Origin of the sequence: Ruegeria sp. MALMAid1280 (assembly GCF_049195285.1) — a bacterium.
Classification (GTDB): domain Bacteria; phylum Pseudomonadota; class Alphaproteobacteria; order Rhodobacterales; family Rhodobacteraceae; genus Ruegeria.
Genome location: NZ_JBMIRT010000043.1, coordinates 57,672 through 115,342, shown reverse-complemented (window position 1 = coordinate 115,342; position 57,671 = coordinate 57,672). Strand labels below are relative to the sequence as shown.

General features: G+C 58.7%; 50 protein-coding genes and 2 pseudogenes (2 of these 52 cut by a window edge). 26 read left to right on the top strand and 26 right to left on the bottom strand.

All coding sequences use genetic code 11. The features are described from left to right. A protein-coding gene (gene hutI / locus ACOQFT_RS08205; RefSeq protein WP_421597454.1) for an imidazolonepropionase crosses the window boundary here: on the bottom strand, positions 1-1,052 show its 5' portion. Its footprint begins 157 nt before the window's first position; the window shows 1,052 of its 1,209 coding nt (coding positions 1-1,052); the start codon lies at positions 1,050-1,052; the stop codon falls past the left edge of the window. Positions 1,053-1,134: 82 nt separating this feature from the next. Between hutI and ACOQFT_RS08200 the strand changes: the two genes are divergently transcribed. Further along, positions 1,135-2,496 (top strand): formimidoylglutamate deiminase, encoded by a 1,362-nt coding sequence (locus tag ACOQFT_RS08200; RefSeq protein ID WP_421597453.1) that lies wholly within the window; start codon positions 1,135-1,137, stop codon positions 2,494-2,496. On the opposite strand, the gene ACOQFT_RS08195 is transcribed toward ACOQFT_RS08200, so the two are convergent. Further along, entirely contained in the window at positions 2,482-3,051 is a 570-nt protein-coding gene (locus ACOQFT_RS08195; RefSeq protein WP_421597452.1) for a HutD family protein, read from the bottom strand. The genes ACOQFT_RS08200 and ACOQFT_RS08195 overlap by 15 nt on opposite strands. Positions 3,052-3,125: 74 nt before the next feature. On the opposite strand from ACOQFT_RS08195, the gene ACOQFT_RS08190 reads away from it, so the two are divergent. Beyond that, positions 3,126-3,830: a GntR family transcriptional regulator gene (locus tag ACOQFT_RS08190; protein WP_421597451.1), complete on the top strand. Its 705-nt coding sequence runs from the start codon at positions 3,126-3,128 to the stop codon at positions 3,828-3,830. 180 nt (positions 3,831-4,010) lie between these two features. Here ACOQFT_RS08190 and ACOQFT_RS08185 read toward each other — a convergent pair whose 3' ends face one another. From ACOQFT_RS08185 to ACOQFT_RS08175, 3 genes are all read right to left on the bottom strand, one after another. After that, positions 4,011-4,307, bottom strand: a complete 297-nt coding sequence (locus ACOQFT_RS08185; protein ID WP_421597450.1) for a CcdB family protein — start codon at positions 4,305-4,307, stop codon at positions 4,011-4,013. Then, positions 4,307-4,552, bottom strand: coding sequence for a type II toxin-antitoxin system CcdA family antitoxin (locus ACOQFT_RS08180; protein WP_170449032.1), 246 nt, complete (start codon positions 4,550-4,552; stop codon positions 4,307-4,309). Before ACOQFT_RS08180 ends, ACOQFT_RS08185 begins: the two co-directional genes overlap by 1 nt. A 270-nt stretch (positions 4,553-4,822) precedes the next feature. After that, positions 4,823-5,302, bottom strand: coding sequence for an NUDIX hydrolase (locus ACOQFT_RS08175; protein WP_421597449.1), 480 nt, complete (start codon positions 5,300-5,302; stop codon positions 4,823-4,825). Positions 5,303-5,526: 224 nt separating this feature from the next. On the opposite strand from ACOQFT_RS08175, the gene ACOQFT_RS08170 reads away from it, so the two are divergent. From ACOQFT_RS08170 to ACOQFT_RS08150, 5 genes are all read left to right on the top strand, one after another. Next, positions 5,527-6,342, top strand: a complete 816-nt coding sequence (locus tag ACOQFT_RS08170; protein WP_421597448.1) for a DeoR/GlpR family DNA-binding transcription regulator — start codon at positions 5,527-5,529, stop codon at positions 6,340-6,342. Positions 6,343-6,421: 79 nt separating this feature from the next. Further along, the gene (locus ACOQFT_RS08165) at positions 6,422-8,110 is read left to right on the top strand and encodes a Na/Pi cotransporter family protein (protein WP_421597447.1); all 1,689 of its coding nucleotides are present in this window, start codon (positions 6,422-6,424) and stop codon (positions 8,108-8,110) included. A 357-nt stretch (positions 8,111-8,467) separates the two neighbouring features. Beyond that, positions 8,468-9,490, top strand: coding sequence for a putative 2-aminoethylphosphonate ABC transporter substrate-binding protein (locus tag ACOQFT_RS08160; RefSeq protein ID WP_421597446.1), 1,023 nt, complete (start codon positions 8,468-8,470; stop codon positions 9,488-9,490). A 136-nt stretch (positions 9,491-9,626) separates the two neighbouring features. After that, positions 9,627-10,757, top strand: a complete 1,131-nt coding sequence (locus tag ACOQFT_RS08155; protein ID WP_421597445.1) for a putative 2-aminoethylphosphonate ABC transporter ATP-binding protein — start codon at positions 9,627-9,629, stop codon at positions 10,755-10,757. Further along, on the top strand, positions 10,757-12,766 hold the full coding sequence (locus tag ACOQFT_RS08150) for a putative 2-aminoethylphosphonate ABC transporter permease subunit (RefSeq protein ID WP_421597444.1): 2,010 nt from the start codon (positions 10,757-10,759) through the stop codon (positions 12,764-12,766). The genes ACOQFT_RS08155 and ACOQFT_RS08150 overlap by 1 nt, the downstream gene beginning before the upstream one ends. Positions 12,767-12,796: 30 nt before the next feature. On the opposite strand, the gene ACOQFT_RS08145 is transcribed toward ACOQFT_RS08150, so the two are convergent. Next, positions 12,797-13,822: a LysR substrate-binding domain-containing protein gene (locus ACOQFT_RS08145; RefSeq protein ID WP_421597443.1), complete on the bottom strand. Its 1,026-nt coding sequence runs from the start codon at positions 13,820-13,822 to the stop codon at positions 12,797-12,799. Here ACOQFT_RS08145 and ACOQFT_RS08140 point away from each other — a divergent pair. The 5 genes from ACOQFT_RS08140 (at position 13,806) to ACOQFT_RS08120 (ending at position 20,013) form a co-directional block, all read left to right on the top strand. Further along, the gene (locus ACOQFT_RS08140; RefSeq protein WP_421597442.1) at positions 13,806-14,993 is read left to right on the top strand and encodes a 2-aminoethylphosphonate--pyruvate transaminase; all 1,188 of its coding nucleotides are present in this window, start codon (positions 13,806-13,808) and stop codon (positions 14,991-14,993) included. The genes ACOQFT_RS08145 and ACOQFT_RS08140 overlap by 17 nt on opposite strands. A gap of 19 nt (positions 14,994-15,012) precedes the next feature. Continuing rightward, positions 15,013-16,260 (top strand): phosphonoacetate hydrolase, encoded by a 1,248-nt coding sequence (gene phnA / locus ACOQFT_RS08135; protein WP_421597441.1) that lies wholly within the window; start codon positions 15,013-15,015, stop codon positions 16,258-16,260. An 18-nt stretch (positions 16,261-16,278) separates the two neighbouring features. Further along, on the top strand, positions 16,279-17,721 hold the full coding sequence (gene phnY, locus ACOQFT_RS08130) for a phosphonoacetaldehyde dehydrogenase (RefSeq protein WP_421597440.1): 1,443 nt from the start codon (positions 16,279-16,281) through the stop codon (positions 17,719-17,721). A 100-nt stretch (positions 17,722-17,821) separates the two neighbouring features. Next, complete coding sequence (gene pbfA / locus ACOQFT_RS08125; RefSeq protein ID WP_421597439.1) at positions 17,822-19,177, top strand: (R)-1-hydroxy-2-aminoethylphosphonate ammonia-lyase; 1,356 nt, start codon at positions 17,822-17,824, stop codon at positions 19,175-19,177. After that, entirely contained in the window at positions 19,174-20,013 is an 840-nt protein-coding gene (locus tag ACOQFT_RS08120) for an EamA family transporter (protein ID WP_421597438.1), read from the top strand. Before pbfA ends, ACOQFT_RS08120 begins: the two co-directional genes overlap by 4 nt. Before the next feature lie 31 nt (positions 20,014-20,044). Here the strand turns inward: ACOQFT_RS08120 and ACOQFT_RS08115 are convergent, their stop codons facing one another. Beyond that, positions 20,045-20,818 (bottom strand): DeoR/GlpR family DNA-binding transcription regulator, encoded by a 774-nt coding sequence (locus ACOQFT_RS08115; RefSeq protein WP_421597437.1) that lies wholly within the window; start codon positions 20,816-20,818, stop codon positions 20,045-20,047. Positions 20,819-21,031: 213 nt separating this feature from the next. Between ACOQFT_RS08115 and ACOQFT_RS08110 the strand changes: the two genes are divergently transcribed. From ACOQFT_RS08110 to ACOQFT_RS08060, 11 genes and pseudogenes are all read left to right on the top strand, one after another. Then, positions 21,032-21,976 carry an ABC transporter substrate-binding protein gene (locus tag ACOQFT_RS08110; protein ID WP_421597436.1) on the top strand — a complete coding sequence of 315 codons (945 nt, stop codon included), beginning with the start codon at positions 21,032-21,034 and terminating at the stop codon, positions 21,974-21,976. Between the two features lie 75 nt (positions 21,977-22,051). Beyond that, entirely contained in the window at positions 22,052-23,077 is a 1,026-nt protein-coding gene (locus ACOQFT_RS08105; RefSeq protein WP_421597435.1) for a quaternary amine ABC transporter ATP-binding protein, read from the top strand. Further along, positions 23,074-25,065 (top strand): ABC transporter permease, encoded by a 1,992-nt coding sequence (locus tag ACOQFT_RS08100; RefSeq protein ID WP_421597434.1) that lies wholly within the window; start codon positions 23,074-23,076, stop codon positions 25,063-25,065. The genes ACOQFT_RS08105 and ACOQFT_RS08100 overlap by 4 nt, the downstream gene beginning before the upstream one ends. A gap of 1 nt (position 25,066) precedes the next feature. Then, positions 25,067-25,948, top strand: a complete 882-nt coding sequence (locus tag ACOQFT_RS08095) for a phosphotransferase (RefSeq protein WP_421597433.1) — start codon at positions 25,067-25,069, stop codon at positions 25,946-25,948. A gap of 8 nt (positions 25,949-25,956) precedes the next feature. Next, positions 25,957-28,401 carry a GcvT family protein gene (locus ACOQFT_RS08090; RefSeq protein WP_421597432.1) on the top strand — a complete coding sequence of 815 codons (2,445 nt, stop codon included), beginning with the start codon at positions 25,957-25,959 and terminating at the stop codon, positions 28,399-28,401. Between the two features lie 10 nt (positions 28,402-28,411). Then, positions 28,412-29,197, top strand: a complete 786-nt coding sequence (locus ACOQFT_RS08085) for an inositol monophosphatase family protein (protein ID WP_421597431.1) — start codon at positions 28,412-28,414, stop codon at positions 29,195-29,197. Between the two features lie 11 nt (positions 29,198-29,208). After that, positions 29,209-29,961 carry an N-formylglutamate amidohydrolase gene (locus tag ACOQFT_RS08080; protein WP_421597430.1) on the top strand — a complete coding sequence of 251 codons (753 nt, stop codon included), beginning with the start codon at positions 29,209-29,211 and terminating at the stop codon, positions 29,959-29,961. A gap of 71 nt (positions 29,962-30,032) precedes the next feature. Further along, positions 30,033-31,319, top strand: coding sequence for a glutamine synthetase family protein (locus tag ACOQFT_RS08075; RefSeq protein WP_421597470.1), 1,287 nt, complete (start codon positions 30,033-30,035; stop codon positions 31,317-31,319). Between the two features lie 95 nt (positions 31,320-31,414). Then, positions 31,415-32,797 carry an aldehyde dehydrogenase family protein gene (locus tag ACOQFT_RS08070; RefSeq protein ID WP_421597429.1) on the top strand — a complete coding sequence of 461 codons (1,383 nt, stop codon included), beginning with the start codon at positions 31,415-31,417 and terminating at the stop codon, positions 32,795-32,797. Further along, entirely contained in the window at positions 32,794-33,939 is a 1,146-nt protein-coding gene (locus ACOQFT_RS08065) for an iron-containing alcohol dehydrogenase (protein WP_421597428.1), read from the top strand. The genes ACOQFT_RS08070 and ACOQFT_RS08065 overlap by 4 nt, the downstream gene beginning before the upstream one ends. Positions 33,940-34,099: 160 nt before the next feature. Next, positions 34,100-34,364: pseudogene (locus ACOQFT_RS08060) on the top strand (transposase); the annotation flags it as partial. A gap of 21 nt (positions 34,365-34,385) precedes the next feature. Here the strand turns inward: ACOQFT_RS08060 and ACOQFT_RS08055 are convergent. Further along, positions 34,386-35,063 (bottom strand): glutathione S-transferase, encoded by a 678-nt coding sequence (locus ACOQFT_RS08055; protein WP_421597427.1) that lies wholly within the window; start codon positions 35,061-35,063, stop codon positions 34,386-34,388. Positions 35,064-35,262: 199 nt separating this feature from the next. On the opposite strand from ACOQFT_RS08055, the gene ACOQFT_RS08050 reads away from it, so the two are divergent. Further along, positions 35,263-37,059 carry a caspase family protein gene (locus ACOQFT_RS08050; protein ID WP_421597426.1) on the top strand — a complete coding sequence of 599 codons (1,797 nt, stop codon included), beginning with the start codon at positions 35,263-35,265 and terminating at the stop codon, positions 37,057-37,059. A 40-nt stretch (positions 37,060-37,099) separates the two neighbouring features. Here ACOQFT_RS08050 and ACOQFT_RS08045 read toward each other — a convergent pair whose 3' ends face one another. The 4 genes from ACOQFT_RS08045 to ACOQFT_RS08030 all read right to left on the bottom strand — a co-directional run bounded on the left by ACOQFT_RS08045 (position 37,100) and on the right by ACOQFT_RS08030 (position 41,576). Continuing rightward, positions 37,100-38,962: a CHASE2 domain-containing protein gene (locus ACOQFT_RS08045; protein WP_421597425.1), complete on the bottom strand. Its 1,863-nt coding sequence runs from the start codon at positions 38,960-38,962 to the stop codon at positions 37,100-37,102. Positions 38,963-39,006: 44 nt separating this feature from the next. Next, a complete protein-coding gene (locus ACOQFT_RS08040) occupies positions 39,007-39,696 on the bottom strand; it encodes a DUF928 domain-containing protein (protein ID WP_421597424.1) in 690 nt (229 codons plus the stop codon). A gap of 102 nt (positions 39,697-39,798) precedes the next feature. Beyond that, the gene (locus tag ACOQFT_RS08035; RefSeq protein WP_421597423.1) at positions 39,799-40,131 is read right to left on the bottom strand and encodes a hypothetical protein; all 333 of its coding nucleotides are present in this window, start codon (positions 40,129-40,131) and stop codon (positions 39,799-39,801) included. After that, the gene (locus tag ACOQFT_RS08030) at positions 40,119-41,576 is read right to left on the bottom strand and encodes a hypothetical protein (RefSeq protein ID WP_421597422.1); all 1,458 of its coding nucleotides are present in this window, start codon (positions 41,574-41,576) and stop codon (positions 40,119-40,121) included. The genes ACOQFT_RS08035 and ACOQFT_RS08030 overlap by 13 nt, the downstream gene beginning before the upstream one ends. A gap of 45 nt (positions 41,577-41,621) precedes the next feature. On the opposite strand from ACOQFT_RS08030, the pseudogene ACOQFT_RS08025 reads away from it, so the two are divergent. Continuing rightward, a pseudogene (locus tag ACOQFT_RS08025) lies at positions 41,622-42,610 on the top strand (aldo/keto reductase). A gap of 82 nt (positions 42,611-42,692) precedes the next feature. Here ACOQFT_RS08025 and ACOQFT_RS08020 read toward each other — a convergent pair. Continuing rightward, positions 42,693-43,325: a hypothetical protein gene (locus ACOQFT_RS08020; RefSeq protein ID WP_421597421.1), complete on the bottom strand. Its 633-nt coding sequence runs from the start codon at positions 43,323-43,325 to the stop codon at positions 42,693-42,695. Between the two features lie 176 nt (positions 43,326-43,501). On the opposite strand from ACOQFT_RS08020, the gene ACOQFT_RS08015 reads away from it, so the two are divergent. Further along, on the top strand, positions 43,502-43,939 hold the full coding sequence (locus ACOQFT_RS08015; RefSeq protein ID WP_421597420.1) for a MarR family winged helix-turn-helix transcriptional regulator: 438 nt from the start codon (positions 43,502-43,504) through the stop codon (positions 43,937-43,939). A gap of 43 nt (positions 43,940-43,982) precedes the next feature. Here ACOQFT_RS08015 and fahA read toward each other — a convergent pair whose 3' ends face one another. The 13 genes from fahA to ACOQFT_RS07950 form a co-directional block, all read right to left on the bottom strand. After that, positions 43,983-45,233 carry a fumarylacetoacetase gene (gene fahA / locus ACOQFT_RS08010; protein WP_421597419.1) on the bottom strand — a complete coding sequence of 417 codons (1,251 nt, stop codon included), beginning with the start codon at positions 45,231-45,233 and terminating at the stop codon, positions 43,983-43,985. A 10-nt stretch (positions 45,234-45,243) separates the two neighbouring features. Beyond that, entirely contained in the window at positions 45,244-45,876 is a 633-nt protein-coding gene (maiA, locus tag ACOQFT_RS08005) for a maleylacetoacetate isomerase (RefSeq protein WP_421597418.1), read from the bottom strand. Positions 45,877-45,965: 89 nt separating this feature from the next. Beyond that, positions 45,966-46,511 carry a VOC family protein gene (locus ACOQFT_RS08000; RefSeq protein ID WP_421597417.1) on the bottom strand — a complete coding sequence of 182 codons (546 nt, stop codon included), beginning with the start codon at positions 46,509-46,511 and terminating at the stop codon, positions 45,966-45,968. Positions 46,512-46,548: 37 nt separating this feature from the next. Then, positions 46,549-47,865 (bottom strand): TRAP transporter large permease, encoded by a 1,317-nt coding sequence (locus ACOQFT_RS07995; RefSeq protein WP_421597416.1) that lies wholly within the window; start codon positions 47,863-47,865, stop codon positions 46,549-46,551. Then, entirely contained in the window at positions 47,862-48,410 is a 549-nt protein-coding gene (locus tag ACOQFT_RS07990; protein WP_421597415.1) for a TRAP transporter small permease, read from the bottom strand. The genes ACOQFT_RS07995 and ACOQFT_RS07990 overlap by 4 nt, the downstream gene beginning before the upstream one ends. 3 nt (positions 48,411-48,413) lie before the next feature. Further along, a complete protein-coding gene (locus ACOQFT_RS07985) occupies positions 48,414-49,442 on the bottom strand; it encodes a TRAP transporter substrate-binding protein (protein ID WP_421597414.1) in 1,029 nt (342 codons plus the stop codon). A gap of 26 nt (positions 49,443-49,468) precedes the next feature. Beyond that, entirely contained in the window at positions 49,469-49,657 is a 189-nt protein-coding gene (locus tag ACOQFT_RS07980; RefSeq protein ID WP_421597413.1) for a DUF2783 domain-containing protein, read from the bottom strand. Positions 49,658-49,662: 5 nt separating this feature from the next. Beyond that, positions 49,663-51,285: an FAD-dependent oxidoreductase gene (locus tag ACOQFT_RS07975; RefSeq protein ID WP_421597412.1), complete on the bottom strand. Its 1,623-nt coding sequence runs from the start codon at positions 51,283-51,285 to the stop codon at positions 49,663-49,665. Positions 51,286-51,353: 68 nt separating this feature from the next. After that, complete coding sequence (locus ACOQFT_RS07970) at positions 51,354-52,304, bottom strand: MBL fold metallo-hydrolase (RefSeq protein WP_421597411.1); 951 nt, start codon at positions 52,302-52,304, stop codon at positions 51,354-51,356. 411 nt (positions 52,305-52,715) lie between these two features. Next, complete coding sequence (locus ACOQFT_RS07965; protein WP_421597410.1) at positions 52,716-53,951, bottom strand: Tm-1-like ATP-binding domain-containing protein; 1,236 nt, start codon at positions 53,949-53,951, stop codon at positions 52,716-52,718. After that, a complete protein-coding gene (locus tag ACOQFT_RS07960) occupies positions 53,948-54,907 on the bottom strand; it encodes a phosphotransferase enzyme family protein (RefSeq protein WP_421597409.1) in 960 nt (319 codons plus the stop codon). The genes ACOQFT_RS07965 and ACOQFT_RS07960 overlap by 4 nt, the downstream gene beginning before the upstream one ends. Then, complete coding sequence (locus ACOQFT_RS07955; protein WP_421597408.1) at positions 54,904-56,199, bottom strand: aspartate aminotransferase family protein; 1,296 nt, start codon at positions 56,197-56,199, stop codon at positions 54,904-54,906. The genes ACOQFT_RS07960 and ACOQFT_RS07955 overlap by 4 nt, the downstream gene beginning before the upstream one ends. Before the next feature lie 15 nt (positions 56,200-56,214). Continuing rightward, on the bottom strand, positions 56,215-57,671 hold the 3' portion of the coding sequence (locus ACOQFT_RS07950) for an aldehyde dehydrogenase (protein WP_421597407.1). 28 nt of this gene lie beyond the right edge of the window; 1,457 of the gene's 1,485 nt are visible here — the last part of the coding sequence; its start codon lies off the right edge, out of view — the gene reads right to left on this strand; its stop codon occupies positions 56,215-56,217.

Below are 57,671 nucleotides of genomic sequence, written 5' to 3'. Positions count from 1 at the left end.
CGCGTGACGCCCGTCAGCGTTTCCTCGGGCGTCAGGCGGAAAAGGGTGCAGCCCATATTCATGGTCAAAAGCAAAGAGGTCAGAGGTGAGGATCCGGGGTTGCAATCGCTCGCAAGCGCCATCGCCACCCGGTGGGCGCGCAGCAGATCAACCGGCGGCTGCTGAGTTTCCCGCAGCGTGTAGAAGGCGCCGGGCAGGATGACACCTGTGGTGCCGGCCTGCGCCATGGCAACAACGCCATCCTCATCCAGATACTCGATGTGATCGGCCGATAACGCTCCGTACGAAGCCGCCAGCTTGGCCCCGCCCAGATTGGATAACTGTTCCGCATGAAGTTTGACCGGCAGGCCCAGTGCCTTGGCAACATCAAAGACCCGGGCAATCTGTCCAGGCTGAAAGGCAATGCCCTCGCAGAACCCGTCAACCACGTCAACCAGACCTTCTTCGTGGGCCGCGTGCAGCGTCGGGATGACGACCTCATCGATATAGGCGTCATCGCGGCCTTTGTATTCCGGCGGCGTTGCGTGGGCACCAAGATAGCTGGTGTGCACCGTAACAGGGCGGCGGTTGGCGATCTCGCGCGCGGCGCGCAGCATGTTCAACTCGGTATCCCGCTCAAGCCCATAGCCGGACTTGATCTCGATGGTGGTCAAACCTTCGGCGATCAGCGCATCGACACGGGGCAGGGCGCCTTCGATCAACTGCTCGAGACTGGCCTGCCGCGTGGCGCGCACCGTCGAGTTGATGCCCCCGCCAGCCCGCGCGATTTCTTCATAGCCAGCCCCGTTCAGGCGCATCTCGAATTCCTGGGCGCGATCGCCGCCAAAAACAACATGTGTGTGGCAGTCGATCAGACCGGGCGTCACCAGACGTCCGCCCAAATCCTCGGAATCGAGGCGCGTGTAGTCCTGCGGAAGATCACTTTCAGACCCGACCCATTCGATCTGTGCGTCGGACATCACAACGGCCCCTTCTTCGATCAGCCCATAGGGTGCCTGCTGGTTGGCGAGCGTTGCAATTTTTACGTTACGGAGAACCGATTTCACAGCCATGAGATTTTTTCCGAAGTTGCATTTGCAGATAGTTTGGTATAGTCGATATGCCAAAATGTCTACACAAAAGTTGAGAGCCAGAATGAAGATTCACGCTAGTCAGGTGCTTTCAGGGCAAAATTGGCTGAAGAACTGCTGCGTTACTTCGGTTGACGGGCGCATAGCCGCAATCGAAGAGGGGGCCTCGGCCGATCAGGCCGACTGTTCCGTTGATGTCCTGCTGCCGTCGCTTGCGAATCTGCACAGCCATACTTTCCAGCGGGCGATGGCGGGCATGACGGAGTTTCGCGCCGCCGGCAAAGAGAGTTTCTGGACCTGGCGCGAACTGATGTACCGCTTTCTGGATCACCTCACGCCCGCGCAGTTCGAGGCCATCGCCGCAATGGTTTTCATGGAAATGCAGGAAGCCGGTTATGCATCCGTCGGCGAGTTCCACTATGTCCACCAACAGCCCGGTGGTGAAACCTATGCCAATCTGTCGGAACTCAGCGATCGCATTTTTGCCGCCGCGCAGCAGACGGGCATCGGCCTGACCCATCTGCCTGTTCTCTACACTTATGGCGGCGTGAACCAGGAGCCGTTGACGGGTGGTCAGTTGCGGTTCTCCAACGATGTGGATCGGTTCCTGTCGCTGGTCGAGGCCTGCAATGGAAACCTGTCCGCGCTTCCCGCCGACGCGCAAGTGGGCATAGCCCCCCATTCGCTGCGCGCCACATCACCTGCGGATCTGGCGCGGGTGTTACAGGCGACGCCGCAAGGGCCAGTTCACATTCATATCTCGGAACAGCTCAAGGAGGTGGCCGACGTCGAGGCCAAGCTGGGCCAGCGTCCGGTGGCGTGGCTGCTGGACAATGTGGATGTCGATAACCGCTGGTGTCTGATCCATGCCACCCACATGACCGAGGCTGAAACCATCGCCATGGCCAAAAGCGGCGCCGTTGCCGGCCTGTGTCCGATCACCGAAGCCAATCTGGGCGACGGACCATTCAATGGCCCGACTTATCTAGAGCATAACGGGGTATTCGGGCTTGGATCGGATTCGAATGTCCGCATCTCGCTGACCGAGGAGCTGCGTACATTGGAGTATTCCCAGCGCCTGCGCGACATGGCCCGCAACGTCATGGTGGTTCGCGAGGGGTCGGTCGGGCAAACCCTCTATACCGGCGCGGCGCAAGGGGGCGCGCAGGCGGTTGGCCGGGACGCGGGAACCATCGAAGTCGGCAAACTGGCCGATCTTGTTGCCATCGACCGCACCCATCCCGCGCTTTGCGCACTCAACGACGATCAGATCCTTGATGGGCTTTGTTTCGTGGCCTCGGATGATGTTGTCACCGATACCTGGTCCGCCGGACGCCACGTCGTCAAGAACGGCCGCCACCGCGAACACGACGCAATTGTCGCCCGCTACAAAACAGCAATCTCCGACCTGCTAGACTCCGTATGAAGGTTGGGAGTGCGCCAGAGTGACAACGGCGCACCGTCCGCCCCCAACCGGTCTTAACCCTGGAATGAAGCGCTCGCAGACACCGGTATCCTGCGCCTCTAGCGCTGCGGCGTCATCGCACATGATCTGACCATCCAACACGTGCACGATCGTGGTACCGCCTGACGGACCTGCAATACGGGAGATTTCCGAGGCGTCCAGAATCCGGACCTCGGCCGTGATCAGATCGGGGTCGAAAATCAGATTGAAGTTTTCAACGGGCGTGCTGCGACACAGCCCAGTGATCTTTTCGCCACCGGGGAACCTTACGGGGACAAAAGGCTGTGCCTCATAGTCCCGCTCAACGCCAAGCAAACGCATCCCGTCGCCTCGGACCACGGTCAGGATACGCTCGAGCCCGTAAAAATTCGAGAACGGCCCGTCACTCTCGACCATGGCGAGACTCAGCCGCCATGCCAGCGTGCCCTGGACAGACTGGCTGGCGATTTCCCGCGTCGTGCCGCGCCCGTTCTTCCACGGTTTGAGGTCATAATCGCGCCACCGGATAATCTGCATATCGGACTTCACTCTTGCCACTTTATGTGTATATTTAACAGGAATAAATCCAATTTTAAAAGTTGGGAAGCACCATGGCAGGACCTCAAGACAACATGAGCTTTCGGGATATCAAGCAAGTGGTCCTGGAACGCATTCAAACCGGTGTCTGGAGCCCGGACTCTGTACTTCCCAGCGAAATGGATCTGGCAACCGAATTTTCAAGCACCAGAACCACTGTCAACAGAGCCTTACGCGAGCTTGCCGAAGAAGGCTATCTGGAACGCAAGCGCAAGGCCGGGACACGGGTTCTGAAATCGCCGATCAGAAAAGCCCAATTCTCGATCCCTCTGGTCCGCGATGAAATCACCGCTACCGGAGCGGCTTACCGGTACTCTCTGGTCGACAGGCAGGTTCAGACCGCACCGTCGTGGCTTGCCGCACGTCTGGACCTTAAGAGGGATCAGGACGTTCTGCATTTGCGCTGCATGCATTTCGCAGACAACGCCCCGTTTCAGTTCGAAGTCAGGTGGATTGTCATCGATGTTGTTCCTGACGTTCTGAACGAAACGTTCGAACTAGCCGGGCCCAATGACTGGCTGGTTCAACGCGTCCCATTTACCAACCTCGAACTCAGCTTCATTGCAACCAGAGCCGAGAGCGACGTCGCAGAATTTCTGGGCGCAACGACCGGAGACCCGATCTTTACCGCTGAACGGACAACATGGTTGCGCGGTGCACCCGTCACATACGCCAAACTGCATTTCACCCCCGGATACCGGATGACAACGCACCTCTGAGCAGACGTCGGAAACCTGGTCATGCAAGCCGACGGTTTTTGATCCGTTCGGTATCTGGAGAAAGGTATTATTTGCGCGACGACGCGAGCTGGCAGTCCGCGATTGCTTTGCCACGACAGATCAGGAAACTGTTGTGATCCTGATCTTGACCACAAGCAGCTAAGGCGCATTCTCAGGAATTCAGAAACCAGTGAAAACCATGTCGAGAGCGCGGCGTATTTCGTAGTCAAATTCGGTCAGGTCCGCCACTGGAGGGCCGTTCAGCATCCCCGAGGGAATGGCGGCCATCTCTGCTGTGTGCAGAACATGGGGGACACCAGCGATTGCAAACTCGGGTTCAATCCGACCAATCGGAGAGGGTCCACGTGATTTTGGAAACAGCGGTGCGACAACGCGGCTTCCTGTGTCTATGAGATCAGTTTGAAGATCGAGAACAAGCCGATCTTTGGCAAGCAGATAAACCTGGAACTGGGCCATCAGTTGGTCCGGAGAGCTTGAATATCGGCAAGAGGCGTTCCGTTTTCCTCAATCCATTTTTGTCTTTCAGCAATGGCCTTGGCATTTTCCTTGGCCCAAAGCTCGGCCTCGGCTTTTGCCACAGCGTCAGCCAAAGCCGCATCACTGATGGCCGAGACATTGAGCCCGAGTTGGCGTGCTTTTTCCAGATTGCCAGACGTCAGCGTGACATTGGTACGTTGTTTCTCTTGTGCATTTCGGGGCATGGGAAAGCTCCTGTTTCGTGTGTATATTTTTACACACTCTTTATGCGCGCAGCAAGCGCCGCGCTGGAACGACGTGGGCGGCTTCGGTCACCAAAGGATACCGGGAAATACCTTTAAAGGGTGGCAGGAGCGAACACAGGCAGGAATATCGCGGTACTGGCTATCAAGGCCACCGATCCGATTGCTCGCAATCGCCCATGTCTTAAGGCCATCCACCTCCACTGCGTCGGACACTCGTTGGTCAGGCTGCGTCAAGCCAGGTCTTTTGAGTCAGTTCGAGGCATCTTGTGCGGCGCGTCTCAGGCCTTCTATCACGGTCACTGTTTTTGGATCCTTCGACAAACTCTTTAACAGGCGCGACAAGTCTTTTTCATCAACAAGCTCTGCTGCTTTGCTGGGCGAAAACCAGCGGCGCGTTCTTTCGTTCCTTTCCTTCCAGCGCCTTTTCAGTTTTTGTACGGCCATGGGATATAGGGTGACGCGACAGGGAACGCTTTCTTTTCCTTCATAGCGCTTTTCATAGCAGTATTGGCCGATGGGATGTTTCGAAACAGTACCAACCGCGCCTGCTTCCTCCAATGCTTCGATTTCCGCCGCGCGCTGCTGCGTCTTGCCTTCCATCAACCACCCTTTTGGGACTACCCAACGCCCTGTATCACGCGACGTGACCAACAGAACGCGAAGCTTGCCGGCCTTGTCCCACTGCATTGGAAGTGCCGCAATCTGGTATGCTATTTCAGTAACGTACATGGTGCCTCATTATCGTTGCGGAGTCCTGCCAAGCTCCTGAACACGGTTTTCCCATGATCCGCTTTGCTGACTTGACCGGCGCAAAAAGTGCGCCGAGCGGTGTAAACCAACAGGTACCTTTGGAGTTTTGCCTCAACCTCCAGGGCCTGTTGTGAAGAATAATCCTCAAAAATGCGGAAAAATACAGACCAAAACAACATTAGTGTGGATTTTTGTGGGAATTGATGCGATTGCTACACCAACTAACCAAGTGTGGGAATATGTCAGAGCAGTATTCACTTTCTCCGCGCGAGTTGCAGGTCATGGAGGCTTTGCGACAGTTGGGCGGGTATGCTCGAAACATAGAAATGGCGGAAGTTCTGAGTGTTTCAGACGAGACGATCCGGCGCACGATCAAATCTCTGTCAAAGCTGGGAATAGTAGAACGCAACCACGGTGTTGTTCGTTTGTTGGATGCGCAGGCAGAGATAGGTTTTTTTCAACGTCTGGGTGAGTTCACAAAGGAAAAAAAGAAGATCGCGCAAACGGTTGCGACATTGGTGCAGGACGGGATGACACTGTTTCTGGATGTCGGAAGCACAACAGCTTTTGTCGCCGAAGCCCTGCGGGTCAAAAAGAACCTTACAGTCATTACCAACTCGACCAATGTGGCGCACAAGCTTCTGGAGCATAACGACAATCGCGTTTTCCTGCTGGGCGGCGAGGTGCGCAAAGATGAAATGGGGTCGTTTGGGTTCATTGCTGCGGAACAGGCAAGGCTGCACATTTACGACATGGTTATACTCAGCCCTGATGCGCTGGACCCGAAATTCGGGTTTTTGTTCCAAAGCTTGGTCGAGGCGGAATTGGCTTCCGTTGTGGTTGAGCGCGCACGGCAAACCACGGTTGCGATGGTGCATCAGAAATTCGAAACGTCCGGATCGCACCAGAGCTTTGAGCCGCACGTGGTCGACCAAATTGTCACAGACATCCCTCCCGGAAGAAAGCTGGCTGCCAAGCTTGCGCGTTGGCACATCAATACTTTGACGGTCTCTCAATGAGAAAGCGTTCTTAACATACACGTCCGGCTGCGACCGCTTTCCGCGATGATCGAGCCGAAATAAAGAGGCATGCTAAGTAATGGCAATTCTAGTATTTCTGACGCAACTGGCCGGTGCCACAATGCTCTTGCTATTTGCGGTCCGTATGGTCCGTACCGGCATCGAGCGCAGCTATGGTGCCTCGTTTCAGCGGGTGTTGACCCGCAACAACAGTATGGTGGGCTCAAGCCTGACGGGCATGCTGTTGGCGGTGGTGCTGCAAAGCTCGGCCGCGGTTGCGCTGCTGGCTTCGGGCTTTGCCGCCGGAGGGTATCTGGCCTTTTCCGCAGGGCTGGCGATTGTGTTGGGCGGGGATCTGGGCTCGGCGCTGGTGATCCAGATCCTGTCGTTCCGGCTGGACTGGCTGGTGCCGTTGCTGTTGGCGGTCGGCGGCTGGCTGTTCGTCAAGACCGAACGCAAAAAGCCCCGTCAGATCGGGCGAATCCTTATGGGTGTGGCCTTTATCCTGATCTCTCTGCGCTTCCTGCGCGAGGCGATGGACCCGATCCGCGACAGCGCGTTCCTGCCTGCCATTGCAGACTATCTGGTGCGCGATTACGTGACCGCCTTCCTTGTCGGCGGTGCGCTGGCCTTTGTCATGCACAGCTCGGTCGCGGCGATCCTGATGTGTGTGACGCTGGTGCAGATCGGGGCGCTGCCGTTCTCGGCGGGCCTTTCGCTGGTTCTGGGTGCCAATCTGGGCAGCGCGCTGATCCCGGTCTGGCTGACCCGCGGGATGGAAGTGCGCGCCCGGCGCATACCCTTCGCCAATCTGGCGCTGCGCGGGGTCTGGGCGGTGCTGTGCCTGTTTGCCGCCAATCTGGCCCTGCGCGCCGGGGTGATGAGCGGTAATTATCAGGGTCAGATGCTGGTCAACGCTCACCTCGCCTTCAATGCCTCTCTGCTGATCCTGTCGCTGCCTTTCTGCGGTATGCTTCAAGCCCCGTTCGAGCGCCTGTTCCCGGATGCCAAACCGGTGGCCGAGGCCGATCCGCTGGCCCGGCCGGTCAGCGCGCTGGATCCTGCGATGGCGGACACTCCGGCGCTCGCGGTTTCGGCGTTGAAGCGAGAGCTTCTGCGGATGGCAGACCTTGTGCAGATGATGTTCAGCCCTCTGCTGGGCCTTTACCGGTCCGGGGATGATGAGCAGATCAAGGCGGTTCAGGCCATTGATCTGGACGTCAACCAGTGCCTGACTGATATCCGGGCCTTTGTTGCGGCGCTGCCGGCCGAAAAAATGGATTCCAAAAGCTCGGACGAGGCTCGCGATGTGCTTGAATATGCGGTCAGGCTTGAAACTGCGGGCGATGTCGTGGCCAAGCGGTTGACCGTGCTGGCGATTGAGCTTCGCGAAACCGGCAAGCAGTTCTCGCCCGAGGGCTGGTCCGAAGTGCAGGAGATGCACGAGAAAATTCTGGCCAATCTGAAGCTGGCGGCCAATGTGATCATTTCAGAAGATTTGGAAAGCGCCCGTTTGCTGAACCTGGAAAAGACCGAGATCAAACGTGCCGAACGTGACAGTCGCAAACGCCATTTCCGCCGCTTGCAAAACGGCATGATCGACAGTTTCGAAACCAGCGATGTGCATCTTGAAACCTTGCGCGCTCTGCGCGAATTCAACAGCCACATCGCCGCCATTTCCACTCCGATCCTGTATTCGAACGGGCAACTGCTGGAAACGCGATTGATCGAAGACCTGCCACACCGCGAACGCGAAGCAGAGGCCTGATCGGGCCCGGCGTTTCGCCGGGTCGCCGACGGGCATATCGTTCTGGTGAGGGGCGCGCCGTGCCTGCAATTCCGCCCCAACGGAGCGGACGGCTTTGTGGTGTCAGCCTGTTGCAGTAAGGTATTTTCAATCAACCAGCGAATGCGGGATAGGCCGCTGCATAGGGCGTTTTCGGAATCGCTTTAAATCACAGTATTTTTTACGAATTTGCGAAGGATAAGTTTTTTTTATGATATAGTAGATATTATCGATTTTTCTTGGTTCAGCATTCTGTCAAATTACTGTCACCAAAAACCAATAACTGAAGCGCCGCACCAGAATGGCGTAATCGTCATAATCAACCCAACAGAGGAAATCATGAAAAAAACGACATCTAAGTTTGCTGCAATTGTGGTGGGGGCGCTGATTGCGTCGTCTGCTGCGGCCGAAACCGAGCTGACAGTTTACACTGCGGTTGAAGCCGAGGATCTGGCGCGTTACGCCGAACAGTTCAACGCGGTGCATCCGGATATCCAGATCAACTGGGTGCGGGATTCCACCGGCATCATCACTGCCAAGCTTCTGGCCGAGCGTGACAACCCGCAGGCTGACGTGGTCTGGGGTCTGGCTGCGACCTCGCTGCTGCTGCTGAAGTCGGAAGACATGCTGGAGCCCTACGCGCCGGTTGGCGTCGACAAGCTGGATGCGAAATTCGTCGACAGCGGCGATGTGCCCAGCTGGGTTGGCATGGACGCCTGGGTGGCGTCGGTCTGCTACAACACGGTCGAGGCCGAAAAGGCCGGTCTGACGCCGCCGACCTCGTGGCAGGACCTGACCGACGCGCAGTACAAGGGTCACGTGATCATGCCGAACCCGAACTCTTCGGGCACCGGTTTCCTGGACGTGTCAAGCTGGCTGCAGCTGTTTGGTGAAGATGGCGGTTGGGAATACATGGACGGCCTGCACGAGAACATCGCGCGTTACACCCATTCGGGGTCCAAGCCGTGCAAGCTGGCTGCGGCCGGCGAGATTCCGATCGGTATCTCGTTTGCCTTCCGCGGCGCCAAGTCCAAGGCGGCAGGTGCGCCTCTGGAAATCATCGTGCCGAGCGAAGGTGTTGGCTGGGACATGGAGGCAACCGCGATTGTAGCGGGCACCGACAAGCTGGAAGCCGCACAGAAGCTGGTTGATTTCTCGGTCACCAAGGAAGCCAACGAGATGTACAACAGCGGGTACGCGGTTGTTGCGATGCCGGGCGTTGCCAAGCCGGTTGAGTACTTCCCCGAAGGCCTGCTGGACGCGATGATCGACAATGATTTCGAGTTTGCCGCCAACAACCGCGCCGCCATCCTGAAGGAATGGCAGTCGCGCTATGACGGCAAGTCCGAACCCAAAGAGTAAACCACTCGAGCCGGAGGGGCTTAATGCTCCTCCGGTTTTTTTGGATAAACTCCCCTACACTTCATGTGAACGGCGCGGCGAATTTCTGGCCACTCTCTTGTCATGGCTGCTGTGCAAAGCTCAAGGACTCCTCCCAGTGCTTAAGAAAACCTCTCCCGGTGATCTCTATCTGAGTATCCAAGACCTCTGGAAAGCTTTTGGCGAATTTCTGGCCCTTCGGGATATCTCGCTGGACATCAACGAAGGTGAATTCATCTGCTTTCTGGGGCCTTCGGGCTGCGGCAAGACCACCCTGCTGCGCGCCATTGCGGGTCTGGACCTGCAAACCAAAGGCACGGTGATGCAGGATGGCAAGGATGTGTCGAACCTGCCCCCGTCCGAGCGCGACTTCGGCATCGTGTTCCAGTCTTATGCGCTGTTTCCGAACCTGACGATCGAAAAGAACATCGCCTTCGGGCTGGAAAACACCGGTCGCAGCAAATCCGAGATCGCGGTGCGCGTGGCCGAGTTGCTGAAACTGGTCGGCCTGCCGGATCAGGGCAGCAAATACCCGGCCCAGCTGTCGGGCGGCCAGCAACAGCGGATCGCGCTGGCGCGGGCGATTGCCACCAATCCCGGCCTGCTGCTGCTGGACGAACCGCTGTCGGCGCTGGATGCCAAGGTGCGCGTGCATTTGCGCCATGAGATCAAGGAATTGCAGCGCAAGCTGGGCGTGACCACGGTGATGGTGACCCATGATCAGGAAGAGGCGCTGGCCATGGCCGACCGGATCGTGGTCATGAACCATGGGGTGATCGAACAGGTCGGTACCCCGACCGAGATCTATCGCCACCCGGCCAACCTGTTCGTGGCCGATTTCATCGGTGAGATGAACCAGCTGCCTGCGGTCGCGGGTGATGCCGAAAGTCTGGAGCTTGGCGGTTCGGTTCTGAAATGTGAACCCCATGATCATCAGAAGGGCAGCCGTGTCGTTGCCGCCGTCCGCCCCGAGGATATCATCCCGCATGGCGAAGGGGCGCCGTCTCCGGATGCGCCGGACATCATCACCACGCCGGAAAACGCCTTCGAGGTGCGCATCAACGAGATGGAATTCCTGGGCTCGTTCTGGCGCTGCCGTCTTTCGCATGAGATTTTTGGCGCCGAAGAGCTGATCGCCGATTTCTCGATCAACGCGGTGCGCCGACTAGGCCTTGAAGAGGGCGGCAAGATGATGATCGAACTGCCCCGCAACCGCCTTATGGCCTTTACCCCGGCGGAGGAGGGCTGATGACCGACACCACCTCTCTGCCCGCTGGCCCGGTCATCAAGGGCAAGCTGAGCCGCGACGACCTTATTATGCGCGGCGGCATGATGGTCATCGCACTGTATCTGGTCGTGACGCTGGCGTTCCCGCTCTGGGCGATGCTGTCCAAGTCGTTTTCGACCTACCGGATGGAGCTGTCGCAATACGAATTTCAGGTCAGCGACGACAACGGCGTGTTCAGCGGAACCATCCTGAACGGTGCCCAGTTGAACGCTGAAACCGGCGCCTATACCAACCAGGAGCTTTCGACCGGGGCAGACGGGCGGTTGTCGGTGACACCGTTCTTCCCCGACTTCAGTTTCCGCAGCCCGGTGATGTATCAGATCCGCAACACCGTGCCCGATGGCCGGTTCCTGATCGGATCGAACCTGCAAAAAGGCACCGACTGGGTCGAGCTGGATTCCAACACTTTCCGCCGGGTGCAGCTGCGGCCGGTTCAATCGACCGGCGTTGATAACTTCATCAGCTATTTCTCGACCCCGGCGCTGTTCAACTCGATCAAGAACTCGCTGTGGATTGCGGTCGTCAGCACCATCATCACCGTCACGCTGGCCTTCTGGTTCGCCTATGCGCTGAACCGCAGCTGCATGCGCTTCAAGGGTGTGTTCCGGCTGGTCGCCATGGCCCCGATCCTGGTGCCGTCGCTGCTGCCCGGCATTGCGCTGGTCTATCTGTTCGGCAATCAGGGGATGCTGAAAGAGCTGCTGTTCGGCGCTAGTATCTACGGGCCCATAGGGATCGTGATCGGCTCGGTCTTCTTCACCTTTCCCCATGCGTTCCTGATCATCTCGACGGCGTTGGCAATCTCGGACGCGCGTCTTTACGAGGCCGCCTCCAGCCTGCGCTCGACCCCGTGGCGCACCTTCTGGACGGTGACCATCCCGGGCGCGCGTTATGGTCTGATCTCGGCCGCCTTCGTGGTGTTCAATCTGGTGATCACCGATTTCGGCCTGCCCAAGGTGATCGGCGGCCAGTTCAACGTTCTGGCGGTGGATATCTACAAGCAGGTGATCGGCCAGCAGAACTTTGAAATGGGCGCTGTGGTCTCGGTTGTTCTGGTGATTCCGGCGATCCTGGCCTTTGCCATCGACCGCCTGGTGCAGTCGAAACAGGTGGCGCTGCTGTCGGCACGCTCGGTGCCGTATCAGCCCAGCCCGAACCCGAAAACCGACCGTATCATGCTGATCTATTGCAGCCTGGTTGCGCTGTTCATCCTGGGTCTTCTGGCGGTTTGCCAGTTCGCCGCGCTGATCAAGTTCTGGCCCTATGACCTGAGCCTGAGCCTGAACAACTATCAGTTCGACAAGATGGATGGCGGCGGCTGGGGGTCCTATTTCAACTCGATCAAGATGGCGCTGCTGACGGCGGTGATCGGCACCTCGATCGTGTTCTTCGGGGCCTATCTGGTTGAAAAGTCGAACGGGTTCAAAACCGGCCGCGCATTGTTCCAGATGTTTGCCATGCTGCCCATGGCGATCCCCGGAATGGTGCTGGGCCTGGCCTATATCTTCTTCTTCAACAACCCCTCGAACCCGCTGAATGCGATCTATGGCACCATGGCCATTCTGGTGATCTGCTCGGTGACGCACTTCTATACCGTGTCGCACCTGACCGCGGTGACCGCGCTCAAGCAGATGGATACCGAGTTCGAATCGGTCTCGGCCTCGCTCAAGCAGCCGACCATGAAGCTGTTTGCGCGGGTGACGGTGCCGGTCTGCCTGCCGGCGGTGCTGGACATCTCGATCTACCTGTTCGTCAACGCAATGACGACGGTGTCAGCGGTGGTGTTCCTGTATTCGCCGAAAACAACACTGGCCTCGATCGCGGTGCTGAACATGGACGATGCAGGCGATATCGCACCGGCAGCGGCAATGGGGATGATGATCTTCTACACCAACGCCGCAGCCCGCATCCTGCACCTCATCGCCTCAAAGGGAATCCTCAAAAGAACTCAGGCCTGGAGAGCCAGATGACCGATTAAGTGGATTGGACCCCTGCCGCGATTATGCGGCGGGGGTTTCTTTGGACTCCAATACCTGCCGAGCAAAGTCCATGAAGGCCCGGATGATCTTCACTTCGCGGCGCTGAGACAGGGCGACAAGGCTTTCGTCCATATGCAAATGGATGTCCTTCAAGCGGATTTGCCTGAGGCGGTCATCATGGCTGTATTCCGCCTGCGAAACGAATCCGATGCCGGCGCCCGAGGCCACCAGTTCCCGAACCGCTTCCCGCCCTTCGGCAACAATTGCGGGCTTGAGAACAACGCCGCTTTTCTTGGCTTCTTCTTCCAGTTTCTGACGCGTTTTCGATCCTTGCTCTCTGAATATCAAAGGCAGGTCGGCCAGTTCCCGAAGTGAGAGGGTCGATTTGGACGCCAATAAGACGTCGTGGGCCGCAAAAGCGACGATCTCGGTCGATCCAAGATTCAGAACGCTCATATCCTTTCCGGGTGATAAACTGCCGACGACGCCGATTTCTGCGTTGTAGGATCTGAGCTCGTCAAGAATCTCTTCGGTATTGCCGGAACGCATCGAAATTTGGGCTCCTGGAAATTTTTTTCGAAACGGACCGAGGAACCTGGTCAGGTGATGGGCGGAATCGGCGATGATCCGCAACTCGCCATCGATCACTGCTTTTGTTTCGGACAGGTAGTCTTCGATCTGATCCTCGATTTCGAAATACTGTTTCGTGAAGCGGAAAAGCTGTTCCCCTTCCGGGGTAAGGTGCACGCGTTTGCGTTCGCGCACAAACAGCAGCAGATCATGATCCTGTTCCAGCTTGCGGACCTGTTCGGATATGGCGGGTTGGGTAAGGAAAAGTGCCTCGGCCGCGCGCGAGAATCCACCGTATTTGGCAACGTAGTGAAAGGCCTTTAACTGGCTGTGTCGCATTACGAGCCCCCCCAAATTCCATGCATAAGCTGCACCTATTATTAGATTGATTTTTACAATTTCACATATGGAATTCGATCCTGCAATTGTATTTTCGAAACGCTGTTCAGGAGCCTTTGTAATGACCCAACCCAACACTGCTTTAGAGCCTCCAAAACTGGGCGAGGCATATCTGCTGACGCCGGGGCCACTGACCACTTCTTATGCGGTGAAACAAGCGATGCTGCGGGACTGGGGCAGCTGGGACGATGATTTCCGGGCGATGACGCGTGAGATGCGCAGCCGGTTGCTGGCGCTTCTGGGCGAAGGCGCCGAGGTGTTTGACTGCGTTCCTATGCAAGGCTCGGGCAGTTTCGCGGTTGAGGCGATGCTGGCCTCGTTCATTCCCAAGGAAGGCAAGGCACTGGTACTGGCGAACGGGGCGTATGGGCAGCGCTCGGCGCAGACGCTGCAATATCTGGAGCGCGATCATCTGGTTCTGGACAAGGGCGATTATCTGCCGCCGCGCGGATCGGAAGTGGCCGAGATTCTGGCCAATGACCCTGCGATCACCCATGTTGTTGCGATCCATTGCGAGACCTCCTCGGGCATTCTGAACCCGGTCGAAGAGATTTCCGAAGCCGTCTACGGGGCAGGGCGCAAACTGCTGATCGACTCGATGTCGGCATTTGGCGCGATTGAACTGAAGCCCTCGGACATCCGGTACGAGGCGATGGTGTCCTCGGCCAACAAATGCATCGAGGGCGTGCCGGGCTTTGGTTTTATCATCGCCCGCAAGGATGAATTGGAAGCGGCCAAGGGCAACAGCCACTCGCTGTCGCTGGATGTGCATGCGCAATGGGCGCATATGGAAAAGACCGGCCAGTGGCGGTTCACGCCGCCGACCCACGTGGTTGCGGCCTTTCTTGAAGCGCTCAAGGCGCATGAGGCCGAGGGCGGTGTTGCGGGACGCGGCGCACGCTATACCCGCAACCGCGATGTGATGGTTGCAGGCATGCGCGAGCTTGGCTTCGAGACGTTGCTGCAGAACCGCTGGTTGAGCCCGATCATCGTGACGTTTTTCTGCCCTGCGGACGAAAAGTTTGTGTTTGACCGCTTTTACGATCTGATGAAGGACAAGGGCTTTATCATCTATCCCGGCAAGCTGACGGTTGTGGACAGTTTCCGCGTCGGCTGCATCGGGCAGATGGATGAGCATGTGATGCGGCAGGTTGTGGCCGCCGCAAAAGACAGCCTGGCCGAGATGGGGGTCGCCAGCGCGGCACCTCCGGCCCTCGCACTGGAAGAACGCGCCAAACTGGCCGCATAAAAGATAAAGGATACCCCCAATGACCATTCACACCCCCGTGACCGCGAACGAACGCGTCTATCCTGCCCCCAAAGTGCCGGCCATCGCCATCTGCCTGGACGGCTGCGAGCCGGAATATCTGGAAGTGGCCATCGCCAAGGGCCTGATGCCGACGCTCAAACGCATCCGCGAGACCGGCACCGACCGTCTGGCGCATTCGGTGATCCCGTCCTTCACCAACCCCAACAACCTGTCGATTGCCACCGGTCGTCCGCCGATCGTGCACGGCATCTGCGGCAACTTCCTCTATGACCCGGAAACCGGCGAAGAGGTGATGATGAACGATGTGCGCTTCCTGCGCGCGCCGACCATCTTCTCGCAATTCTACGATGCGGGCTATCGCGTCGCCATGGTCACCGCCAAGGACAAGCTGCGGGCGTTGCTGGGTGCGGGCCTTAAGTTCGACGATGACCGCGCGGTTGCCTTCTCGGCCGAGCGCTCGGGCGAGACCACCAAGGCCGAGCATGGCATCGACAATGCCAGCGCCTGGCTGGGGATGCCGGTTCCGGAAGTGTACTCTGCCGAGCTGTCGGAATTTGTCTTTGCCGCCGGTGTGAAGCTGCTGAAAGAGATGCGCCCGGATGTGATGTACCTGTCGACCACCGACTATGTGCAGCACAAGTTCGCCCCCGAAGAACAAGGCGCGCTGGATTTCTACGCCATGTTTGACAAATACCTGGCACAGCTGGACGAAATGGGCGCAGCCATAGTTGTGACCGCCGACCACGGCATGAAGGCCAAGCACGAGCCGACCTCGAAAGAGCCGTCGGTCATCTACATGCAGGACGTGTTTGATGAATGGCTGGGTGAGGGCAAGGCCCGGGTGATCCTGCCGATCACCGACCCGTATGTGGTCCACCACGGCGCGCTGGGGTCCTTCGCCACGGTCTACCTGCCCGAAGGCGCCGACCGCGATGAGGTCAAGGCCAAGGTTGCCGCGCTGCCCGAAATGCTGGAAGTGCTGACCAAGGAAGAGGCGGTTGCCAAATACGAGCTGCCCGCCGACCGCATCGGTGACCTGACCATGGTCTGCACCGGCGAGATGACCATCGGCACATCCGAGGATCGTCACGATCTGGCCGCCCTGGGCGAGCCGCTGCGCAGCCATGGTGGGCTGACAGAGCAGGAAGTGCCCTTTATCGTCAACCGCGTGATCGATCTGGGCAACGCGCCCGATCTGCGCAACTTTGATGCGTTTTTCTACGCCACTACAGCTGCGGCGCAGTAAGCTATGAAAGATCAGGCGATGACTGAGATCAGAAACGAGGGGATGCGCATCGGCGGCGAGATCGTCTTTACCGACGACACGGTGCCGGTTCTCTATCCCTACACCAACGAAGTGATCGGCCATGTCCCCGCGGGCAAGGCCGAGCACGCCCGCAAGGCTTTTGAAATCGCAGCGGCGTATAAGCCCAAGCTGACCCGGTACGAGCGCAGCCAGATTCTGCAACGTGCCGGAGAGCTGATCGGCGAGCGCCGCGAATACCTCGCCAAATGGCTGGTGCTGGAGCTGGGTATCTGCCACCAGCACGCGATCTACGAAACCAAGCGCGCGCAGGATGTGTATCAATTCGCCGCCGCTGAGGCGCTGAAGGATGATGGCGAGATCTTTTCCTGCGACCTGACCCACAACGGCAAGGATCGCAAGATTTTCACCATGCGCGAACCGGTTGGTGCGATCAGCGCGATCACGCCCTTCAACCACCCGCTGAACATGGTCAGCCACAAGATCGCGCCGTCGATTGCGTCAAACAACTGCATGGTGTGCAAGCCGACCGAGCTGACGCCGCTGACGGCGCTGACGCTGGCGGATATTCTCTATGAGGCTGGCCTGCCGCCCGAGATGTTCCAGGTGGTCACCGGCTGGCCGCAGGACATTGGTGAAGAGATGATCGTCAATGACAAGATCGACATCATCACGTTCACCGGCGGTGTGCCGGTGGGCAAGATGATTGCGGCCAAGGCGGTCTATAAACGTCAGGCGCTGGAACTGGGCGGCAACGACCCGCTGATCGTCCTGAACGACCTTTCCGATGCCGACCTGGACAAGGCCGCCACCATTGCCGTGGCGGGTGCCACCGGCAATTCGGGCCAGCGCTGCACTGCGATCAAGCGCATTCTGGTGCAGGACAGCGTGGCCGACAAGTTTGTGCCGCTGGTGCTGGAGAAGGCCAAGAAGATCAAGTTCGGCGACCCGCAGGACCCCGAGACCGAACTGGGCTGCGTGATCCACGACAAGGCCGCGGAAATCTTCGAGACCCGCGTCTATCAGGCCGAGAAGGAAGGGGCAGAAATCCTCTATCACCCCGGCCGTCAGGGCGCGCTGCTGCCGCCCATCGTGGTCGACAAGGTCCCCCATGACAGCGAATTGGTCATGGAAGAAACCTTCGGCCCCATCATCCCCATCGTCCGCGTGCCGGACAATGATGAAGAGGTCATGGCGATTTCGAACTCCACCGAGTTCGGCCTCAGCTCGGGTGTCTGCACCAACGACCTGAACCGCGCCATCGCCTATGTCAACGGGCTGAACGTGGGTACCTGCAACATCTGGGAACAACCCGGATACCGCATCGAAATGTCCCCCTTCGGCGGTATCAAGGACTCGGGCAATGGCGTCAAGGAAGGCGTCATCGAAGCCATCAAATTCTTCACCAACGTCAAGACATATTCACTGCCGTGGCCAAGGTGAGGACATAAGAGAACCTAAATTCCTCCCCAACTCGCGGGGCTCCAATAATGGAGCCTCGCGCTTTTGATTTCAGCGGATGCAAGCCAGAATCGAGGATCATATGTCCGTCAGCATTACCCACACCGAAGGCGAGTCCAACACTTCGGATGCGCGCAAATCGTGGTTGAAGTCTTCGATTGGTCCACGGTCAGCGCCGTTGCTGAAACGGGATTCAGACGCGTTTCTGCATCAAAGCCTGTCCAGCCCCTGCGTCAGTACGATCGCCAGGGCCGAGGGCATCTGGATCGAGGATATGGATGGCCGCCGCTACATGGATTTCCATGGCAACTCGGTCCACCATATCGGCTATGGCCACCCCCGGCTGGTCGAGGCGATCAAGGCCCAGCTGGATGATCTGCCCTTTGCGCCGCGTCGCTTTACCAATGATCCGGCGGTGGAACTTGCCGAAAAACTGGCCGAGATTGCGCCCGGCGATCTGGGCAAGACACTATTCACCACTGGCGGCTCGGACGCCAATGAAGTGGCGCTGAAAATTGCCCGCGCGGCGACGGGCCGGTTCAAGACCGTCAGTTTCTGGGATGCGTTTCACGGGGCCGGGTTCGGTGCGGCCTCGGTTGGCGGCGAGGCCACATTCCGCAGCCATATCGCCGGGCCTCTGATGCCGGGGGCCGAGCATGTCGCGCCCTTCGCCTGCTATCGCTGCCCCTATAACCACGCAAGCCCCGAGACCTGCGGCCTGGCCTGCGCCAAGATGGTCGAGTTTGCGCTGGAACGCGAGGGCGACGTGGCCGCGGTGATCGCGGAACCCATGCGGGCGGTGCCTTATGTTCCCCCGGCGGGGTTCTGGAAATCGGTGCGCGAGGCCTGCAACCGGCACGGCGCGCTGCTGATCATGGATGAGATTCCCACCGGTCTGGGCAAAACCGGCAAGATGTTCGCCTTCGAGCATGATGAGATCGTGCCCGACATCGTGACCCTGGGCAAAGCTTTGGGCGGCGGCATCCTGCCCATTGCCGCCTGCGTTGCGCGTCGCGATCTGGACGTGTGCGGAGACTTTGCCATCGGGCATTACACCCACGAAAAGAACCCGGTGACCGCGCGCGCCGCGCTGACCACGATCCAGATCATCGAGGACGAAGGCCTTGTCGACCGATCCGCTGAACTGGGTGCCCACGCCATGGGGCGACTGGAAAGCGAGCTGGCGCAGGTCGAAATCGTGGGGGATATCCGCGGGCGCGGATTGATGTTCGGGGTTGAAATCGTCAAAAGCCGCAGCACGCGCGAGGCGGATAACGCCCGTGCCGAGCGCATCTATTACGAATGCCTGAATGGCGGGGTGAGCTTCAAGATCAGTCAGGGTTGCGTTCTGACGCTGTCTCCTCCGCTGACCATTTCACGGGATGATCTGGATCGTGCGCTGGATATCGTCATTGCGGCGATCCGAGCTCAGATTTGACGCTTTCGATTGCGCTGATTGTTCTGGCGGCAGCATTGCTTCATGCCACCTGGAACGCGATTGTCAAAGGCGCACCCGACAAGGCCATCGTTCTGGGGCTGGTGGCGCTTGGCCATGCGGTACCGGCATTGTTTGCATTGCCTTTTCTGGGCTTGCCGGTTTGGGCGGCGTTTCCGTTCATCGTCGGCTCGACCCTGATCCATTGGGGGTATTACTGGTTTCTGAACGCCGCTTACAAACATGGCGACCTTTCGGTTGTATATCCGATCTCTCGTGGAATAACGCCAATCCTGGTCGCGCTCGGAGCTATGTACTTTGCACGAGAGTTCCTTTCCCCCGAGGCGTGGATCGGAATTATCTGCATCTCGTTAGGGATCGGGTTTCTGGCTCTTGCCGGGTTGGGTAAACACACCAACTGGATCGCAATCGCGGCGGCGTTCGGCACGGGCCTGATGATTGCGTCCTACTCGATTGTCGATGGAATTGGCATAAGGCTATCCGAGAACACGCTGGGATACATTGCGTCACTGTTTGTTGCCGAAATATTCGTCGCCATCTTTATCTTTACGACCCGCTGGGAACGCGTTGTGGCCTTGCCCAAACGCTATGTATGGGCTGGTCTGGCTGGCGGCGTTATTTCCGGCCTTGCTTATGGGCTTGTGCTTTATGCCAAAACGATTGCGCCTTTGGGTGTCGTGTCTGCGCTCCGCGAGAGTTCCGTTATCTTCGCGGCGCTAATCGGCGTGATGTGGTTTGGTGAAGGGCCAAAATCCAACAGGCTTGCCGCGGCGATTGCCGTGGCGGTTGGGATTGTGACCCTGGCGATGGCACGGTGAAGGCTATACAGAGCGCTGAATAGGGTGCTGGTCAGTCCACGCAGACGAGGTCAATTTCGTTCTTTGACAGCATCTCGGAAATTGCCGCATCCGGTTTGGCATCGGTGAACAGAACATTGATCTTACCAAGCGCATCTAGCGTCACGGGTGCGCGCTTGCCCAGTTTTTCACCGTCGGCCACCACCACGCGGATCTGGGCGTTGTCGATGGCAAGGCGCGCCAGATTGGCCTCTTGCAGGTCGTGCAACATGAACCCCATCTCGGCATTGACCGCGCCGACCGAGAGGATCGCAAAGCGGACGTTCAGGCGTTTGACAAGCTCTTGTGCTTCGATCCCGAACGCTCCGCCATCGTGCGGTCGCAGCTCACCTCCGGCCATGAACACTTTGTTGTTGTTCCGCGATGCCAGCGTATGCGCCACAAAGACCGAATTGGTAACAACAAACAGGTCTCTGTGATCCTTAAGGGCGGTGGCAACATAAGCGGTGGTCGAGCCGATATCGAGGAACAGTGAATCTCCGTCACTGATGATTTTGGCAACCGCGCGGGCCAGTTTGCCCTTCGAATCCGTCTGGGTATCCAGCCGGGTTTTCAGCGTTGGTTCAAGAACCTTTTCCAGCAGGTGAACGCCGCCATGAACCTTGCGCACAATCTCGCGTTCTTCAAGATTGCGGACGTTGCGCCGGATGGTTTCAAGTGTCACGCCCAACTGTTTGGCCAGCACGCTCACTCGGCAAGAACCGCCAGCGTCGACTAGCTCTCGCAGGATCTCTTCTTCGCGCTGATTGGTTGTATTGAGGTTCATTTGCCAGTGCCTGCTTCGCCGCGTTGTAGGTATATTCAAAGATACCACAATACCCACATAAAGCAACATAGCCTGCTTTATTAGCGGCTTAACTCGCCGAAACCGATAATAGATGTGGCTTAATGTGGTTTTACTTGACACAAAACACCACACCGTGCTCAGCTTTTCAAAAAACAAAACTGATTCACAAAACCTCGACAGGGAGAAGGTAATATGAACAACAAACAGAAACTTTTTGCGCTGGCATTCGCGACCCTGGGTTCCGCGTCTTCGGCGCTGGCTGCAGAATCGTCCGATCCGATCAAGCTGACGCTGCATGACTGGTCTGGCCAGTTGATCAACACCAAGATCATGGGTTCGATCCTGCAAGAGGCCGGGTATAACGTCGAATATGTTCAGGCCGACTATATCGCGCAGTTTGCGGGCCTGAAGACCGGTGACCTGCACCTGGCGATGGAGATCTGGGAAACCACCGGCCGCGAGGCGCTGGATGAGGCGACGGCCTCGGGCAATGTGGTCAATGTCGGTGAAACCGGCCTTATGGCGATCGAGGAATGGTGGTATCCGTCCTACATGAAGGAGCGCTGCCCGGGCCTGCCCAATTGGGAAGCTCTGAAGGATTGTGCCGAAGAATTTGCAACCGCCGAAACGTCGCCCAACGGGCGCTATGTGGGCGGCCCGGTGACCTGGGGCGGCTTTGACGAAGAGCGTGTCGAAGCGCTGGAGCTGGAGTTCGAGGTTGTCCATGCCGGCACCGACGCAGCCCTGTTCGCCGAGCTGGAATCAGCCTATCAGCGCGAAGACCCGATCATGCTGTGGGTCTATGTTCCGCATTGGGCGCCGGCAAAATATGACGGCGAGTTCGTGGAATTCCCGCCCTATTCGGCGGAATGCTACAATGATGCTTCGGTCGGTGTGAACCCGGACATGGCTTATGATTGCGGCAAGCCGCGCGGCCCGATCTGGAAAGCCGCCTGGTCCGGCCTGCAAGACAAATGGCCCGGTGCGTATGACATCATCGAAGCTTACAATATCAACAACGATGAAATGAGCGCCATGGTCGGTCAAGCCGATCTGGACGGCATTGAAATCGATACTGTTGTTGCGGATTGGATGGAAGCTAACAAGGACCGCTGGTCCGGCTGGATCTCCAAGTAATCTGCATATGGCCGGGGCGGTCTCCCGCTCTCAATCCCGCTCCGGCCTTTACACCCGCCTGACCGGACCTCACTTATGACACCCAAGACCAAACTGTCCTGCCGTAATGTATGGAAACTTTACGGCCAGAGCGCCGATGCGCTGCTGCAGCAGAATTCCAACCCATCCGGCGACGAAATCCGCGCTGCTGGCGCCATAGGCGCTGTGCGCAACGCCAATATCGACATCGCCGAGGGAGAGATCTTTATCATCATGGGGCTGTCCGGGTCGGGCAAGTCCACTCTGGTCCGCTGCCTGTCGCGCCTGATCGAGCCAACGGGCGGCGAAGTGCTGTTTGACGGCGTCGACCTGTCGAGCGCCAGCGAGAAAGAACTGATCGAGATTCGGCGCCACAAGATGGGCATGGTGTTCCAGCATTTTGCATTGCTGCCGCATCTGACCGTGTTGCAGAATGTCATGTTCCCGCTGACCATTCAGGCCACCCCAAAGGACGAGGCCACCGCCAAGGCGCGCGAGGTTGTGGAACTGGTCGGCCTCAAAGGGCGCGAGGACTACTACCCGCGCGAATTGTCCGGTGGTCAGCAACAGCGCGTCGGAATCGCGCGGTCGCTGGTGACCGAACCGGACCTGTGGTTCCTGGACGAACCGTTCTCGGCGCTGGACCCGTTGATCCGGCGCGAGATGCAGGACGAATTCCTGCGGTTGCAGGAACGGCTGCACAAGACCATCGTTTTCATCACCCATGATTTCGAAGAGGCCGTACGTCTGGCCGACCGGATTGCCATCATGAAAGATGGTGAGGTGATTCAGATCGCCACGCCGGAAGAGCTGGTGATGCACCCGGCCACAGACTATGTGGCCGAATTCACCCGCCATATTCCACGCTCGAAGGTGCTGACTGTTGGCGGCGTTATGAACGCAGGCGGAACCGGCGAGGGCGAACCCATCGCGCAATCCGCCCGCGTCTCGGACGTGGCGGAACGGATCATCGCCTCGGACGTGCCTCTACCGGTGGTGGACGCCAATGGTCAGAGCGTTGGCGCGATTGATCGCAAGGCCGTGGCGCATGTGTTGTTTGGCAAAGGAGGGGATGCGGAATGACGCGTCTGAGCCGCAGCCAGTTCACCATTCTGGCGCTTGTGCTGGTCACAATCGTTCTGGGCTATTATGGCCGCGACCTGGGCAAGGCGCTGGATGCGCGCTGGCTGACCAAGTTTCCCTCGGCCTGGGTGATCCCGTTCAAGACCTATATCTCCTCGGCGATGACATGGCTGATCGAGGATGCCGCCATTGGCCCGGTCTCTTTTACCGATGTGACCCGGACCATCGCCTGGCTGATCGAACAGCCCTATGATTTTGTTCTGGCGCTTTTGGCAGATGGGTTCGTCAAAGGGCAAGGCAACGAAGCGCAGGTTATCCTGCCGGCGATCAGCTGGATTGTGGTAACCACCGCGGTGATTGCGTTGGGTCAGTATTGCCGTGACTGGGCGCTGGCTGCGCTGGTGGGGGGATGTTTCATCTATCTGGCCGTCTTTGGCCAATGGGACAGTGCGATGGTCACGCTGGCCTCGGTCCTGATTGCCGTTCCGATCGGTGCCGGCGGCGGGTTGTTACTGGGCATTCTGGCCTATCGGCATCCCACTTTTGAAAAGGCAATTTCGCCAGTTCTGGACCTGATGCAGACGATCCCGATCTTTGCCTATCTGGTTCCGATCCTGTTTATGTTCGGCTTTGGTCCGATCTCGGCGCTGGTTGCGACGATCATCTATGCCACCCCGCCGATGGTGCGGATCACCACGCTGGCGTTGAAGGCGGTGGATTCGGAAATTCTGGATTTCGGACGCATGGCGGGCACAACACAACGGCAACTGATGTGGCGCGTTCTGGTGCCCTCGGCCAGCCACAGCCTGATGGTGGGGGTCAATCAGGTGATCATGCTGACCCTGAACATGGTGATCATCGCCTCGATGATCGGGGCAGGGGGGCTGGGCTTTGACGTGCTGGCGGCACTGCGGCGTCTGGACATTGGCGCCGGGTTCGAGGCCGGTATTGCCATCGTCGTTCTTGCCATCGCCGTCGACCGGCTGAGCCAGGCCTTTGCCGAGCGTATGGGGCAGGTGCATCATGAGGTCCCCGGCAGCTGGGTCACCCGTCATCGCCGCACGGTTCTGGTGCTGATCCTGCTGGTCGTAACCTGGGTGCTGGGGCAGTTTTCCCCGCTGTTGCTGGAATATCCCGAAAGCCAGACCATCACCACGGGCGCCTTCTGGGACAACACCGTCAAATATCTGAACGTCAACTATTTCGACTTTTTCGAAGCGATCAAGGTCTTCTTCCTGACCTGGTTCATGATCCCGATCAAAACCGTCCTGCTGGGCATTCCGTGGCCCTGGGCCATCGCGATGCTGACGCTTCTGGGGTGGTATGCCTCGGGCTGGCGGCTGGCGCTGCTATGTGGCGGTATGGCCTCGCTGATTCTGGTGTCGGGCCTGTGGTCCAAGGCGATGGTCACGGTCTATCTGTGCGGCGCGTCGGTGATCCTCGCCACACTGATCGGGGTCCCGCTGGGTGTGCTGGCGGCGCTGAACAAACGCGCCGGAACCGCCATCAACCTGCTGATCGACACGCTGCAGACCCTGCCCAGCTTTGTCTATCTGATCCCGGTTGTGATGCTGTTCCGCGTGGGTGACTTCACCGCTCTGATCGCCATCGTCATGTATGCGCTGGCCCCGGCGGTGCGCTATGCGGCGCATGGGGTGCGGTCGGTCAGCGAAGACCTGATCGAGGCCGGTCTGGTCTCGGGCTGTACCCGCACGCAGCTGTTGCGCCATATCCGCCTGCCGATGGCCCTGCCTGAAATTCTGCTGGGCATCAACCAGACCATCATGCTGGCGCTGTCGATGCTGGTGATCACCGCGCTGGTCGGCACCCGCGATCTGGGGCAGGAGGTCTATATCGCGCTGACCAAGGCGGATACGGGCCGGGGCCTTGTGGCCGGTCTGTCCATCGCCTTCATCGCCATCATTGCCGACCGGCTGATCAATGCCGGGGCGCGTCAGGCCCGCATTCGCTTTGGACTGGAGAGCTGACATGAGCCAACCCGATCTACTGGCCCGCATTCAGGACCTGCCCATCTGGGACGGCGCGATCTCGGCGCAGCCGCTGACCGGCGGCATCACCAACGTGAACTACAAGGTGACGGACGCCAAAGGCGCATATGTGGTGCGCGTCGGTGATGACATCCCGCTGCATCAGGTGATGCGGTTCAATGAGCTGGCCGCCAGCAAGGCCGCCCACGCTGCGGGCCTGTCCCCGGCGGTGATCCACACGGCGGGCGATCTGACGGTGCTGGAGTTTATCGAAAGCCGAACGCTCAGCGAAGAGGACGTGCGCAACCCCGAAATGCTACCGCGCGTGCTGCAACTGGTGAAAGACTGCCATACCGAGGTGCCCAAATACCTGCGTGGCCCGTCGCTGGTGTTCTGGGTGTTTCACGTCATCCGTGATTATGCTGCCACGCTCACGGAACGCGGCAGCGCGCATGAGGCGCTTATTCCCGATCTTGTCGCCGCAGGGGCCGAGCTGGAGCGCGAGGCCGGGCCTTATGACATGGTTTTCGGCCATAACGATCTGCTCTGCGGTAACTTTCTGGATGATGGCGACCGGCTCTGGCTGATCGATTTCGACTATGCGGGTTTCAATTCCCCGCTGTTTGATCTGGGCGGGCTGGCTTCGAACAACGGCCTGTCACCCCAGCAGGAAGACTGGGTTCTGGAGACCTATTTCGAAACCCCTGTCACCGACGATCTGCGCCACCGTTATACGGCAATGAAATGCGCCTCGCTCCTGCGCGAAACGATGTGGAGCATGGTGTCCGAGATCACCTCGGAGATCGAATTTGATTATGCGGCCTACTCGGCCGAGAACCTCGCGCGGTTCCGCGCAGCCCTGACAGAATTCAAAAACACCTGAGGACAGATATGACCGACCTTCCCAAAACAGCCAAAGCCGTCATTATCGGAGGCGGCATCATCGGGTGTTCGACCGCCTATCACCTGGCCAAACTGGGCTGGACCGATACGGTACTGCTGGAACGCAAAAAACTGACCTCTGGCACAACTTTCCACGCGGCAGGTCTTGTGGGCCAGCTGCGCTCGAACGCGAATATCACGCAGTTGCTGGGCTATTCGGTCGATCTGTATAACAAGATCGAGGAAGAAACCGGGCTTGGTACGGGCTGGAAGATGAATGGCGGTCTGCGTCTGGCCTGTAACGAGGAACGCTGGACCGAGGTAAAGCGGCAGGCCACCACCGCGCGTTCCTTTGGTCTGGACATGCAGTTGCTGACCCCGTCCGAGGCGCAGGAGCTGTGGCCGCTGATGGATGTCTCTGACGTGGTCGGGGCCGCCTATCTGCCGACCGATGGTCAGGCGAACCCGTCGGACATCACGCAGGCGCTGGCCAAGGGCGCGCGCATGGCCGGGGCGAAGATTTTCGAAGACACCAAGGTCACCGATATCGAGATCGAAGACGGCAAGATCCGCGCCGTGATCACGGAACATGGCCGGATCGAATGCGAAAAGGTGATCTGCTGTGCAGGCCAGTGGACCCGTACCTTTGCGGGCCGGTTCGGCGTCAACGTGCCGCTGGTGCCGATGGAGCACCAGTACATGGTCACCGAACCGTTCGATGTGCCGTCTAACCTGCCCACTCTGCGCGACCCTGATCGTCTGACCTACTATAAGGAAGAAGTCGGCGGTCTGGTCATGGGCGGGTATGAACCCAACCCGATCCCCTGGGCCACCAAAGGTATTCCGCAAGGCTTCCACTATACCTTGCTGGACAGCAATTTCGACCATTTCGAGCAGTTGATGGAACTGGCGTTGGGGCGGGTTCCGGCGTTGGAGAATGCGGGCGTCAAGACCCTGACCAACGGGCCGGAAAGCTTTACGCCCGACGGCAATTTCATCATCGGTGAGGCGCCGGAACTGAGCAACTTCTTTGTCGGCGCGGGCTTCAACGCCTTTGGGATCGCCGCCGGGGGCGGGGCAGGCATGGCGCTGGCCGAATGGGTCCACAAAGGCGAGCCGCCGTTTGACCTGTGGTCTGCCGATATCCGCCGCTTTGGCCGCCCGCATTTCGATACCGACTGGGTGCGCACCCGAACGGTCGAGGCCTATGGCAAACACTACACGATGGCCTGGCCGCATGAGGAACATGACAGTGGCCGCCCCTGCCGCAAGTCGCCGCTTTACGACACGCTCAAGGATCAGGGTGCCTGCTTTGGCGAGAAACTGGGCTGGGAGCGTCCGAACTGGTACGCGGATGCGTCACTGGGCGAGACCGCCAAGGATGAATACAGCTTTGGCCGCCAGAACTGGTTTGCCGCCGTGGGCCGCGAACACAAGGCCGCGCGCGAGGCGGCGGTTCTGTACGACCAGACCTCCTTTGCCAAATTTTCGCTGAAAGGGCCGGATGCGCTGGCAGCGATGAGCTGGATTTGCGCCAATGATGTGAACAAGCCGGCGGGCGCGCTGGTCTATACCCAGATGCTGAACGATAAGGGTGGCATCGAATGTGATTTGACCGTTGGCCGGGTGGCGCATGACGAGTTCTACATCGTCACCGGTACCGGCTTTGCCACCCATGATTTCGACTGGATCAACCGCAATATTCCTGACGGTATGAACTGTCAGCTGTTCGACATCACCTCGTCCAACGCGGTTCTGTCGCTGATGGGCCCGAAGGCGCGGGATATTCTGGCGGCGGTGACACGCGATGACGTGTCGAATGACGGGTTCAAATTCGGCACGATCCGCACCATCGGCATCGCCGGTTGCCCGGTCAAAGCGCTGCGCGTGACCTATGTGGGTGAACTGGGCTGGGAACTGCACCTGCCGGTGGAATATGCCCAAACCGTCTATGATGCGCTCAAAGTGGCAGGCGAACCGCACGGTCTGGTCAACGCGGGCTATCGCTCGATTGAATCGCTGCGGCTGGAAAAGGGCTATCGCGCCTGGGGGTCGGATATCGGACCCGACCACACCCCGTTCGAAAGCGGGCTGGGCTGGGCCGTGAAGCTGCGCAAGAACATCGACTTCAAGGGCCGCGCCGCCGCCGAGAAGCAAAAGGCCGAGGGCGTCGCCAAGATGCTGGCCTGCTTTACCGTTGACCCGGATATCGTGCTGCAAGGACGCGAGACCATTTATCGCGACGGCAAACGCGTGGGCTGGCTGACCTCGGGCGGTTTTGGCTATACTGTGAACAAATCAATCGGTTATGGTTACATTCGCGATGCGGACGGGGTTGATGCCGATTACGTGACCTCTGGCAGTTATGAGCTTGAGGTCGCGACCGAGCGGGTGCCCTGTGACGTGACGTTGCGGCCGCTCTACGACCCCAAGATGGAACGCATCAAGGCGTAAGGATCGATTGATGTTGGACATCGACATATTGGAAGACCACGCGAAGGCGGTTGCGAATGTGGCCTCGGACGCGGCGATGCGGTACTTCCGCGGACGGCTGGGGATCGAGTTCAAGCCCGACGAAAGCCCGGTTACACAGGCCGACAAACAGGTCGAAGCCGAGGTTCGTGCCTATCTGAAACTGCACTTCCCCGATCACGGTGTCTTCGGGGAGGAAGAAGGCAAGGATATGGGCGACGGGCGCCATATGTGGGTCATCGATCCCATTGATGGCACCCGGTCATTCCTGTCCGGGCACCCTCTGTTCGGCTTCCTTCTGGCGCATCTGAGCGAGGGCCGCGCCGAATTGGGTGTTGTCGGGATGCCCGCTCTGGACGAGACCTTTGTGGGTGTCGTCGGAAAGGGGGCAACGCTGAATGACCTGCCGATCCACGTTTCGGACCAGACGCGGCTGGATCAGGCGATCCTGTTCGTGAATGAAGGCGACAAGATCTATCGCGACCACCCGGATGTCTTCAGCCGCCTGATGCAGGCGGGGCAGACTCGGCGATTTGCCTATGATTGCTATCCCCATGCCCTGTTGGCCGCCGGCCATGTGGACGCGGTGGTGGATTACGATCTGCAACCCTATGATTTCCTGGCCCTGTCGCCGTTGATCGAAGCGGCCGGAGGGGTGATGACAGACTGGGACGGCAACGCCCTGACGCTCGAGTCGGACGGGGCTGTCGTTTCGGCGGCGACGCCCGCGCTTCATGCCGCGTTGCTGGATGTGCTGCACACAGGGCAGCCGGGCTAACGGGGGAGCACATGGAAACCAAGCCAGTTGAAATCATCAACCCCGGCGGCAAAGGGCGCGCCCTGCTGCTGTGCGAACATGCCAGCAACAGGATTCCGGCGGAGTATAACGGCCTCGGCCTGTCTGATGCCGATCGCGACAGTCATGCCGCCTGGGATCCCGGCGCGCTTGCATTGACGCGGGCCCTGTCGCAGGCTTTGGATGCCACGGCTGTGACCTCGACCGTGTCGCGACTTGTCTATGACTGCAACCGTCCGCCCGAAGCGGCCAGCGCCATGCCCGAAAAATCCGAGCTGATCGAGGTGCCGGGCAATGTTGGGCTGACGCAGTTGCAGCGCGACGCGCGCACGGATGCGGTCTACCGCCCGTTTTGCGCCGCCGTGGCCGCTGAACTGGACAAACGCGGACCTGACACGGTGGTGGTGACGGTGCATTCCTTCACGCCGGTCTTCTATGGCCAGCCGCGCAGCGTCGAGCTGGGCCTGCTGCATGACGACGATAGCCGTCTGGTCGATGCGATGCTCAGCCGCGCCGGAGACATCCCGCACCGGCGCGTGGAACGAAACGAGCCCTATGGGCCGGCGGACGGGGTGACCCATTCGTTGAAACTACATGCGCTCAGCCGCGGGCTGGCGAATGTGATGATCGAAGTGCGCAACGATCTGATGCGCACTGACTCGCAGATTGCCGATATGGCGCGGGACATCCTGACGCTGCTGGAACCGGCTTTGAAAGACATCCCGATCAAGGAGAGTGCAACGTGACCGCACCTTTAACATTCGAACATCTTGCGACCCAGGTTACTGCCGGAGAGATCGACACCGTTTTGGTCTGCATGGTCGATATGCAGGGTCGCCTGATGGGCAAGCGGTTCCATGCGGGTCATTTCGTGGCAGGCGCGTGGGAAGAGACCCATTGCTGCAACTACCTGCTGGCCACCGATCTTGAGATGGGCACGCCGGACGGCTATGCCTCGACCAGTTGGGAGCGGGGTTATGGCGATTACGTGATGAAGCCGGACCTGAGCACGTTGCGCCCGGTGCCGTGGCTGGAAGGTACGGCGATGGTGATGTGCGATGTGCTGGATCACCATACGCATGAAGAAGTGCCCCATGCGCCGCGTTCGATCCTGAAGAAACAGGTCAACCGCCTGAAGGCGATGGGCTATGACGCCATGTGCGCCACCGAGCTGGAGTTCTTCCTGTTCGAGAAGAGCTTCGATGCGATCCGCAAGGAAGGGTTCCGCGATCTCGAGCCGATCTCGGGTTATAACGAGGATTATCACATCCTGCAGACCACCAAGGAAGAACATGTGATGCGCCCGATCCGCAACCATTTGTGGGATGCGGGCATTCCGGTTGAGAACACGAAAGGCGAGGCAGAGACCGGGCAGGAAGAGCTGAACATCAAATACGCGCCTGCGATGGACACGGCCGAGTATCATTCGATCGCCAAGAACGCGGTGAAAGAGATCGCCTGGCAGCACGGGCACGCGGCGACCTTCCTGCCGAAATGGCATCATGAGAAGGTGGGCAGTTCGTCTCATGTCCATCAGTCGCTTTGGGCAGACGGGCAGCCGGCGTTTTATGACAAAGGTGATGAGCTGGGCATGTCGGCGCTGATGAAAAGCTATATGGCCGGACTGCTGAAATACGCCGCCGATTACACCTGTTTCATGGCGCCTTATATCAACAGCTACAAACGCTTCATGAAAGGGACCTTTGCGCCGACACGGATCATCTGGTCAGTGGACAACCGCACCGCAGGCTTCCGGCTGTGCGGTGACGGCACCAAGGCGGTGCGGGTCGAGTGCCGGATACCGGGCTCGGACATGAACCCCTATCTGGCGATGGCAGGGATGCTGGCTGCAGGGATTGCAGGGATTGAAGAGGGGTTGGACTTGCAGCCTCCGACCAGGGGGGATGTCTATCAGGGCGAGACGGGGATGATCCCGGGCAACCTGCGCGCTGCGCGGGATGCGCTGCATGGGTCAGCCATGCTGCGCGCGGCCATGGGGGATGATGTGGTTGATCACTATGCGCGAGCGGCAGAAGTCGAGATCGAGGAGTTCGAGCGCGTGGTAACGGATTGGGAAATTGCCCGCGGGTTCGAGCGGGCTTGAGATTGGGGCAGGCTGGGGGCTCTGCCCCCAGACCCCCGAGGTATTTAGGGCCAGATGAAGCAGGGGATCCTGCTGTCTTTCGAGATGGAGTGACTATGGGGCAGATGTTGAAATGTGTCTCGCCGATTGACGGGTCGGTTTTTGCGGAACGTGCGGTTCTGTCGCGCGATGGGGCGTTTGAGGCGGCGGCGCGGGCACGGGCGGCGCAGGCAGAGTGGGCTGCGCGGCCGTTGCAGGAGCGCGTTGATCTAGTGATGGCGGGCGTGGCAGCTGTTGGTGCGATGAATGACGAAATCGTTCCCGAACTGGCGCATATGATGGGGCGTCCCGTTCGTTATGGCGGGGAATTCGGCGGGTTCAACGAGCGCGCCAGTCATATGGCGCAGATTGCCGAGACGTCGCTTGCCGATATCGAAGTCGGCGAGGATGAGACCTTCAAACGTTACATTAAGCGCATTCCGCATGGGGTGGTGTTTGTGGTGGCGCCCTGGAACTATCCGTACATGACGGCGATCAACACGGTAGCACCGGCGCTGATTGCAGGGAATACCGTGATCCTGAAACACGCCACACAGACCCTGCTGGTGGGTGAGCGGATGGCACAGGCGTTCCGTGCGGCGGGGGTGCCGGAGGACGTGTTCCAGAACGTGTTCTTAAGCCATAATGTGACCAATGACCTGATCGCGGGCAATGCGTTCGACTTCGTGAACTTCACCGGTTCGGTCGGTGGCGGGCAGGCGATGGAGAACGCGGCGGCAGGTACCTTTACAGGCGTCGGGACTGAGCTGGGCGGTAAGGACCCCGGCTATGTGATGGACGACGCTGATCTGGATGCCGCCGTGGAAACTCTGATCGACGGGGCTATGTTCAACGCGGGCCAGTGCTGCTGTGGGATCGAGCGGATTTACGTGCATGAAAGTCTCTATGATGATTTCGTCGCCAAGGCGGCGGAGATCGTGAAAGGCTATAAGCTGGGCAATCCATTAGACGCTGAGACGACGATTGGTCCGATGGCTAACGTGCGGTTCGCCGACGAGGTTCGCGCGCAGATTGCCGAGGCTGTCGCAGCCGGGGCCGTCGCCCATATCGACACATTCCCCGAAGATGACGGTGGTGCCTACCTGACCCCACAGATCCTGACCAGTGTCACCCACGATATGCGCGTGATGCGGGACGAAAGCTTTGGCCCGGTCGTGGGCATCATGAAAGTGTCCTCGGATGACGAGGCGATCGCGCTGATGAACGATAGTGAGTTCGGCCTGACCGCCAGCCTCTGGACCCGCGATCTGGATCGTGCGGCGCGGGTCGGCGACCAGGTTGAAACCGGCACCGTGTTCCTGAACCGGGCCGACTATCTGGACCCGGGCCTGTGCTGGACCGGCTGCAAAAACACCGGGCGTGGGGGTGGTTTGTCGGTGATCGGCTACCACAATCTGACGCGTCCCAAATCCTACCATCTGAAGAAGGTGACATCATGAGCCTTGTTGGAAACTGGTCCTACCCGACCGCAATCAAATTCGGCGCTGGCCGGATCACGGAACTGCCTGAGGCCTGCGCGGCGGCCGGCATGAAGCGCCCTCTGCTGGTGACCGACAAGGGGCTGGCCGATCTGCCGGTCACCTCGGCGACGCTGGATATCCTGGAAGCTGCAGGGATGGGTCGCGGATTGTTCAGCGACGTGGACCCGAACCCGAATGAAAAGAACCTCGATGCGGGTGTTGCGGCCTATAAGGCAGGCGGCCACGATGGGGTGATCGCCTTTGGTGGCGGCTCGGGCCTGGATCTGGGCAAGATGGTTGCCTTCATGGCCGGTCAGACGCGGCCTGTCTGGGATTTTGAGGATATCGGCGACTGGTGGACCCGAGCGGACGCCGATGGCATCGCTCCGATCATTGCGGTGCCGACGACGGCGGGGACGGGGTCCGAGGTGGGCCGCGCCAGCGTCATCACCAATTCCGAGACGCACGCCAAGAAGATCATCTTCCATCCCAAGGTGCTGCCGACCGTGGTGATCTGCGATCCGGAACTGACCGTGGGGATGCCCGGGTTCATCACTGCGGGCACGGGGCTGGATGCCTTCGCGCACTGCGTCGAGGCGTTCTCGAGCCCGCATTACCACCCGATGAGCCAGGGTATCGCACTGGAGGGGATGCGTCTGGTGATGGAATACCTGCCACGCGCCTATGCCGACGGTTCCGATATCGAGGCCCGCGCCCAGATGATGAGCGCGGCGGCGATGGGTGCGACGGCGTTCCAGAAAGGCCTTGGCGCGATCCACGCCATGAGCCATCCGGTAGGCGCGGTGTTCAATACCCACCATGGCACCACCAACGCGGTCTGTATGCCTGCGGTGCTGGAGTTCAACGCGCCTGCCATCGCAGACCGTTTCCAGTCCGCCGCCGCATATCTGAACGTCAATGGTGGCTTTGACGGCTTTCGCGCCTTTGTGCAGGAGTTCAACGACTCTCTGGGTATCCCTCGCAAACTGTCCGATCTGGGCGTGACCCAGGCGTCGATCCCCGAACTGGTCCGGGGCGCGGTCATCGACCCGTCCTGCGGCGGCAACCCGATCGAACTGACCGAAGCCAACCTGACCACATTGTTTAAGGCCGCGTTGTAACGAGCTTGCCACTTGAAGAGCAGGGCACAGATACCGGCATGAGAGTTTACAGTAGCGAGAGGGGATATATGGACGAATAACATCTCGGCTTTGGTTAGGGCCAGGACCCATTGGTTTCCGATCCGCCGCGTGCTTCATGGCCCGAAAACGAGCGGTTAACATGTCTGATATCTTCTGGCTGAGCGATGTTCAGATGACGCGTTTGGAGCCTTGCTTCCCGAAATCCCACGGTAAGCATCGGGTCGATGATCGACGCGTTCTGAGTGAGATTATCTTCATCAATCGCAATGGCTTAAGTTGGCAAGATGCACTACGGGCCGCGCAAGACCCTTTACAATCGCTGGAAACGGTGGAGTGACAAAGGCATCTTTGCCAGGATTATGGTTGGATTGGCCGCTGAGCACGACGAAGAGAGGACCGTCATCTATTGACTATGTATCCTGACCCTAGTCTGCGTCACAGATACCTGTTGGAATCACGCTCATGGCTCGACCTATAAGCCAGGTCGGGGCATCGCCTTCCGACCAGGGTGAGTACTTGTTCATCACCTGCGAAAAGGCTTCGCTTTCCAGAAAGCGATCCAGCCACGCTATTAAATACGGCCATTCCTGTGCATCAAACCACGCCCGATCTATATGGGCAAATTGGCGCACAAATGGCAGAAGCGCCAGATCGGCAAGGGTGGGGCGATCTCCGAAAAGCCAGGGTTGCCCGGCCAGCCGTTCGTCGAGGTTCAGCAAATGGATTGCCGCTTTGTTACGCTCTGTTTTGGCGTCCAGTTCCGGGTATCGCGTGGCGTATTTTGTGTGATCCAATGCAGCCTTGAATGGACCATCATTTGCCTCGATCAGGTCCCAGCCTTCGCGAGGCATGTCCAATAACCGCTGCGGGTCATTATGTTCGAGCGCCCAGATCATGATGTCCAGGCTTTCGTCAAAAACGTGGTCCGGCAGGCGAAGTGCCGGCACTGTTCCGGATGGCGATGTCTGCAGGAAAGCCTTTGGTTTGTCCCGCAAGAGAACTTCGCGCAATTCGACTTTGACACCCGAGCTCACCAATGCGAGGCGTGCCCTTATTGCATATGGGCAGCGGCGGAACGTCCATAAGATCGGGTGATGAGCCATAGGTGGAATTATCTGAAATCCGCCAATAGGGTCAAACCTTTCATTTCTTGATGACGTTTTGATCTACCCCCTGGATCGACGTTTATGTATCTGCGAAACGACTTTTGAGGTCCGGGTAAGGGCGGTCAATCTGACGGCAAAGTCGCGCCGTAGTTCAATTTGTGCTATTGTAGTTTCGATTTCAGCGGACGAATTTACCATGTTAGCGCGCCAACTGCTATTAGGCTTTTGTGGATCGTGGAAACACCTGAGTTTCGTTTTGGTGTTCGGATTGGGTGCGGCGCTTTCTGAAACGTCTCATGCAAAACGTGTGGCCCTTGTGATCGGAAACGCACAATATGAGCATGTATCGAATATTCCGAACTCGGCAAACGACGCCAACGACATTGCCGCCGCTCTTGCGCGGATCGGCTTTGAGGTCACCGCAAGAAACGATCTCGACTACCGCGAAATGCGGCTGACATTGAGGGATTTCTCTGAGGAAATGGCCGATGCCGAGATGGCCTTGGTCTATTTTGCGGGCCACGGAATCGAAATCGACAACACGAATTACCTGATACCGACTAATGCCGAACTCAGGAGTGACAAGGATGTAGAATTTGAGGCAATCCGGCTTGAAACGGTTCTGAATGCTGTTTCGACCGCGAAAGGTCTTAAGCTTGTGATTGTCGATGCCTGTCGGAACAATCCGTTTGTGTCGGATATGGTTCGAACCAACGCAACCCGGTCGATCGGACAAGGGCTGGGTCGTATCGATCCCAGCGGTGTTCTTGTGGGCTATTCGGCGCGTGGCGGGACGTTGGCGCTGGACGGGGTCGGTCGAAACAGCCCTTACGCACAAGCCTTTCTCGAGCATATTGAGGTTCCCGGCCTGGAACTTGGAAAAATGTTCCGCAAGGTACGAGACACGGTCTACGACCTGACAGACGGATACCAGGAACCCTTCACTTACGGCTCGTTGCCCGGGCATGATATTTTCCTTGTGCCTGCAGCAGTCAAAGCGCCCATAGAAGCAGAAAAAAAGTCAATTGATACTGCCGTGGCTGCTCCCATTGATGAGCGCGAACAGTCAGCGCAACGCGTTCTGAGCGAAGCCATGAAGCTGGAAGACGAATTCGCAAAGCAGAACGCTTTTAGGTTGATTGCGCAGCTTTATCCAGACACACGCGCAGGGGAGTATTCTCAGCGGATTACGGATGTGGTCAGCCAAACTGATCGAAAGGTTGCCACACTCGTCACACCGAAAACGACGATCTCAATTCCTCGAAACGAAAGCCGCAAGGAAGGGTCTGCACCACCGCCGGTCTCAAACGCGGGTGTCGAGGACGGTCTTAATCTGAGCCGGAACGATTATCGGAGCATTCAACGCGGCCTGAACGCGCTTGGGTTTTCGGTCGGGTCGGTGGATGGGATATTCGGACCTCGATCGCGTGCCGCGCTCAAAAAGTTTCAAGGCAATAACGGCGCCGACAGCACCGGCTACCTGACCGCCGAGAGTGTTGCGGTACTGAAAAACGTTGCCAAGCCTGAGCCGAGAAAGCAAATTGACCAGCAAACGAGGGGTCAGACATTGGCGGCAATGCCCACGCCGTCCCCAAGCATTGCGTCTCAGAACACTTTTTACGGCGACTACGTCATCGAAGTCACAAGACGAGCGGACCCACGCTACAAAGGTGGAGAACTTGCGAACGATAAACCCAAAACGGTGTTGCGATTGGTATACCGAAAATCAGCCGCAGGGTTCCAACTCGTCAGCGCTCAGGACTTTACCAAGGGAGGGGCGTCGCGGTCCAAAAAGTACCGTGCATCGCTGTCAGACAAAGGAAAACTGCGTATCTCGGGAAACACGGGATATTTGTTTGGGAAATCCAGAGTTGTGCCATTTTCAATCACTCAGAAATTTTCGCCGGGATTTGTGAAAGGAAAGTCCATACGTTCCTCTCATGGTCGTTTTGACGACGCTTTCTTCGTCGACGTGACAATAACAAGACGCTGAAATACAACAGAATACGCAGCCCTCCAAAAGCCTCGTGTTTTCACTCAAGATGAGAGGCTTCAACCACCGGGATTTCCGTTTCACCATCATCGTGGAACAGTCCCGAAAGTACCGGCCAATCCAGTTTGGCGTCGATCAGGCGCGCAGTGTCGATCGTCATGCAGATCGGTCGCAGTCCGTCGTCCTCGGGCGGCAGTGTTTTGATCCAGCTTTCCAGTCGCGCGACGATGTTTAGCGTATCGCCAACGACATTGTAGTGCATGGACCCCCTGACACCGAGAGTTCCGCCGATCGCTTCGCCACTGTTCAGTGCAATTCGCAACCCATATTTGGGTTGATTGTGCAGTACGCCGTTCAATTCGATTACCGCAGAGCGCATGGCGCGCGCGCATCGCAATCCCGATTGTGCATCCGTCTTTCTTTGATCCTGTGTTTCGCTCGGGATCGGTGCACCGAACACCACCAGGATTCCGTCGCCGGTGTATTTCTCGACAAAGCCGCCGTGGTCACGGGCCACTTCACCCAATCGGTCCAGAAGGCGTGCGACCCACGCCATGAAATCTTCCGCGCCCATTGAGTTTCCAATGCGGGTGGAACCTTCGATATCGGCAAGCAGCGCGGTAACAAACACCCTGCGGGATTTGGGTTTGTCGCCGGACAGCAGATTCTTGCGCTGTTGCCAGATCTCGGCGGATAGCTCTTCGGACAGATGGGATGAAAAAACCTGGGCGATGGCGCGTCGTTGGTTGCGCGAAAACCCTGAAATTATTGCGAACCCGGACAGAAACCCAAATGTCCAGGCCAGCAAGGATGGAACCACAGGCGCCAACAGCGCAAATTGTTGAAAAGCTGACAGGCCGAAGGTGATCAGAACGCCGCCAACGAATGCGACCAATACCGCGTTGCCGGCAACCCGAACAAAGACTGAAACGCACGCCCCGGCACAGGCACAGGCGAGTATAATCAGTGAAGAAAAAAGCCCGTTCATTGAATCCAGCGGGGGTAGCCGTCCGATGGAATAATCGATGAGTTGCTGAAGGATAACGGCGTGAATTTCGGCGCCAAAGGTAAAGCTGGCGCCGGTCGAACGATTGAGAGGCGTTGAAAAATAGTCTTTTACGGAATGGCTTGTGATGCCGATGATAACCGCTTTTCCCTTAAATTGATCAAGGCCGATCCCGGCCAGTACGTCTGCTGCCGGTACGCTTTGCACAATCGGCAGTCTGTTCTTGTATTCGATGATGATCTGATAGCCTGCGGTATCGACTTTGCGAAACAGGTTTGAACCCTTTGCCAAAGGCTTCACGACGGTGTTGCCCAACATCAGTAGGCGCGGATTTTCAGGATCGGTTTTCAGTGCGGATTGCCCGGTATGGGTTGCGGCCAGTTGCAACGGCAACGACAACGAAATCCCATCCTGCGTATTGACCAGCAACAAGGCGCGCCGACCAACGCCGTCCGGGTCAATCGGAATGTCAGAGAACCCTGTTCGAGCACCAGCCGGGGCCTCAATTCGTACGCCTCGGTGATCGGGCAATTTCGATATCACAACAACCCGTGGATCGTTGAGAACGTCAAGCAGATCTTCCAGCCCTTCACCTGCGGGGACGTCCCTGTAAATATCGACACCTACGGTCGTCGCACCGGCGGCCAGTAAATTTCGAATTATCTGCGACAAATGGCTGTCGGGAACGGGCCAGCCCCATTCACCCAGATCTCGGTCGGAAACGGGGACCAGGACAACGTCCGCTATCGGTTCAGGATCGGCGGCGACCGTTGTTGTCCAGTCGTATTGGACAAGCTCAAGGGGTTCCAGCACGCCTCTCTGCCGAAGCTCAATCAACGTGACGCCGGTGATCAATGTGATGGCACCAACCAATACCCACCTTTGCCAGATCGGCATGAGCGATGAAGCTCTCTTCCAGACCCGGTTTCGGTTGGTCTGGGTCAAGAACCTACACCGGCTGCGACCATGAGTTGCTCGAATTGATCCGGCTTCGTCGCAATTATTCGCCCGCTGAGGCTAATGTCCACAAGTTCGGAAAGCGCATCGAACCAAAACCCTTCCGCTGCGGGGTTGTTGGATCTGTAGGTTTCCGGGAGGCGCTCGATCAAACCGGTTGCTCTGTGGGCAACGGTACCCGTGTTTTCGTCCACCAGCGTGACGTGCCATAGGTAAACCAGATTTGTGTCCAGCAAAACGTTCTGTCGGCCCAGATCCAACCCGTAATCGCCAGCGGCGAAAGGACCCTTAATCCGAAACTGCGGGCCATCCGCGCCGGAAGGTTTCAATCCCACTACCAAGTCCCCTCTGTGGCCACGCGTCAGCCGCCAAACCAAGGGCGGAGATGGCAAAGTTGTAAGTCCGCCATCTTCGGGAACCAGCAATTGCAGGGTCTCAGATGTCGTTTGTGATGGCACATCCCTGGTTCCTGCGCCCATTCGATCCCTTGGGGCGCCGATTTCAGGAGGAACGAAAATCACGTCGTCAGGGGGGGCGGGGTTTTCCTGTTCGCCGGCGGCCAGTGCAATCCCGTCGGCAATCAGCGGGTAGACCATTGAAAGGAAAAATGCAGTTACTGAAACTCTGATCCACGACACATGAAGCCTCGCGAAGTAAACAATTAAGCCAAACATTGATGTCTCAGCGTAGGCTCGAATCCTATCGGAGTCCAGTTCGGCCCCGGCAAACCGTTACTCCTACCATCGGTACGGCGAGTGCAACTTTGGCATGCCGGGTCACAGCGCCGTTCGGTCGTCCGGTGCTTCTGGTGGGATGCGCAGGTATAGACGCAACAACCACTCGCGCACCGTGTCCGGCATTTTACCGCTGCCGATCAAAACGCCCTCGAACAGGCTTTCCGCGGAATGCACCCCCAGTCTCCGATAGGCTTCGAATTGATGCTCGTCAAAGAACTGATCAAGGGTGGATTGGTTTGGAAAGGCCGGGTTGGCGTCCTGATAAGTTTGAATAAGTGCGGGTTCGTTCCCTGTGACAGCGGTCTTGATGTAGAGCATGACGGCCTTGCATCCGTCGGGGTTGATGAGATCGGGATAGATCACATCACACATGATCCCATGATCCCATGAGCCGGAGCTAATCCGGTATCAGGATCAACGCGCAGGTCGTCAAGTTTGGGTTCGATGCGAATGCCAAAGTCAATTCTCGCGTGCCGCGCAAGGGTGAGCAACGTATCGAATTTGCCGTTTGGATCGGCACTTGCATCGATGGCGACGATAAATCGGCAGCGCCGCCGTAAGAGTCCGTAGACGCCCGAATTCTCCAGATGTGCGCCATCTGTCAGCATAACCCAGGGTTCGTCGGCATCCATCCGGTACGCGAACATTTCGCGCAGCAATTGCCAAGCACCGGGTACTTTACGTAAGCCTTTGTAGGTCAGATGTGGATTGAGCACCCAGAAGCCCAGCCGCACATTGAGAAAAGACAAAAGGGCCCGCGCGGCTGAGATGCTGAGAAGTCCCATTTGTGGTGCAACGGCAGCACCGGAAATCGCAACAGCTGTTGCCAGATCAAGCGTTTCGTTCCGCGAAACCCATTTAGGCGTCTCGGTGTACCGCGTGACAGGCGAGCCGCAAAAGCGCCGCGAGAACAAGAAGAAATCCCCTTTGCGTTCACGTAGTTTGGGCAGTTTGCTCGAGGGCAAGTTCACCACTGCATTCATAAGTAAATATGGGGCTTTGCCCTGTGGGTCGATCTCTGAGATGGGAATATTGTTCCTGTTTTTGCCGGACCGCGCGTGCATGAGTTGCGAAACACTTGCCTTCCACCTTGCGGCAACGGTCTTGATGCCTTTTGCGCCGGACTCGCGGGTCGCTGTCCGGTCATCCGGTTCCGGCAGTTGCACAAAGGTCCGGCGCAGCCCTTCGCGGTAAAGCCAATGGGGACCTGTCCAATTTATGTCCGCGCGGAACACTGCTGTGGCAACCAAAACAGAGGTCAGAACAAACGCGGCGCCGGTATGCGTAACGCCCGCCAGAATGGGATGGGTTGAGTTTGCAAACAGCGGACCGGTAGTGCCGCTGAAAGAATAGAGCCAAAACCCGAACAATATCGAGAGTAGCGGAATCGAAATAGCCGCTAGCGTCAACGCGATATTGTTTCCGACGCGACGAACCCAGACCGTTCCCTGACTGATCCCAGGACGCTGCGAGCGGAAATTCGGCGCATCACCGAGAATGATTTTTCTGCGGGTGACGAGGAGTTTATGGCGGGAATGACGGCCCTTGCTGTGCCCGTTCGAGATGGGCAGGGCAGGTTGGTGGGCACATTTTCTGTTCACGCCCCCACCCAACGTCATGACGTCAAAAGCCTGATGTCGTTTCTGGAGATACTGCAAAAAGGGGCGGATGAGCTTTCGGCAGTGTTTGCCGAGTGGCATTCCGAACCGCTGGTGCAGGTTTTCGACAGGGCTTAAAAAATACGAAAGGCCAAAGACAATTCGACGGCCTATCAATGAGTTTTTCTGCACGTCCCTTGCGTGAAAGCCGCCTTGCATGCAAAGCCTTTTACGTCAGTTTTTCCCAGTCACAGGAATGACCAGATGCAAATGCGCAAACTTGGACGACGTGGCCCTAGCGTCAGTGCTGTAGGGTGTGGGGGCATGTCATTCAGTGATTTCTACGGGCCTGCAACGGATGAGGGCTCGGCGGCGGTTCTGGATGCATGTTTGGAATTGGGTATCACCCATATCGACACCTCCAATGTCTATGGTATGGGCCGGTCGGAATCTGTGATCGGCGATTGGTTGAAACAGCGCGGTGGCGAAAACCCGTTCACCATCGCCACCAAGGGCGGCATCACCAGAAACCCCGATCAACTCTTCAACAACGATCCTGCGCATTTGCGTGAAGCACTTGAGGGCAGTCTGACCCGTCTGGGTGTCGAGGCAATCGATCTCTATTATGTCCACCGACGCGACACGCGCTTTGAAATTGAGGACGTGGCTGAAACCATGGCCAGCTTTGTCAAAGAGGGTAAAGTCAGGGCCGTGGGCTGGTCCGAGGTGGCACCATCCTCTGTCCGGCGTGCACATGCCGTATACCCTGTGTCGGCGGTGCAATCGGAAATTTCCTGTCAACCAGGGCACCGGATCTGGGGCTGATCCAGACGTGCAAAGATATCGGGGCCGCGCTGGTGGCGTTTTCACCGGTGGGCCGGTCATTGCTGACTGATCGGCCACATACGATCGACCGCGTGGCTGAGATGCCGTTTCTGAAGGCCACCCCGCGGTTCAACGAACCCAACCTGAGCGCCAATGTCGCCCAGACCGAAGCGTTCCGTAAGCTTGCCTCCGACTTGGGCGTGCCGGCTGCAACCTTGGCCATAGCCTGGGTATTGCAGCGCGCCGAGTATGTTCTGGCCATCCCGGGCACCCGCAAGACGGAACACCTGCGCGAACTGGCAAAGGGCGGGGAACTGGTTTTGTCGCAAGACGTGCTGGACAAGATCGACACGATCCTTCCGGTGGGATGGGCGCATGGCGACCGGTATTCCTATGCTCAGTGGGCCGGGCCTGAGCGCTATTGCTGAAGCCGCAAAAAGGGGGGCTTTTGCGCAGCGCGATTAAACCCGTTGGAACGTGGGGTTTGCAAAAACCGTCGGCTGCATCTGGCTAAGCAAGGGTAACATTGACGGTGGCTTCAAGCCCCTGGGGTCCGGTTTCATAGACCATGGATACGCTTTCGGCCTGAGGGATCGTCAAGCGCCGAAACAGGCCGTCGCGACTGTTTTCGGAATTTCCGGCCTCGTAAAACTGCGTGGTCAGCCTTTCGCGCCCGGTTTCATCAAACACTTTCACATGGATATGTGGCGTGCGTCCGGGGTATTTCCCCGGTTTGATCGTGCGGAAGGAATAGAACCCCTCAGCACTTGTGACATCGTGGCCAAATCCTTGAAACCCCTGGTCATATTCTACAGCCCGGTCATCCCCGGTATGCAGGTATTTTCCGTTCATGTCACATTGCCAGATTTCGATCCTGTGCCCGGCCAACGGATTGCCGGCGGCATCAATCATCCGTCCTTTGAGCGTAAAGATTTCGCCTCCGGCTTCACGCACCTGCCCCGAGATTTTCACGAGGTCATTGTCGACATCAGGAAACCGCATGTCCGTTTCGGGGTAAAACGGACCTTCGCTGGCCCGCGGGGTTTGCGCCGCCGCTTCGGAGGATTTGACCAGCGCAACACTCCCGCCCAGAGCCAGCAGCCCGGTCAACATTTTCCGACGTGTTCTGCCAGGCTGTCTCATGACCGCTCCTTTTGAAACGTTCAAAGGTGCTAGCCGGGTGCGGCTGACACCGATACCAACAATATAGCACGAAAGCCCCTGCAAAGCCGTTATCAGCAAACATTACCAAATTCGCGAAGAGGGTACGGGTTGTAGATAAACATATCGTTGCAGATGAAACGATATTGATTTATTCTATGCTAAGTATGCAACTCGATGAATTTTTTCCATACCGATTGGCTGTGGCGTCTGAAGCGTTCTCCAGAAACCTGACAGACGTCTATGAGCGCGAACTGGGTCTCTCGCGAGAGGAGTGGCGATTGCTGTTTCTGCTGGCAAACGCGGAAAGCATGACGTCTCTGGACTTGGCGCGGCGCACGACTCTGGACAAAGTGCAGGTCAGCCGGGCGGCCAAGCGCCTTGACCAAAAGGGGCTGATCCTTCGCGAGACCTCGGACGAGGACCGCAGAATCCGGGTCTATCGCTGTACCTCTGAAGGGTTCCGCCAGTTTCAGCATCTGGAGCCAAAGGTGCGGGAACAGGCCAACCGTATGCTTGACGCGCTGACGCCGGAGGATCGCGATGCGTTGGAGCGGGGCATATCGGCGCTGATGAAAGTGGCCAAAACCGACTGATCAAAAAAAGGACAGAGGTCGAAATGACCTCTGCCCGTTTCTGTCACTGCTGGTCGATGGCCGCAAGCAGCGTACCGGTACAGGGGCCAAACCCGATCCGATAATCGTTACCTTGCGCCGCACCGCGCAGGGTCAGGGTATCGCCGTCTTCCAGAAAGCTGCGCTCGTCTCCACTGTCCAGTGTCAGGGGCTCTTTGCCGCCCCAGCTGAGTTCCAGCAGGCTGCCGCGGTTTTCCTTTTCCGGGCCGGAAATCGTACCCGACCCAAGCAGATCGCCCACGCGCATCGGGCAGCCGCTGGTCGTGTGATGTGCCAGTTGCTGGGCCGCGGAATAATACATCTCGTCGTAGTTGGTGCGTGCGATGACCGTTTCTGCCGCACCGTCGGGTTGCAGGCCGACCTCAAGCGCGATGTCATACAGCATCGGGCCTGGTTCCTGCAGATAGGGCAGCAATTCCTTTTCGCGCTCGGGCGTGGAGGTGCGGAAGGGCTCCAGCGCCGCTTTGGTCACGATCCAAGGGCTGATCGTGGTTGCGGTGGCCTTGGCCTGAAACGGGCCGAGCGGCTGGTACTCCCACGCTTGAATATCCCGCGCGGACCAGTCGTTGAGCAGGACATAACCAAAGATCATGTCATCGGCCTGTTGAACCGAAACTGGCCCGTTCGAAGGTTGCCCAACGATCGCGCCCATTTCCAGTTCGAGATCAAATCGCCGCGACGGCGCAAAGATCGGCGCCTCCATATCGGGGCCCTTCAGTTGTCCCCACGGGCGGCGTATATCGGTGCCGCTGACCACGACCGAGGATGCACGACCGTTGTAACCGATCGGGATATGCAGCCAGTTGGGGGGCAGGGCGTTTTCAGGACCGCGGAACATGGTGCCGACATTGAACGCGTGATTGCGGCCGGCGTAGAAATCCGTGTATTCGGCAACGTCGAACGGCATTGCCATCGTGACCGAGCCCATCGGTACCAGATAGGCGGTCAGTTCCTCCTTACGGGCCGAGCCAGCAGCCAGTGCCTCGGTCAGCATGGCGCGGAATTCACCCCAGATATTGGCGCCTAGCGCCATGAAGCCATTCCAGGATCCGCTTGCAAAAACGGACGCCTTGGGCAGATCGAGTTTACCGTCCGCCTCCATCCGCGTGAGGTCGAGGATCATGTCTCCGATGGCCACGCCACAGTGCAGCGCGTCCGTTTCGGTTCTGAATACGCCATAGGGCAGGTTGTTGAGCGGAAAGTCGGTCGTGGCAGAGTTCGCGCTTTCGACCCATGAGGGCAGGAGGTTTGTCATGGTTACACCTTTAAGCCGCGTCGGGCTGGTTTTCGGGGCGCGCGTCGTTGAACGCCGCTATGGAAAGGGCGCGCTCCTCGATTTCGAGAAGGCGGGGGTAGGGAGATATGTCCACGCCCCAGCGATGGGCGTTGTAAAGCTGGGCAACAAGGCAGATATCGGCAAGGTCGGGTCTATCCCCAAAGCTGAATGCCGTGCCCTTTGGTAGCAAGGACTGATAGGCGGCAAAGCCTTCGGTCATCCAATGGCGGAACCAGTCAAGCTGGCCATCGGCCGTAAGACCCATATGTGTCTTGAGGTAGGTTAGAACCTTGAGGTTGTTCACCGGGTGGACATCCAGCGCAATGGTCTGTGCAGCGGCCTGCACGCGGGCGCGCTGCAGCGGATTTGTCGGCAACAGCGGCGGTTCGGGCACCGTGGCGTCCAGATATTCGATAATCGCGAGCGACTGGGTCAGAACGCTGCCATCCTCAAGAACAAGGGTCGGAACACCCTTGCCGGGATTGAGGGCGGTGTAGTCGGGGGCGCATTGCTCTCCGGCGATCAGATTAACCGGGCAGGTTTCATAGCTGAGACCTTTGAGGTTCAGCGCAATCCGGACCCGGTATGAGGTCGTCGAGCGCCAATAGGAGTAGAGTTTCATGACCTCACCCAGTCGTTCCTTATGTACTGCCAATATCCGTCGGCAATCATGTCCCGCGCCGGATCGGACACCCGGCGCGGGGCAGTGCATCAGGTGGTTTTGTTAAGTTCTTTGGCGTGAAGCCAGTCGGCGTGTTTCGGCGCTTTCTTGGTTTTCGACCAATCTTCGAGCATCAGCCATTTCACTTCGTCCATCCGCGCCAGCATCGCCTCTTCCTCTGGATCGGGGCAGGCCAGTTCGATCCGGTGACCGGAGGGATCGAAGAAATAGATCGAGTGGAAGATCGAATGGTCGGTAACCCCAAGAACCTCGACGCCGTTGGCCTCAAGATGCTCTTTGAACTCGATCAGGGTTGCGCGATCTTTGACCTTGAAGGCGATGTGCTGCACCCAGATCGGCGTATTCGGATCGCGGCCCATCTCGGGCTTGGTGGGCAGTTCGAAAAATGCCAGAACATTGCCGTTACCGGCATCCAGGAACAGATGCATGTAGGGGTCCGGTTCATGAGTCGAGGGCACGTGGTCCTCGGCAATGGCCAGAATGAAATCCATGTTCAGCATTTTGCCGTACCACTCGACGGTCTCCTTGGCGTCTTTACAGCGATAGGCGACGTGGTGAATTTTCTCGATTTTCATCGTGTCCTCCTTTCCGAAGGGGTTGGGTCAGCGCGGTTCACATCAGTCCCACAAGCCAGAGCGACAGTGAGGGGATAAGGATAAGCAGGGCCAGCCGCAGGATGTCGGCGATCCAGAAGGGCAGGACGCCCTTGAAGATGGTCGCCAGCGACACATCCTGAAGTACGCCTTTGAGCACAAAGACATTCATGCCGACCGGCGGTGTGATCAGGCTGATCTCGGTCGCGACAACAACCACGATGGCGAACCAGATCAGCGCGTTTTCGGGATCGAGCAGCAGTTCGTTGGCAAACTCCAGCTCGAACATCAACGGGTAGAAGACCGGGACTGTCAGCAGGATCATCGACAGGCTTTCCAGCACGCAACCAAGCACCATGTAGACCAGAATGATGAACACGATCACGGCCCAGACCGGCATTTCGTTGTCGATCACAAAGCTGGACAGCGCGTCAGGCAAACCGGCAAAGTTGATGAAATTGGTGAACAGCTCGGCCCCGATGATGACGGCAAAGATCATCGCCGTGGCGCGGATGGAATCCATCGTGGCGGCGAAGAACCCGCTCCAGGTCATCGACCGCAAGGCCACAGCGATCAGCACCGATGCGCCAGCGCCCATGCCTGCTGCTTCGGTTGGCGTGAAGAACCCGCCATAAATCCCGGTCATGATGAACAGGAACAGGCCCAGCACGCAAAAGACGCCAACCAGATCGGTGCGGCTCATCGGTTCGGTGTTCTCTTCCTCGGGCGCCAGCGCGGGGTTCACGCGAACCGCGACCATGACAGCGCCAAGATACAGCACCACGCCGATGATGCCCGGGATGATCCCAGCGATGAACAGCTTGGCGATGTTGGTTTCGGTCAGCAGACCATAGATGATCAGGATCACCGAGGGCGGGATCAGGATACCCAGCGTACCACCGGCTGCAATCGAGCCGGTGGCCAGTCTGTCATCATAACCGAACTTGCGCATCGACGGCATCGCCACCTTGGACATGGTCGCAGCCGTCGCCAGCGAAGACCCGCACACGGCAGAGAAGCCACCGCAGGAAAAGACCGACGCCATGGCAAGGCCGCCGCGCAGCTTGCCGAACAGCCGGTCAGCGCCGGCAAACAGGCCATGAGCCACGCCGGACCCGGCCAGCACGTTGCCCATGAAGATAAACAGGGGAATGACCGACAGGCTGTAGGACAGCGCAGTGTCGAACGCCACCTGGCCCGTCATCGCCCAGGCCGGTTCCCAGCCGCGCAAATAGGCAAAGCCGAACCCGCCAACCGCTGCCATGGCAAAGGCAATCGGCACCCGCAACAGGATCAGCCCCAGCAGGACGGCAAAGCCGATCAGCGATTCAATCATGGCAGAGCCTCCGGAGGGGTTTGATTGGTGTCACGCTCTTTCGGCGGTTGCAGGCCGCGCAGAAAGGCGATGAAGGCCGAGACCATACAGGACGCACCAGCCAGATAGCCGAAGGGGGCCAACGGGATTTCAAGCGCGTTGCTGACCGCGCCGTCATGGGCGGACTTGGCCGCATGGGTAAACAGCCGCCAGGCGAAGGTGGCCAGAAGGGCTGCGGAAAACAGTCCGGCAAAGGCCGAAAGCAGACGTTGAGTATGCTTGCCGAGAACCATGTTCAGCAAGTCGACCTCGATATGTTCGCGTCGCTCTGTCGTGAGGGGCAAGGCCAGAAAAACCAGAGCGGCAAGCAGAATTTCAGTAAGCTCGAATGCGCCAGCCAGCGGCGCATTCAGAAAGTAACGCCCGATCACATCCACACAGGTGATGAGAATGAGGCAAAACAGGATCATAGCGGCGCCCGCGCCAAGCGACCGGTCGAGCAGTAGCCCGATATCCAGCCCCTCTTCCGGGGGCTGGTCTGGGAAACGATGGCGAAGCCGCTCCATGGATCAGAAGTCCACGCCAGCTTGCTTGCGCAGCTCTTGCAGGGCTGCAGTGCCGTCATAACCATCAGCCGAGATCGCCTCGGACCACGCTGTTTCGGCATCTGCGGCCTGAGATTTGATCGCATCAACCACGGCGGCCGGGGCGTCATAGACTTCGATCCCCGCCTTTTCAGCGGCGGCGCTGCCTTTTTCATCGGCACCGACCCAGGCTTCGCCCACCAGCGCGGCAAAAGCCTCGCCCGAGATCGCTTCGATCGCGGCCTGATCCTCTGCCGAGATTCCGTTCCACTTGTCCTCGTTCATGACCATGAACCAGGTGGTGTTATAAAGGCCACCGGGCACTGTCATGGTGTATTTGACGTCTTCGGTCAGCTTGAAGGCGGCAAGAGCGTCATAGGGGAAGGTCACCCCGTCAATCACGCCACGCGACAGCTTTTCGTAGACCTCGCCCGAGGACATGAAGAGCGTCGTGGAGCCCATGCCCGACATCAGATCAGAGATATAGCCGCCGGGAACACGGATTTTCAGGCCGGCAAAATCATCGGTTGTTTCGATCTTGCGGACGTTGTTGTGCAGCATACCGGGGCCGTGCACGAACAGGCCCAGAAGCTTGGTGCCTTCATGCTCTTTCTGTGCTTCCAGCGGACCGGCGTAAACGTTCCAGAACGCCTTGGAACCCGCAACTGCGTCATCACCGATGAACGAAAACTGGCCGATGCGCGAGCGTGTGAAGCGGTCATCCGTGGTAAAGGAATGCAGGCCATAGGTGATGTCGGCAATACCGTCTGCGGCCATATCGTAATGCGCGGGCGGCGGGCCCAGCGGTTTGGCCAGAACACGGACGGTTACGCGCCCTTCCGTGACCTCTTCAACCTGTTTGGCCCAGGGTTTGATCGCGCCCGATACGATCGGATGGCGCGGCGGCAGCCAGCTGGACAGGGCCAGGGTGGTTTCGGCCATTGCGCTTGTCGCAAGCGACAGGGCGATGGTTGTTGCGCCAACGCAGGCGAGAGCACGGGTTTTCAGGGTCATTTTCATAGTCTCCTCCCTATGAAGTGTTAGGTTTCGGCGGCTTTGATTGCAGCGCTCAGAACCGAGCGCTCGCCGATGTGATTGGCCAGGATCAGGATCAGGCGGGCGCTTAGTGCGTCGCTCTGGTCTTTTTCCAGACCGTCATGGGCGGTCAGAAGCTCGGCATAGAAGTCATCGACGCCATCAATGTTTGGGGTCAGGATCAGGTCAGTCATGGGGCTTACTCCTTGCCGACCGCGCGTCGGATCGCGGCGCGGATTGCATTTTCGTCAAAGCCAGGGCGGCGGGCGGCCACATGCTGATCCGGGCGGATCAGGTAGACCGCGCTGTCGGCATCACCGAGATACCGCTTTTTCAGGGCGCCGGTTTTGTCATCCTTGACCGAAAGGGCCAGGCGGGTGACCTGCACACCGTCTTCCTCGATCATGTCGGGGGCATCGGCGTCGATGGTCAAAAGGATGAATGTGTCACCCAGTTTGGACAACAGGAAATCGTCCCCCAGCGGTGCGTCCGGGCACACCGATCCAGGGCGTGACCGCGCAGGGCCGTCCAGAGCATCTGCCGAGTTGAGCGGCGAGCCGTCATAGGTGCAGGGCACCGACAGGCGGCCCGAATTCACCATCGGGCGCGCAAATTCGTACTTATCGGACAGCGACAGCACGGCGTCGCGCAGAATGCGGCTGGTATCGGATTTCGGGGTGATGAAATCGGTCGAGCGGGTTGAGTTCAGAATGTTCTCATCTGCGCCGTGGATGCGCTCGATGTCATATGTATCCAGCAAGCTTTCGGGGGCTTCACCGCGCATGACCATGCCCAGTTTCCAGCCGAGGTTGTCGACATCCTGCATGCCCGAGTTTGCACCGCGCGCGCCAAAGGGCGACACTTGATGCGCCGCGTCGCCGGCAAAGAACACGCGACCGTGGCGGAAGCTGTCCATGCGCTTGCACTGGAAGGTATAGATCGAGGACCAGACCATATCATATTCGACACCTTCACCCAGGAACGCATCGAGGCGGCGGCGGATGTTTTCCTCTTTCATCTCTTCTTTGCGGTCGACATCCCAGCCGATCTGGAAATCCACGCGCCAGACGTCGTCGGGCTGCTTGTGCAGCAGGGTGGACGCGCCCGACCCGTGGGTTGGTTCGAACCAGAACCAGCGCTCGGTCGGGAAGCTGTCGTTCTTCATCTTGATGTCGGCAATCAGGAAGCTGTCCTGAAACACTTTGCCGGTGAAATCCAGGTCCAGCATCGTGCGCAGCGGCGATGAGGCACCGTCGCACCCGATCAGCCAGTCCGCCTCAAGCGTGTAGGGGCCGTCCGGGGTCATGATCGACAGGGTGACGTGATCGTCATGCACTTCGACCGCATCCACGCGGTTCTTGCCGCGGATTTCGATCGGTGCGCCCTGCGCCTGCAGCTCTTCAAACCGGTCAAGCTGGTAGCTTTCGTAATAGGGCTGCTGCATGTTGATGAAGGCGGGGTATTCATGGCCTTCTTCGGGCAGCAGGTTGAATTCGAAAACCTGATCCTCTTTGTGGAAGACCTTGCCAAGGTTCCAGACAACGCCTTTGTCGACCATCGGTTTGCCGCAGCCATAGCGGCCTGCGACCTCAAGGCAGCGTTTTGCGAAACAGATCGCGCGGGACCCCATGCCGACGCCTTCGTGGTCGTCGAGCACCAGTGTGGGAACGCCCTGACGCCCAAGATCAAGCGCGGTTGCCACGCCAATCGGCCCTCCGCCCATAACAACGACGGGGTGGCGGACTGGGGCCGCGGCGTCCTGGTCGGTCGATTTTTTGTAGGGATAACGCTTGTAGGCGAGCGTGTATCTGTCATCGAACATCGGTTTTGTCCTCTGGCTGCGCGCGTTTCGTTTTCAGGAAACCCGGCCAATCGGCCGGGCGGTTTGCCTTAGCCTTGCAGGGCCTCCCACATCTCCAGATCACGCTGCGCGGTCCAGATGCGGGGGGTATCGATACCGCGAGCCTCGTCATAGGCGCGGGCGACGTTGAAAGGCAGGCAGTGTTCGTAGATCGCGTAATCGGCGAATTTCGGATCGCATTCGGCCCGAACAGCATCCCAGGCCTCTTTCAGCGACCCTCCGCGCGCTGCCACCTTTGCGGCGGGGCGGTAGGTGCTTTCGACGAAGTCACGGGTGTTTTCGATGGCGGCGTTGACCATGTCCTTACCGATCAGCGCATCCCCGCGACCCGGCGCGATGGCATCGACGTCGAACCACTTGATTTCATCCAGCGTATCGCCCCAATCGCTGAAATGCCCGTCACCGCAATAGCAGGCCGAGTGGTATTCCACGATGTCGCCGGTGAACATCACGTTCTGATCGGGTACGTGGATGACGATATCACCCGCGGTATGGGCGCGGCCCAGGTGCATCAGATCGATCCGGCGGTTGCCCAGGTAAACGGTCATCGTGTCGCTGAAGGTTGTGGTGGGCCAGGTCAGACCGGGAATGCTCTCATGCCCTTCGAACAGGCGGGGGAAGCGCTGAAATTCGCTGTCCCAATCCTCTTTGCCGCGTTCCACGACCATTGCACGCGCCGTGTCGGACATGAGGATCTGTTGTGCGCCGAAGGCACTGGCGCCCAGCACGCGGACCGCGTGGTAGTGGGTCAGAGCCACATGGGTGATCGGTTTGTCGGTGACAGAGCGGACGCATTCGATCACCTTGTTGGCCAGACGCGGTGTGGCCTGGGCCTCGACGATCATCACACTGTCATCGCCGATGATCACGCCCGAGTTGGGATCGCCTTCGGCGGTGAAGGCATACAGGCCATCGCCGACCTCGGTGAACGAAATTTTCTTTTCCGACATGTCCCCCTGGGACGCGAATGCCTTGGCCATGTGTATCCTCCAAAGACGCGATGCAGCCGGATTTTGGTTCGTTTTTAACGGAATCGGCTATATCGTTACATTTGCAACAATCTTGTTTCATTTGAAACGAAAGTCAACGAAAAATCAGATTGCCCCGAAAAGAAGCCTGTCGACCATATCTTTTCAACAGATTGGAAAAGCTCTTCGGGCGCAAATCCGGGGAAGGTGCCACATACGGCCCAAGATCTCAGGCAGGATCCGATGGTGAGTGAGGGCCGTGCGGCATTCTACTCGCCAGGCGAGCACCACCACCACATTGCGGGCAATACCTAAAGCGGCCGGTCGCACGAGGTGCACAACCCCGTGATTCAACCGGACGACTGTCAAAGCTGCAATCGCCGGTTAAACCTCGCGACCAGTCTTGCGGAGGTAAAAAGCCTGTCACCCTCGGCTGACAATTCCAGTTTCGACCCATTCATCAAATCGGGCCAAAACGGCGTCGCAAAATGCTGCGTCGTTGATGTGCACATTCAGCTCGGTCATTGGCACCCGGCCCGGCATGACCTTGCGGGCCTCGTCAACCATGTCGGCAAGCGCTTTGGGGTCATGGGCCTCTTCGCCTTCCTTGTCCCATGCCTCGACGCCCTGCACGGGCAGGAAGAAATGAACCGGCCCGGCTGCAGCGTCCAGCCGGTTTGCCAGTTCCCGCATCCAGGCCCGGCGTTCCTCGCCATTGAAGACCGAACTTTTGATCAGGCGGTTATGCTCGTGAAAGGGGCGATCCGCATATTGGTCCGGGATCTCCTGCCAGCCCGCAAAGTCCAGCAGGTCGAGTGCGCCCGGGGCCACCATCTGTGGCGTGCCAATGCGCCCGGCATTGGTGACGCGATCCTCTCCGCTTGAGACCACAGAGCCTGCCAACAAGTTGCCGAATTCCTGCATGCAGAAATCCATCACGCAGGCAAACGCACCCTCGGCGGCCAGTTTCTCGAAGGCCATGCCGCCCATGCCGGTCGAGTGAAACACCGCGACCTCAAAGCCGCGTTCTTCCAATGCTGGTTTCAGGGTTTTCATGTAGCGCAGGCAGGACGACCCAAGGCTGGTCATGCCGATCAGAGGTTTGCTGCGATCCGGCGCGATGGCGGCTTTGGCCGCGCCGACCACGGCCCCTGCGGCCTGGGCCAGCGAGGATCGGCAGATCGAGTTCATACCGTATAACCCCCCGGCCCACAGGATCATCTGAATGTCCGGGGCCAGCCGATGCGGCGGGATCAGCGGCGAGAAACTGACGGTTGAAACGATATATTTCGGCACCCCCATCGGCAGCGCCTGTGCGCAATCCAGCGCAAGATCGGTGCCCATGGTGCCGCCGGTGGCCAGCATTCCGTCGAACCGTCCATCGGCATAGGCTTGTGCTACCACTTTGGCGGCACCGGCAGACATGACGCGGAACGCCTTGTTCTCGTCCCCCAGCGCGATCACCTCGTCGATGGTCATGCCTTCGGCGGCGGCGACATCGTGTTTCGAGATATCGGTCGGTTTCGCCGGATCGCCCAGAACGGACACGTCCATCGTCAGTACATCCCCACCCTGCGCCCGTACGGTGTCTTCGATGAACCGCATCTCGGGCTCTTTGGTATCGTATGTCCCGATCAGCAGGATCGTTTTGTTGGTCATTGGTTTCCTCCCGTCCATGCGTGTAATCCGAGGTAGCGCGTCAGCAGGCCCCGGGCGGTTTCAATGAACCGCATATTGCGTGTCTCTGATCCGTCTTCACCCATCCGGGACGATATCCAGCCCACATAAGTCGCCGCGCGCAGGGCCATGAACAAATCGAGATGTTCGACGTCGATCGCCCGTTCCGATCGGTATCCTTCAAGCAAAGCCTTTTGCAGAGCGTCATAGTCTGGCTCGTTCAGGTTTTTCAGCAGCGCCGTGGCGATGTCGAACAGGCGGAATCCGAAGCCGGCATCGTCGAAGTCGATCAGCCAGAGCTTGTCGTCCTGGACCATCACGTTTTCACGCACCAGATCGGCGTGGATCAGGCCGTAATCCAGATAGCCTTCGATCCGTTGCAAGTGACTGTTTGCCGCCTCGCGGAACGCGGTGAAAAGGGCGCGATCGTCTGCGGTTAACGAGGGGTTCTCCCAAAACCGATCCCACAGAGGAGTATCGCCCAGCAGCCCGGCACGGTCCCAGGACCAGCGCGAAAACCCATCGGGTCGGGTCCAGGCATCGCTGATCTTGTGCAGCTTTGCCATCTCACGCCCGAGGGCCCGAAAAACCCCGGCGCGGTCTTCGTGATCAATTCCCCCACCCGTCGAGCCCAGAGGGCGACCGGGCAGCCAGTCCAGCATATCGACCTGAACGCCGCCCAACAGATGCAGATAGCGGTCATCCGTAGCCGGTACGGGCGTGGGCACACCGACACCCTTCGCGCCAAGTTCGGCAATCCACCGAAGCTCGGACCGCAAGGCGGCATCCGAATGCAAGCCCCGACGGTGCAGGCGCAGGGCAAAGCTATTCTCACCGATCTGCACGCGGTAGACATGGTTTTCCCGCGCCGCGACCAGCGACCACTCGGCACCGTCCATACCCCAAAGGGTCAAAGCCTTTTCGACAATCGGAGTCATAGGGTCAGCGGGGTTTCGGCCAAAACCTCGTCCAGCGTGTCAAACAGCAGATCGGCATTTTCTTTCGAGAACGGCATCGGCGGCCGGATTTTGAGCGTGTTCTTGTGGCGGCCGAGTTTCGAATGGATGATCCCCCGGTGCCGCATCGCGTTGATTACCCGATCGGTGAACTCGCTGGCCGGTTCCCTGCTTTGACGATCCAGCACCATTTCGGCCCCGAATATCAGGCCCGAGCCGCGCACGTCGCCGATGACATCGTATTTCTGCTGCAAGGCCGTCATGCGCGCGCGGGCGTGATCGCCCACCGCCTTGGCATTGGCGACAAGGTTCTTTTCCTCGATCTCTTCCAGCACCGCCATCGCTGCGGCGCAGGACACGGGGTTGCCGCCAAACGTGTTGAAGTACCGATAGCCCTTGCGGAACGCGGTCAGGATTTCGCTGCGCGTCACCACGCCGCCCACCGGATGGCCATTGGCCATCGGTTTGCCCATGGTCATGATGTCCGGCACGACGCCCATTTTCTGATGCGCCCACATATGGGTGCCAGTGCGGCCAAAGCCGGATTGCACCTCATCACAGATCAGCAGGCCACCGGCCTTGCGCACCACTTCGGCCGCGGGTTTCAGCCAACCCTCGGGATGGTCTGGGAAACCTTCGTTCAGGAAATAGGGGCAAAGGACCAAAGCGGCAAAGCCGATGCCGGACTTTTCATGTTCGGCAATCTGTTCGGCCACGGAATCGGCGAACTTGCGGCCTTCGGGGTCCGGATTGCGATAGCTGTCGGATGCCTCGACAAACCGGAAATACTGATCCAGACCAAAGCCAACCGTCGGCACGTTCGACTTGCTCAACTGGCTGACCAGAGAGGTGTTGCCGTGATAGGTCGCATCCGTGGCAATGATGCCGCGCTTGCCGGTCATGCCTTCGGCCATGCGCAGGGCGATGTCGTTTGCCTCGGACCCGGTGCAGGTCAGGATGGCGGAGTCCAGCGAAGCATCCATCGTGCCGGTCAGTTTTTCGACATAGTCCAGAATGCCGTCATGCAGATAGCGCGTATGGGTGTTCAGCGTCGATGCCTGACGGCAGATCGCCTCGACCACGCGCGGGTTGCAGTGGCCGACATGCGGGACGTTGTTGTAGCAATCCAGATATTTGCGCCCGTCCGCATCCCATAGCCAGACACCGTCGCCCTTCACGATATGAAGCGGCTCGTCATAAAAGGTCGGGATATTTGGGCCCAGCAGCCGTGCCCGGCGGTCGACAAGCGCGGCGGATTTCGGGGAAAGCGTCATGCGGTCGGCCCTTGGTCAGAGTTTTATCCAGGCGGTTTTCAGGTCGAGATATTTTTCGAACGCATGCAGGGACTTGTCATGCCCGTTGCCCGACTGGCGCACCCCACCCAGCGGCACGGTCAGGTCAGACCCGCCATAGGTGTTCACGTGCACGACGCCTGCGCGGATGCCCGCGATCATGCGGTGCGCGCGGCTCAGGTTCGATGTCCACACGCCCGAAGACAGGCCGTAGACCGTCGAGTTGGCCAGCCGGATCGCTTCCTCCTCGTCCTTGAAGGGCGTCACCGACAGAACCGGGCCGAACACCTCGTTCTGGAACAGGTTGTCGGTGGGTTTCACTCCGGTCATCACGGTCGGCGCCATGTAATAGCCACCGGTTTCTTCAAGGATGCGCCCATCGCCAGTGCGGCGCTCGGCGCCTTCGGCCTCGGCCTTGGCGACGAAGTCCAGGTTGGACTCCAGTTCGGAGATCGAATGAACCGCGCCGATTTGCGTGTCCAGGTCCAGCGGGTTGCCTACGCGCATCGCCTCGGCATGTTTGACAAGTTCGGCAACAAACTCGTCGTGGATGTCCTCCTGCACAAGCAGGCGCGATCCGGCGATGCAGATCTGGCCGGCGTTGCGGAAAATACCGCCCGCCGACACTTTGGCGGCCTCGCTCAGATCCGGGGCGTCGTTGAAGACGATGTTGGGGGATTTGCCGCCCAGTTCCAGATAGCAGCGTTTCATGTTCGACCGTGCCGAATACTCCAGCAGCCGCCGACCTGTCGCGCCCGAGCCGGTGAACACCATGATGTCCACGTCCATCGACAGCGCCAGCTTTTCGCCTACCACCCGGCCCGAACCGGTGACGACGTTCAGCACCCCATCGGGCACTCCGGCCTCAGCGGCCAGTTCGGCCAGTTTCAACAGCGACAAGGAGGCGCTTTCCGCCGGTTTCAGCACCACCGAGTTGCCGGTGGCCAGCGCCGGAGCCAGCTTCCAGCTGCCGATCATCAGCGGCATGTTCCACGGTACAATTGCCCCGACAACGCCGACCGGCGCGTGATGGATCAGACCCAGCACGCTGTCCGCCGTGGGGGCGATCTGTCCATAGACCTTGTCGATCGCTTCAGCGTAATAGCGGAAGGTACCGGCCGCCGACATCGGCTCGGCCTTCATGGCCATGGTGATCTCGGTGCCATTGTCACGTACACCTAGAACCGCCAGTTCGAGGGCGTGTTTTTCGATCAGGTCGGCCAGTTTCAGCAGCACTTTCTTACGCTCAGCCGGGGCGCGGCGCGACCAGCGGCCATCTTCGAACGCTGCTCGTGCTGCGGCAATCGCGGCCTCCATATCCGCCGGTGTGCCTTCGGCAATCTGGGTCAGAACCGCGCCATCAATCGGTGACAACACGTCCCTTTGACCACCTTCCGAGGCAGCAACCCAGCGTCCCCCGATGAAGTGAGATCGGGGTGACAGAACCTGAGATC

Bases quoted from the DNA above. Each gene is read 5' to 3' on its own strand.
- ACOQFT_RS08200 (WP_421597453.1), top strand. From the start codon at position 1,135: ATGAAGATTCACGCTAGTCAGGTGCTTTCAGGGCAAAATTGGCTGAAG.
- ACOQFT_RS08195 (WP_421597452.1), bottom strand. From the start codon at position 3,051: ATGCAGATTATCCGGTGGCGCGATTATGACCTCAAACCGTGGAAGAAC.
- ACOQFT_RS08190 (WP_421597451.1), top strand. From the start codon at position 3,126: ATGGCAGGACCTCAAGACAACATGAGCTTTCGGGATATCAAGCAAGTG.
- ACOQFT_RS08185 (WP_421597450.1), bottom strand. From the start codon at position 4,307: ATGGCCCAGTTCCAGGTTTATCTGCTTGCCAAAGATCGGCTTGTTCTC.
- ACOQFT_RS08180 (WP_170449032.1), bottom strand. From the start codon at position 4,552: ATGCCCCGAAATGCACAAGAGAAACAACGTACCAATGTCACGCTGACG.
- ACOQFT_RS08175 (WP_421597449.1), bottom strand. From the start codon at position 5,302: ATGTACGTTACTGAAATAGCATACCAGATTGCGGCACTTCCAATGCAG.
- ACOQFT_RS08170 (WP_421597448.1), top strand. From the start codon at position 5,527: ATGCGATTGCTACACCAACTAACCAAGTGTGGGAATATGTCAGAGCAG.
- ACOQFT_RS08165 (WP_421597447.1), top strand. From the start codon at position 6,422: ATGGCAATTCTAGTATTTCTGACGCAACTGGCCGGTGCCACAATGCTC.
- ACOQFT_RS08160 (WP_421597446.1), top strand. From the start codon at position 8,468: ATGAAAAAAACGACATCTAAGTTTGCTGCAATTGTGGTGGGGGCGCTG.
- ACOQFT_RS08150 (WP_421597444.1), top strand. From the start codon at position 10,757: ATGACCGACACCACCTCTCTGCCCGCTGGCCCGGTCATCAAGGGCAAG.
- ACOQFT_RS08140 (WP_421597442.1), top strand. From the start codon at position 13,806: ATGACCCAACCCAACACTGCTTTAGAGCCTCCAAAACTGGGCGAGGCA.
- phnA (WP_421597441.1), top strand. From the start codon at position 15,013: ATGACCATTCACACCCCCGTGACCGCGAACGAACGCGTCTATCCTGCC.
- phnY (WP_421597440.1), top strand. From the start codon at position 16,279: ATGACTGAGATCAGAAACGAGGGGATGCGCATCGGCGGCGAGATCGTC.
- pbfA (WP_421597439.1), top strand. From the start codon at position 17,822: ATGTCCGTCAGCATTACCCACACCGAAGGCGAGTCCAACACTTCGGAT.
- ACOQFT_RS08115 (WP_421597437.1), bottom strand. From the start codon at position 20,818: ATGAACCTCAATACAACCAATCAGCGCGAAGAAGAGATCCTGCGAGAG.
- ACOQFT_RS08110 (WP_421597436.1), top strand. From the start codon at position 21,032: ATGAACAACAAACAGAAACTTTTTGCGCTGGCATTCGCGACCCTGGGT.
- ACOQFT_RS08105 (WP_421597435.1), top strand. From the start codon at position 22,052: ATGACACCCAAGACCAAACTGTCCTGCCGTAATGTATGGAAACTTTAC.
- ACOQFT_RS08100 (WP_421597434.1), top strand. From the start codon at position 23,074: ATGACGCGTCTGAGCCGCAGCCAGTTCACCATTCTGGCGCTTGTGCTG.
- ACOQFT_RS08095 (WP_421597433.1), top strand. From the start codon at position 25,067: ATGAGCCAACCCGATCTACTGGCCCGCATTCAGGACCTGCCCATCTGG.
- ACOQFT_RS08090 (WP_421597432.1), top strand. From the start codon at position 25,957: ATGACCGACCTTCCCAAAACAGCCAAAGCCGTCATTATCGGAGGCGGC.
- ACOQFT_RS08085 (WP_421597431.1), top strand. From the start codon at position 28,412: ATGTTGGACATCGACATATTGGAAGACCACGCGAAGGCGGTTGCGAAT.
- ACOQFT_RS08080 (WP_421597430.1), top strand. From the start codon at position 29,209: ATGGAAACCAAGCCAGTTGAAATCATCAACCCCGGCGGCAAAGGGCGC.
- ACOQFT_RS08075 (WP_421597470.1), top strand. From the start codon at position 30,033: ATGGTCGATATGCAGGGTCGCCTGATGGGCAAGCGGTTCCATGCGGGT.
- ACOQFT_RS08070 (WP_421597429.1), top strand. From the start codon at position 31,415: ATGGGGCAGATGTTGAAATGTGTCTCGCCGATTGACGGGTCGGTTTTT.
- ACOQFT_RS08065 (WP_421597428.1), top strand. From the start codon at position 32,794: ATGAGCCTTGTTGGAAACTGGTCCTACCCGACCGCAATCAAATTCGGC.
- ACOQFT_RS08055 (WP_421597427.1), bottom strand. From the start codon at position 35,063: ATGGCTCATCACCCGATCTTATGGACGTTCCGCCGCTGCCCATATGCA.
- ACOQFT_RS08050 (WP_421597426.1), top strand. From the start codon at position 35,263: ATGTTAGCGCGCCAACTGCTATTAGGCTTTTGTGGATCGTGGAAACAC.
- ACOQFT_RS08045 (WP_421597425.1), bottom strand. From the start codon at position 38,962: ATGCCGATCTGGCAAAGGTGGGTATTGGTTGGTGCCATCACATTGATC.
- ACOQFT_RS08040 (WP_421597424.1), bottom strand. From the start codon at position 39,696: ATGTTTGGCTTAATTGTTTACTTCGCGAGGCTTCATGTGTCGTGGATC.
- ACOQFT_RS08035 (WP_421597423.1), bottom strand. From the start codon at position 40,131: ATGTGTGATGTGATCTATCCCGATCTCATCAACCCCGACGGATGCAAG.
- ACOQFT_RS08030 (WP_421597422.1), bottom strand. From the start codon at position 41,576: ATGCAAGGCGGCTTTCACGCAAGGGACGTGCAGAAAAACTCATTGATA.
- ACOQFT_RS08020 (WP_421597421.1), bottom strand. From the start codon at position 43,325: ATGAGACAGCCTGGCAGAACACGTCGGAAAATGTTGACCGGGCTGCTG.
- ACOQFT_RS08015 (WP_421597420.1), top strand. From the start codon at position 43,502: ATGCTAAGTATGCAACTCGATGAATTTTTTCCATACCGATTGGCTGTG.
- fahA (WP_421597419.1), bottom strand. From the start codon at position 45,233: ATGACAAACCTCCTGCCCTCATGGGTCGAAAGCGCGAACTCTGCCACG.
- maiA (WP_421597418.1), bottom strand. From the start codon at position 45,876: ATGAAACTCTACTCCTATTGGCGCTCGACGACCTCATACCGGGTCCGG.
- ACOQFT_RS08000 (WP_421597417.1), bottom strand. From the start codon at position 46,511: ATGAAAATCGAGAAAATTCACCACGTCGCCTATCGCTGTAAAGACGCC.
- ACOQFT_RS07995 (WP_421597416.1), bottom strand. From the start codon at position 47,865: ATGATTGAATCGCTGATCGGCTTTGCCGTCCTGCTGGGGCTGATCCTG.
- ACOQFT_RS07990 (WP_421597415.1), bottom strand. From the start codon at position 48,410: ATGGAGCGGCTTCGCCATCGTTTCCCAGACCAGCCCCCGGAAGAGGGG.
- ACOQFT_RS07985 (WP_421597414.1), bottom strand. From the start codon at position 49,442: ATGACCCTGAAAACCCGTGCTCTCGCCTGCGTTGGCGCAACAACCATC.
- ACOQFT_RS07980 (WP_421597413.1), bottom strand. From the start codon at position 49,657: ATGACTGACCTGATCCTGACCCCAAACATTGATGGCGTCGATGACTTC.
- ACOQFT_RS07975 (WP_421597412.1), bottom strand. From the start codon at position 51,285: ATGTTCGATGACAGATACACGCTCGCCTACAAGCGTTATCCCTACAAA.
- ACOQFT_RS07970 (WP_421597411.1), bottom strand. From the start codon at position 52,304: ATGGCCAAGGCATTCGCGTCCCAGGGGGACATGTCGGAAAAGAAAATT.
- ACOQFT_RS07965 (WP_421597410.1), bottom strand. From the start codon at position 53,951: ATGACCAACAAAACGATCCTGCTGATCGGGACATACGATACCAAAGAG.
- ACOQFT_RS07960 (WP_421597409.1), bottom strand. From the start codon at position 54,907: ATGACTCCGATTGTCGAAAAGGCTTTGACCCTTTGGGGTATGGACGGT.
- ACOQFT_RS07955 (WP_421597408.1), bottom strand. From the start codon at position 56,199: ATGACGCTTTCCCCGAAATCCGCCGCGCTTGTCGACCGCCGGGCACGG.